Source organism: Leptothoe sp. EHU-05/26/07-4 (assembly GCF_043421015.1).
In the GTDB taxonomy this organism is placed as follows: domain Bacteria; phylum Cyanobacteriota; class Cyanobacteriia; order Phormidesmidales; family Phormidesmidaceae; genus Leptothoe; species Leptothoe turfae.
On sequence record NZ_JAXSQV010000002.1, the window covers coordinates 1 to 57,671 of the forward strand.

42 protein-coding genes are annotated in these 57,671 nt (G+C 47.7%); 12 read left to right on the plus strand and 30 right to left on the minus strand.

Features of this window, described 5'->3' with window-relative positions:
• Positions 1-2 precede the first annotated feature (2 nt).
• The 6 genes from U2F10_RS01910 to U2F10_RS01935 form a co-directional block, all read right to left on the minus strand.
• The gene (locus U2F10_RS01910; protein ID WP_499870409.1) at positions 3-1,022 is read right to left on the minus strand and encodes an IS701 family transposase; all 1,020 of its coding nucleotides are present in this window, start codon (positions 1,020-1,022) and stop codon (positions 3-5) included.
• 323 nt (positions 1,023-1,345) lie between these two features.
• Complete coding sequence (locus U2F10_RS01915) at positions 1,346-1,825, minus strand: GNAT family N-acetyltransferase (protein WP_499871596.1); 480 nt, start codon at positions 1,823-1,825, stop codon at positions 1,346-1,348.
• Positions 1,826-2,040: 215 nt separating this feature from the next.
• Entirely contained in the window at positions 2,041-2,505 is a 465-nt protein-coding gene (locus U2F10_RS01920) for a type II toxin-antitoxin system VapC family toxin (RefSeq protein ID WP_499061769.1), read from the minus strand.
• Positions 2,505-2,747: a hypothetical protein gene (locus tag U2F10_RS01925; protein WP_163671783.1), complete on the minus strand. Its 243-nt coding sequence runs from the start codon at positions 2,745-2,747 to the stop codon at positions 2,505-2,507. The genes U2F10_RS01920 and U2F10_RS01925 overlap by 1 nt, the downstream gene beginning before the upstream one ends.
• A gap of 151 nt (positions 2,748-2,898) precedes the next feature.
• Complete coding sequence (locus U2F10_RS01930; RefSeq protein WP_499870411.1) at positions 2,899-3,504, minus strand: hypothetical protein; 606 nt, start codon at positions 3,502-3,504, stop codon at positions 2,899-2,901.
• A gap of 29 nt (positions 3,505-3,533) precedes the next feature.
• Entirely contained in the window at positions 3,534-5,117 is a 1,584-nt protein-coding gene (locus tag U2F10_RS01935; RefSeq protein ID WP_163659314.1) for a GmrSD restriction endonuclease domain-containing protein, read from the minus strand.
• 301 nt (positions 5,118-5,418) lie between these two features.
• Between U2F10_RS01935 and U2F10_RS01940 the strand changes: the two genes are divergently transcribed.
• Complete coding sequence (locus U2F10_RS01940; RefSeq protein WP_499870413.1) at positions 5,419-6,387, plus strand: integron integrase; 969 nt, start codon at positions 5,419-5,421, stop codon at positions 6,385-6,387.
• 16 nt (positions 6,388-6,403) lie between these two features.
• On the opposite strand, the gene U2F10_RS01945 is transcribed toward U2F10_RS01940, so the two are convergent.
• The 4 genes from U2F10_RS01945 to crtL form a co-directional block, all read right to left on the minus strand.
• Positions 6,404-7,252, minus strand: a complete 849-nt coding sequence (locus tag U2F10_RS01945; protein WP_499870415.1) for a hypothetical protein — start codon at positions 7,250-7,252, stop codon at positions 6,404-6,406.
• 668 nt (positions 7,253-7,920) lie between these two features.
• Positions 7,921-9,822: a thiamine pyrophosphate-binding protein gene (locus U2F10_RS01950; RefSeq protein WP_499870417.1), complete on the minus strand. Its 1,902-nt coding sequence runs from the start codon at positions 9,820-9,822 to the stop codon at positions 7,921-7,923.
• A gap of 100 nt (positions 9,823-9,922) precedes the next feature.
• Complete coding sequence (locus U2F10_RS01955; protein ID WP_499059244.1) at positions 9,923-10,411, minus strand: response regulator; 489 nt, start codon at positions 10,409-10,411, stop codon at positions 9,923-9,925.
• Between the two features lie 400 nt (positions 10,412-10,811).
• Positions 10,812-12,056, minus strand: a complete 1,245-nt coding sequence (crtL, locus tag U2F10_RS01960; protein WP_163659339.1) for a lycopene beta cyclase — start codon at positions 12,054-12,056, stop codon at positions 10,812-10,814.
• 278 nt (positions 12,057-12,334) lie between these two features.
• On the opposite strand from crtL, the gene U2F10_RS01965 reads away from it, so the two are divergent.
• Positions 12,335-13,615 carry a glycerate kinase type-2 family protein gene (locus U2F10_RS01965; RefSeq protein ID WP_250564649.1) on the plus strand — a complete coding sequence of 427 codons (1,281 nt, stop codon included), beginning with the start codon at positions 12,335-12,337 and terminating at the stop codon, positions 13,613-13,615.
• Positions 13,616-13,733: 118 nt separating this feature from the next.
• Here the strand turns inward: U2F10_RS01965 and U2F10_RS01970 are convergent, their stop codons facing one another.
• Positions 13,734-14,060, minus strand: coding sequence for an ArsR/SmtB family transcription factor (locus U2F10_RS01970; RefSeq protein ID WP_006520086.1), 327 nt, complete (start codon positions 14,058-14,060; stop codon positions 13,734-13,736).
• 168 nt (positions 14,061-14,228) lie between these two features.
• On the opposite strand from U2F10_RS01970, the gene trxA reads away from it, so the two are divergent.
• From trxA to U2F10_RS01995, 5 genes are all read left to right on the plus strand, one after another.
• On the plus strand, positions 14,229-14,564 hold the full coding sequence (gene trxA / locus U2F10_RS01975; RefSeq protein WP_163659337.1) for a thioredoxin: 336 nt from the start codon (positions 14,229-14,231) through the stop codon (positions 14,562-14,564).
• A gap of 126 nt (positions 14,565-14,690) precedes the next feature.
• Positions 14,691-14,996 carry a DUF4342 domain-containing protein gene (locus tag U2F10_RS01980; RefSeq protein WP_163659336.1) on the plus strand — a complete coding sequence of 102 codons (306 nt, stop codon included), beginning with the start codon at positions 14,691-14,693 and terminating at the stop codon, positions 14,994-14,996.
• Between the two features lie 202 nt (positions 14,997-15,198).
• Complete coding sequence (locus U2F10_RS01985) at positions 15,199-16,218, plus strand: hypothetical protein (RefSeq protein ID WP_499870419.1); 1,020 nt, start codon at positions 15,199-15,201, stop codon at positions 16,216-16,218.
• Between the two features lie 149 nt (positions 16,219-16,367).
• Positions 16,368-16,991, plus strand: coding sequence for a Crp/Fnr family transcriptional regulator (locus tag U2F10_RS01990; protein WP_499870420.1), 624 nt, complete (start codon positions 16,368-16,370; stop codon positions 16,989-16,991).
• Between the two features lie 314 nt (positions 16,992-17,305).
• Positions 17,306-19,045 carry an ATP-binding protein gene (locus U2F10_RS01995; RefSeq protein WP_499870422.1) on the plus strand — a complete coding sequence of 580 codons (1,740 nt, stop codon included), beginning with the start codon at positions 17,306-17,308 and terminating at the stop codon, positions 19,043-19,045.
• Between the two features lie 78 nt (positions 19,046-19,123).
• Here the strand turns inward: U2F10_RS01995 and U2F10_RS02000 are convergent, their stop codons facing one another.
• The 4 genes from U2F10_RS02000 to U2F10_RS02015 form a co-directional block, all read right to left on the minus strand.
• Positions 19,124-20,194: a sensor histidine kinase gene (locus U2F10_RS02000; RefSeq protein ID WP_499059231.1), complete on the minus strand. Its 1,071-nt coding sequence runs from the start codon at positions 20,192-20,194 to the stop codon at positions 19,124-19,126.
• Positions 20,195-20,201: 7 nt separating this feature from the next.
• Positions 20,202-21,356 (minus strand): FIST signal transduction protein, encoded by a 1,155-nt coding sequence (locus tag U2F10_RS02005; protein WP_163659332.1) that lies wholly within the window; start codon positions 21,354-21,356, stop codon positions 20,202-20,204.
• 134 nt (positions 21,357-21,490) lie between these two features.
• Positions 21,491-22,471, minus strand: a complete 981-nt coding sequence (gene hpsE, locus U2F10_RS02010) for a hormogonium polysaccharide biosynthesis glycosyltransferase HpsE (protein WP_499870424.1) — start codon at positions 22,469-22,471, stop codon at positions 21,491-21,493.
• 205 nt (positions 22,472-22,676) lie between these two features.
• Positions 22,677-23,903 (minus strand): CPBP family intramembrane glutamic endopeptidase, encoded by a 1,227-nt coding sequence (locus U2F10_RS02015; RefSeq protein WP_499059228.1) that lies wholly within the window; start codon positions 23,901-23,903, stop codon positions 22,677-22,679.
• A gap of 328 nt (positions 23,904-24,231) precedes the next feature.
• Here U2F10_RS02015 and U2F10_RS02020 point away from each other — a divergent pair, with 328 nt between their 5' ends.
• Entirely contained in the window at positions 24,232-24,447 is a 216-nt protein-coding gene (locus tag U2F10_RS02020) for a tetratricopeptide repeat protein (RefSeq protein ID WP_499870426.1), read from the plus strand.
• On the opposite strand, the gene U2F10_RS02025 is transcribed toward U2F10_RS02020, so the two are convergent.
• Positions 24,348-27,086, minus strand: a complete 2,739-nt coding sequence (locus tag U2F10_RS02025) for a WD40 repeat domain-containing protein (RefSeq protein ID WP_499870428.1) — start codon at positions 27,084-27,086, stop codon at positions 24,348-24,350. The two genes, U2F10_RS02020 and U2F10_RS02025, sit on opposite strands and share 100 nt — an antisense overlap.
• Positions 27,087-27,328: 242 nt before the next feature.
• On the opposite strand from U2F10_RS02025, the gene U2F10_RS02030 reads away from it, so the two are divergent.
• Both U2F10_RS02030 and U2F10_RS02035 read left to right on the plus strand, forming a co-directional pair.
• On the plus strand, positions 27,329-28,369 hold the full coding sequence (locus U2F10_RS02030; protein ID WP_499870429.1) for a serine hydrolase domain-containing protein: 1,041 nt from the start codon (positions 27,329-27,331) through the stop codon (positions 28,367-28,369).
• Positions 28,370-28,438: 69 nt separating this feature from the next.
• Positions 28,439-29,098, plus strand: coding sequence for a YHS domain-containing (seleno)protein (locus U2F10_RS02035; RefSeq protein ID WP_499870431.1), 660 nt, complete (start codon positions 28,439-28,441; stop codon positions 29,096-29,098).
• A gap of 73 nt (positions 29,099-29,171) precedes the next feature.
• On the opposite strand, the gene U2F10_RS02040 is transcribed toward U2F10_RS02035, so the two are convergent.
• Both U2F10_RS02040 and U2F10_RS02045 read right to left on the minus strand, forming a co-directional pair.
• Positions 29,172-30,050, minus strand: a complete 879-nt coding sequence (locus U2F10_RS02040; protein ID WP_499870433.1) for a response regulator transcription factor — start codon at positions 30,048-30,050, stop codon at positions 29,172-29,174.
• Between the two features lie 437 nt (positions 30,051-30,487).
• Positions 30,488-34,549 carry a glycerophosphodiester phosphodiesterase family protein gene (locus tag U2F10_RS02045; protein WP_499870435.1) on the minus strand — a complete coding sequence of 1,354 codons (4,062 nt, stop codon included), beginning with the start codon at positions 34,547-34,549 and terminating at the stop codon, positions 30,488-30,490.
• A 415-nt stretch (positions 34,550-34,964) separates the two neighbouring features.
• On the opposite strand from U2F10_RS02045, the gene U2F10_RS02050 reads away from it, so the two are divergent.
• Complete coding sequence (locus U2F10_RS02050) at positions 34,965-36,635, plus strand: GspE/PulE family protein (RefSeq protein WP_250565852.1); 1,671 nt, start codon at positions 34,965-34,967, stop codon at positions 36,633-36,635.
• A gap of 147 nt (positions 36,636-36,782) precedes the next feature.
• On the opposite strand, the gene U2F10_RS02055 is transcribed toward U2F10_RS02050, so the two are convergent.
• The 6 genes from U2F10_RS02055 to U2F10_RS02080 all read right to left on the minus strand — a co-directional run bounded on the left by U2F10_RS02055 (position 36,783) and on the right by U2F10_RS02080 (position 46,188).
• Positions 36,783-38,201, minus strand: a complete 1,419-nt coding sequence (locus U2F10_RS02055; RefSeq protein ID WP_499870437.1) for an alkaline phosphatase PhoX — start codon at positions 38,199-38,201, stop codon at positions 36,783-36,785.
• A gap of 346 nt (positions 38,202-38,547) precedes the next feature.
• Entirely contained in the window at positions 38,548-39,021 is a 474-nt protein-coding gene (locus U2F10_RS02060) for a hypothetical protein (protein WP_499870439.1), read from the minus strand.
• A gap of 194 nt (positions 39,022-39,215) precedes the next feature.
• A complete protein-coding gene (locus U2F10_RS02065) occupies positions 39,216-39,770 on the minus strand; it encodes a PEP-CTERM sorting domain-containing protein (RefSeq protein ID WP_499059210.1) in 555 nt (184 codons plus the stop codon).
• Positions 39,771-39,874: 104 nt separating this feature from the next.
• Positions 39,875-41,833, minus strand: coding sequence for a PhoX family protein (locus U2F10_RS02070; protein ID WP_499059208.1), 1,959 nt, complete (start codon positions 41,831-41,833; stop codon positions 39,875-39,877).
• Positions 41,834-41,977: 144 nt separating this feature from the next.
• Positions 41,978-42,469: a hypothetical protein gene (locus U2F10_RS02075; RefSeq protein WP_163659320.1), complete on the minus strand. Its 492-nt coding sequence runs from the start codon at positions 42,467-42,469 to the stop codon at positions 41,978-41,980.
• 476 nt (positions 42,470-42,945) lie between these two features.
• Complete coding sequence (locus tag U2F10_RS02080) at positions 42,946-46,188, minus strand: CHRD domain-containing protein (RefSeq protein ID WP_499870441.1); 3,243 nt, start codon at positions 46,186-46,188, stop codon at positions 42,946-42,948.
• A 451-nt stretch (positions 46,189-46,639) separates the two neighbouring features.
• Between U2F10_RS02080 and U2F10_RS02085 the strand changes: the two genes are divergently transcribed.
• The gene (locus U2F10_RS02085) at positions 46,640-47,374 is read left to right on the plus strand and encodes an SDR family oxidoreductase (RefSeq protein WP_499866018.1); all 735 of its coding nucleotides are present in this window, start codon (positions 46,640-46,642) and stop codon (positions 47,372-47,374) included.
• A 572-nt stretch (positions 47,375-47,946) separates the two neighbouring features.
• Here the strand turns inward: U2F10_RS02085 and U2F10_RS02090 are convergent.
• The 6 genes from U2F10_RS02090 to U2F10_RS02115 form a co-directional block, all read right to left on the minus strand.
• Complete coding sequence (locus tag U2F10_RS02090; RefSeq protein WP_499866019.1) at positions 47,947-48,546, minus strand: superoxide dismutase; 600 nt, start codon at positions 48,544-48,546, stop codon at positions 47,947-47,949.
• A 342-nt stretch (positions 48,547-48,888) separates the two neighbouring features.
• Entirely contained in the window at positions 48,889-49,350 is a 462-nt protein-coding gene (locus tag U2F10_RS02095) for a hypothetical protein (RefSeq protein WP_499866020.1), read from the minus strand.
• A gap of 48 nt (positions 49,351-49,398) precedes the next feature.
• On the minus strand, positions 49,399-49,626 hold the full coding sequence (locus U2F10_RS02100) for a hypothetical protein (protein ID WP_499870443.1): 228 nt from the start codon (positions 49,624-49,626) through the stop codon (positions 49,399-49,401).
• 3 nt (positions 49,627-49,629) lie between these two features.
• Positions 49,630-50,103 carry a type II toxin-antitoxin system VapC family toxin gene (locus U2F10_RS02105; protein ID WP_499870444.1) on the minus strand — a complete coding sequence of 158 codons (474 nt, stop codon included), beginning with the start codon at positions 50,101-50,103 and terminating at the stop codon, positions 49,630-49,632.
• A 166-nt stretch (positions 50,104-50,269) separates the two neighbouring features.
• Complete coding sequence (locus U2F10_RS02110) at positions 50,270-50,758, minus strand: hypothetical protein (protein WP_499870446.1); 489 nt, start codon at positions 50,756-50,758, stop codon at positions 50,270-50,272.
• Between the two features lie 679 nt (positions 50,759-51,437).
• Positions 51,438-57,185, minus strand: a complete 5,748-nt coding sequence (locus tag U2F10_RS02115) for a choice-of-anchor I family protein (protein WP_499870448.1) — start codon at positions 57,183-57,185, stop codon at positions 51,438-51,440.
• Positions 57,186-57,671: the final 486 nt, after the last annotated feature.

Consider the following 57,671-nt stretch of genomic DNA (forward strand, 5'->3'; position numbering starts at 1 on the left):
ACTTACGCAGCAGCGAACTGAATATCAGGGTTTCTGAGTTGTTGAACCAGATAATTGTCAAGCAACCCACGTTTGAGCTGGTAAAGTGTCTGACCTGTTTGGATCGCTAATTGATTGAGCCTGACCCAGACCAACAGCGCACACCCAATGTGGTTGCGCTGAATTCTGGCAAGCCGACACTGACAGTGTTCCAAGCCCGTGGTCTGTTTTCCCTCTCGGTGTAACTGCTCAATGCGCCAACGGTAGCTACACGCTTCTTGTGTCGCCGCTGTTGACTCTTGAGTCCAATCGTTGGTGACGATATAGTCCGTGCGGTGGGTAGACGCCTCAACCCGGAACAGTCTCACCTTATGGTCTTTGGGAAATCCTCTAAGCTTAATGACTTTACCTGTGGATAGTTCGGTCTCGTTCCAGTTCAAACTGTCTACACGTTCATAAGAACCTTGTCCTCCTGAATCATCTACTTTGCGATTTGACTTGAGTGGGCAGTAATAGACTTTATCAAGCGATTCGATGAGTAACAACAACGCCTTGGCCGCATACCAACTGTCCATCAGGACGGCATGAAAAGGTAATTGCTTGTGATACACGAGATTTATTAGCATCTCGCTAACATGGTCAAGTTTACTCTTGCCATCGCCATCGGGGTCATAGATTCGGTAATCAATCAACCAGAACTGATCGGTGTTGGGATTGACATAGATGCAGCTGACCACACCGATGCCTTTAATCACTTGTTTGGCATTACCACTGTATTGTCGACGCACCAAATCAATCGAGAACGAATGCCGTTTGTCGAGAACCGTGTCGTCAAAGAGCACATAGCCATAGATATCTGCCTCGACTTGCGATTGTGTGTTCTCCCAGACCAATCGAGGGGTAATGCGTTCTCGTTTTAAGTATCGATTAATGGTGTCATGGGTCCAGGCTTCGCTATGGTCAGCAAAATTGGTCAGCGTATAGTTCACTTGGCTGATCAGGAGATATTGGCAGTCATCAAGTCGGCTGAACGGTTTCCTCATGCCCTTGATCTTATCGATTTCCCCTGCATTAAGCTATGACTAACTTCCTTTTTCTGATCTGCTTTGCGTAAGTCCTATTCAAATAATATTTTCCCTTTAACCTCAAAATGAGAAGTATGACTATTGTTCCTACCTGTAGCTAGTATACCCTTAAGAAAAACTGGCAAAAAACAGCTAGCTAACGTTCCCAATCACCCGCCGCAGATAACCTCAAACTCCCAAGCGATAACCTCTCGACGGTCAGTGTGCATTGGGGTTGTTATGCGGCGATCGCAATTGATTAGCTCAAAAACAAAGCATACATTGAGACTTACATCTGTAACTTAGAGCTTCTTGAAGTATCTAGCGACTGGCCACAATTTGAAGCCCACCTTCTCATAGGTGTGGCGGGCCGGGGCATGACCGGGATCACCTCCAGTATCAACCATAGCAATAGACATCCCCGCATCTTTCATCCAATCAAGAGCGCGCTCTATCAGAGCGGCACCAATGCCGTGACCTTGAAAGTCTGGATCGACGGCGACCATGTAGACTTCACCCATGCTGTCCTCTGAGTGTAGTTTCACGGCTACGAAACCCACTGTAGAATCTGTATCGATAGCAACCCATACATCTGTGTCTTCTGCAGCGCAGACACCCTCGACAGCCTCCTGCTGGCTCACACGCCAATTATCGGAATAGAACGCCCGGTACACATCAGCATTCAGCGATTTCTGAATCGAATCAAAGACCGGAGTCCATGCCCGAAGCGAAAGACGAATAACACTATCAAGGTAGCAGGGGGCGTATGGTTCAATTCGCATTCCCATGTGAACTCCAGTTAACTCTGTAAACCTCAATAAATATACTACAATATACTACAAAACCTAGTGGCTTGGCCCTGAATGCTTACAGATAACTTTTAGGCTACCTTCACTGAATTACAAGCAGCATAACGGCGAAGTTCAACGGCGTTAGTAACTTTAGCCTTTTATCAATTGCTAACACTCCGCTGTTGCAACGCAGTGTTAACTGGCGTTTATTCAGTTTTAGTTGCTTCCTCAAGTACTTGCTGGGGATGCACAATCGAAATGCCTGGAACCCCTGAAAAATCATCTGGGTTCAGCGTTAGGATGTGACCAATATCAGAAGTCAGCATTACAGCCATAATACGGACATCATGAGTCCGTTTACCTTTGATTTGGTTATCAGTAACAAGAGCGAACCAACTTGAGAAAATCTGAGAGGTTTCATCTGCCATGGGAAAACGGTTCAACAGTTGCTCAATAACATCATGCGTTTGTTCAACTGACCATCCCAATCCGTTCACATCTACTGGACGTGTTGCGACAACCCACAACTCAATCAAAACCTGTGCTGTTAGATAGCACTCGTTGCCCTGGAACAATAAAATAGCTACAGCTTCAGTGGCTAGATCATGTTGAGAATCAGATGGATTACTGAACCGTAGAACAACATTGGTATCTAGCAAGTATCTAGTCATTATTCGTAAATATTGCCACGGTCAAACGCCTCATCTGATAGTGTGACGCTTGTTTTAGGCAGTTGAGCTACCCATCTACGGAAATTGTCGGCACGTTCGACAGGCGTTGCACGTTGCCAAAATGGCATTGACTGTGCAAGTTGCTGAGCCTGAGCTTTGACGGAATTGATAAAGTCAGCGATCTTCCTTAGTTGGCTGTCATTGAGCTTATCAATTTCCTGCTTAAGATTTTCCCGCAGCATGATGTTAGATCTGAATACCATAGCTGTAACTATGATAGCTGATCCAAGCTTTTACTCTTTAAATAAGTGTAAATACTCTAAAAGCTACACGCACCGATGTTTTTACAAAGGTAGTATACCAAAGCTTCAATGGGCTGCTGCATGGTTTTCATCAAACAACAATAGATTTATGGTCAAACAACTCTTCTATAGGCCCATTGTGCTCCGGAGTGAGAATACATTTGCTATTTAATGTTCCCTCTCTAATCTGTTCAGTAAAAGTCACGATCCTTTCCCAAGTAGTGATATGTTGCTCATCGGATACTGTCTTCGGGAAATGTAGGTCATTCCAGAACACTATTTCGATATCATGTGACTGGTTTGGTCCATCCACCCAAATGTAAAAGCACATATCATCTGCTTTCATAAATGAACCACGCATTGCATGTTGGATAAGGTTATCTGGATCGGCACTGAGCTTTTTCAGCACAACTGAAGTTAGAGGTACGGGCGTTTCAACGTTCTCATTGGCAATACAAATAATCTCAGGGTTATTTACGAAATTTTGAATTACTTCTATGGAATGGTGTAGGGAGTCATTGTCAAGTGACGTGATAAACACCTCCGTCGCTGCTCCGTCCCATGGCAGCAGGATAAACTTCGCTTTCGGCCATAGTTGCTTGGCTAGTTCTACGTGTCGCATTATGCGCTTTGTATGCCAGCTAACGTGGAGCTGAGCGGTAGCCAGAATTTCTCTATTAATGACTGAGTCTCTCATCTGTCCGCTCCTGCTCAGTGTTAGGCTTACTATGCCATTAGCTGTTGAGCTGTACGAACTAATAAGTCACAACGTTCAGTTAGAAATCGATTGAAATCATCATGAAAAATGTCTGCAGGACAAAGGGCATGGTTCATAATTGAAGTTACTGTTTCAGAATCTTCTGGCATTAAAGCTCGATATTTGCTCGGTTGACTGTCGCTAATACGATTATTTGAGGCCCGAGCCAGTATACAAAAGTTTGCGATTGAATTTATAGTCTTATCATCTATATTCTGCTCTTTGAGCAGTGCCTTGGGATAAATATGATGAAACTCTTTCTTATTACATTCCCGTAGAACACTATTAAGTGCTATTTCTTCGCCGCTGATAAAATCTAGTGGTGAGGCTGAAGCAAGCATAAGAATATGAGTTCGAGCGTTAGTATTTCGTACATTGAATGTGCTTTTGGTGAAAAAGGATGCATCAATAGAGTGCTCAAACTCTCCAAGGTTATTTGGAGCCCCGTCACGTAGTTTTCTTATCTCACGAACATCTTGATTTAACTGCTCAAGTCGCTTGCTATAACGTCGAGTAAAGAAAGTTCGCCAAAGCCATCGTTTTAAGGTACTTTGCTGAGTTGAATCTGGATGAGTGCTCTGATCTCTGGTTGTTGCAAAGAAGACAGATAACGGAATAATAGCTGTAGCATATGGAAGAACTTTGGTTGAATATGCTTTAAAGCTTGTTCGGAGGAAATCAATCGCGCCAAGAATGCCTGCACGTACCTCTGCAAATCTTGCCCTAACTTCAACACCGCTCAAATCAATAATTGTTTTTGGCGAAGCATTTTCAGAGATTATTGCTGCACAGCAACGTAGTAAAAGGTCAGTATCACTACCAACATCATCAAATCCATAAGGTGCTAATTCATTAGCAAGGGTACTAAATTGTTCTTGTAAATCAAACTCCTCACTCCATGACCATGCTGATAGAAGTTGTAATGTATCAAGCTCAACACCAAGTCGATTAATACGCTCAAATACAATTGCAACTGCGGCTCGATCATCTGTAGAAAACGTCTGAACTGGAATGCTTGCTGTAGTAAATCTTTGATACAAGCGATCGACTGTATCTGCAATCGAGTCATCCATTGTTCTTAGGAACTGTCGATAAGCAGGAGGATTAAACAAAATTGAGAGGGGAAAATGACAATTGGAGTCCACTTCGTTTTCGGCAAGGAATAGAAATTGTGAGTCTTGTGCATCTAGTGGAGCCTGAAGATCGTAATAGATCTGTGTCCAAGAATGGTCTTCGCCCTCAGATGGAGTTAAGGCATTCTGAAAAACTCCAAAAATAGAAGTTGCACGTTGCTGCCCATCAAGAATGTAATCAATGGGATAATCAGGATCGTTATCTGGCAACTCAAAAGGCCCCAACTGTCGTTCTGTCTGAAGTGCCGTCCTCGTTCTCCAGAATAGAAGAGAACCGAAGGGGTATCCCTTATAAATACTATCCATGAGGTGCGCAACTCGATCTGCGTCCCACACAAAACCGCGCTGGAATGACGGGATTCGTAGATGACCTCTAAGGATTTGCGAGATCAGGTCATTAATAAAAAGTGGATCTGCCATGGTTTTCCCTAGTGGTCTTGATGCATTCTAATGCAGGATGCCTGGCTCTGAAGAGAGAAAGCAGCCTAACTATATATTCAGCGTCAGATCTGACGGATAAGATCCATATTTCCGGATCTTATCCGTCAGTTTTAGGTAATAACACCCTTATTTACAGAACTTATATGCAACTCATGACGTATAACTCCGGGAAAACAGGGTGTTATCCGTCAGATCTGACAGTTAAGTATGGTGAATGGGGTACTTATCCGTCAGATTTGACAGTTAAGTCACTCCATACAGTAGTTATACGTCATGTACGATGGCAAAATCAAAGCCACCACGCTTACTTGATCAAGTTAGGGAAGTTGCTCGGCTAAAGCACTTTAGTCTTTCAACTGAAAAATCCTATGTCTATTACATTCGGGACTACATTTTGTTTCATAACAAGCGACACCCGAAAGACATGGGGGCATCTGAAACCAGAGCTTACTTATCGCATCTTGCTATTCACCGGAATGTGGCAGCATCGACTCAAACGGTGGCTCTCAGTGCGCTGTTATTTCTATATCGTCGGGTTCTCAATATAGAATTGCCTTACATAGATGATATTGAGCGTGCTAAACGCCCTCAACGCTTACCAACTGTCTTTACGCGCTCAGAAGTAAAACGCATTTTAGCCAATCTAGACGGCATTCAACATCTGATAGTCAGTTTGCTCTACGGTACAGGTATGCGCTTGATGGAAGGGCTGCGCTTACGCGTAAAGGATTTAGACTTTGAGTACCACCAAATTACAGTGCGAGATGGCAAAGGCCAGAAAGATCGTCGTACGATGTTACCTGACTCATTGGTTGATCCATTACAGCAACAGTTGCAAAAAGCTAAACGTTTACATGACCAAGACTTAGCAATGGGGTACGGAACGGTTGAAATGCCCTATGCCCTAGAACGTAGATATCCCAATGCCCATAGCGAATGGAAATGGCAATTTGTGTTTCCCTCTTGGAAACGTTCTGTCGATCCTCGAACCAAGATTATCAGAAGACATCATGTGTATGAGCGGTCTATACAACGGGCGGTGAAACAGGCGCTTCAGCGTGCTGGTGTCACAAAATATGGTGGCTGTCATACCTTTCGCCATAGCTTTGCTACCCATCTTTTGGAAGATGGCTACGACATCCGCACTGTACAAGAACTATTAGGTCATAAAGATGTAAAAACAACCATGATTTATACCCATGTGCTTAATCGCGGTGGTCGTGGAGTTAAAAGCCCATTAGATACCTAATCTAAACAAGAAATGTTTAGGAACCACTATGAGAGGCTTCACACCGTTGAAGCTGTCTGCTGGCTTTATCACCATTAGACAGAGTTTCCCACTCTATTCTGCCATTGACCATATCAATATCCACCTTACTGCTAAGAATCTCGATACTCTTGAGCAGCCAGTACAGAGAAAACGCCCATATACCTGCCCACTCAATCCACAAAACCAGGCGATCACCGATAATACTCGTGCCAGTGGCCAGCCTCAGCAACAGCACTAGGCCAATGGAAATCGGCATCAGAAATCTGGCAACACTAAAAATAGCCGTCCAAAAAGCTCTCTTTTTTTCATCTTCAATAATTTTGACCGTGTCCATTGCCGTGTAGATGTTGACCACCATAATCGCAATAAAAAATGCGATCGCAGCAATAAAATGAATCGACATCGGCAACCCTAGCAGTTCGCTAGGCACATAATCCACAAAACCCGGCGTGTCTTTACACGATGCCAGCACCTGAGGTTCAGGCCAGTCCGTCGGGAAAAACGCCACACCAGCAAGACAAATACCGGCAATGTTGAGCAACCAGTTCTCTAGCTTGCCAAAGCCACTGTAGATTACACAGCAGGCTGCGATCGCAGCCAAAATGCCAACAAATAAATCCCGATAAACACCCTCTAAAGCCGTACAGCTCGACCCAGCATGGTAGTAAGCACTCAGAGAATTCTGAACCGGCAGCGGTGCCGCAAGCCACCACCAGCTTCTAAGCCCACCAATCACAAGCAACAGAGGCAAAATAAAACCAAACACACTCATACACCAGCGCAGTACAGAATAGCTACGTAAGATATGAGTATCTAAATGCTCAGGGGAACCAGTAAATCGCATAATTCACGAGTTAATGCCAATTAAAGTATGGAATACCCCAATAAAATTCACGTAGTACCCGTAGGGGTACTTTCCTTTTTTCACTTTTTTACCCTATAAATTTTTACCACCTCCCCATCTCGACATCTTCATTGCCGTACTAAGGAGAAATGTCTTACGGGAGAAAGTTCGAAATAAATATAATCGACCCCGCCGTAACTCCTTAACGTAATGCGATTAGGAACAATCCAGTACGTTGGGTCGTAGGGTGTCGTCACGGCCCTACCCATGGGAAACCCCAATATGCCTAAAGGAGATAACTTAACTACTTCCAGAAAGAGAACTCGGAGGGACCCCAAGCAACCGGTTTTGCTTTTAACCAACAGCTCAGGTTCATAAAGTGAAAATTGATCCATAGCGAAGAGGGTTGCTCAGGGCTTTCCTCCCTGAAACCCTCCCTTTCGTGGGGGCCTAACTCCCCCACACCCCCCGACAGGGTGATCGCTCATAGCAATGATGCAGGTGTAGTGAGAGTTACGGTGGGTCGATTGTTAAGGTTCACTATCTTTCTTTAAAGACTCTTTAGGCTTAGTTAAAGCCATTAATTTCAACATAAGAAAAAGCGGCAGAGCTCTTTGAAGGCTCTGCCGCTTTTTATCAAGAGAAAATCAAAAGATTATTCGCTGCAATTAACCCAGCATCTCTTTTACCTTAGCAACAATGCCAGTAGAATCAATCCCCTGGTGAGGGAACTGTTCCCAAAGGCCACCGCCACCTTCAATGTGAGTACCAATGTAGCCATACTTAGGCGTCAAACCACGCTCTAGCAACCAGGAACCCATGCGGCTACCCAAACCAGTACGACGGTTAAAGGACTCAACCACAAGTACCATGGGAGTGCCACCAATCTTAGCAAGAGTCTCTTCATCAACCACGTTGAGAGTACCCTTGTTGATTAGGCCCACATCAATACCTTCTGCCTTCAGTTTCTCTACCGCATCTAGAGCACGGTAAAGCGCAGCACCAAAGGCAACAACATAACCTGCAGTACCTTCACGAACAATGTCATCCTTACCGGAGGTAAAGGCGTAGTCTCCTGCAAACATCTCGTTACCGTCAGTATCCAAAATCATGGGTACCTTAGAACGGGTAGAGAAGATAAAGCGCAGACCGGGAGCGTTAAAGATCGACTTCACGCAGGCCCGCATTTGGTTAGCGTCAGCAGGGAAGTAAATGTTAGTGGGATGACTGTCATCCAAACCATTGTCGGCGAACAGGTTGTTCATACCGAAGTGGCAGGTGTTGTCAGCCATGTCGTCGATACCTGCGTGGGAGAAATGGCACAACAGGTTGGAGTAGTTGAGACGAGCCATGGTGATCTCAGAAATACACATTTCCAAGAACGCACTAAAGGTGGCAAAGATACCTTGCTTGCCTTTCTCCATACCAAAGCCAGCTGCCGCAGATAGGTTGCCGCGCTCCTGAATACCACCGCTGATAAAGACTTCTGGATGAGCTTCACGGATGGTGTTCAGGCCACAGGAGCCTTCCAGGTCGCTGTCCACAACCAGAACGCTGTTCTTGCGCTCTTCTTCACCCATGGCACCGAGCATTTCTACCACAGCAGCACCAAAGACCTTACGGTTGGCATCCATCTTGTCGGTGGAACCAGTGTAAGTGTTGGGATTCTTAGGTGTCTCAGTATTCTTGAGAATGTCGGCTGCTGCCTGGTGACAGCGAGCTTCTAGATACTTGATCGCAGCAGGAACAGAGATTACATCATGACCGTGGTTAGACCCCTCCAGGCCCTCAATGCCAGGGCACATGGGACGCTTGAGGATAACAGCGATCGGTCCGGGAGTATTGATGGCCTCGCAGATGTTAGCGTATAGCGCATCGATATCTTCACCGTTGCACTCTAGAACCTTCAGACCGTGACCTTCTAGTGTCTTCTTAACACTGTAACCAGGCAAATACTTAGAAGGGTTACCCGCAATGGTGACGTCATTGTCATCAATGAGCAGCTTCACATTGATGTGCTGAGCTACCGCTAGACGAGCCGCTTCAGCGTCGTTACCTTCCTGCTGGGAACCGTCGGAACCAAGACAGAAAACAGTTTTGCCAGGGTTAGCTAGGGCAACGCCATTAACGTAGGGCCACATGTGCCCCAGACGACCGGAGCTAAATTTTACACCGGGGGTAAGACCCAGCTCAGGGTGTCCGGGTAGGTGAGAACCGGCAGCACGATAGTTCATGAGCTGCTCAGCAGGCAGGTCGCCATTCAGGGTAGACATTAGATACTGGGTACCCACACGGTGTCCGGCTTCATCAAAGAAGGTGGGAACATAGCTGTCAGGTGCACCCCGGAAAAGAGCATCCATGAGCATGACTTCGGGGACGGTATCGTAGGGGCCACCAGTATGACCGCCCACACCCCGCGCAGCACCGGTTGCTGTAAAGAAGACAATGGCATCGCGGCAAAGTTGAATATTTGCTTTGATAGCCTCACGCTGCTCATCAGTCAGCGTCGGTGTAGACGGATCAAGACTAATACGCTTGTAAGCGCCCAAGTCGATTGGAAATGCAGCCATGTCATATCTCCCTTGTGACGTTTGTTGTCAAGGGGTATTCTCGCATTCCATGGAACCGGATGCATGGAAATTAGACAGGTTTGTATTGAGGAATACTGATTTAACTAGCACTCCATTCTTCAGAACAGCTATAGATGTATTGCAGATCAAGATATTGAGCGATGAGTTCAAACATTGTATAGGGCCGAATGGGTTTGGTAATAATGTCATCAAACCCGCCGACATTCACTTGATGGGCACAGGCCAATGCTGGTTGTGCAGTGAGGGCAATGATTTTTGTAAGGTTTTGCCGCTGCTCCATGGCTTCGGCGGTGCGAATCAGACGTGTGGCCTCGCGACCATCCATCCCAGGCATCAGCAAGTCCATAAATATGAGCTGGGGTTGCCACTGTTCCCAACGGGTGAAGGCATCGGCCCCATTAACGGCCTGGCTGACGGCAAAACCACTGCGTTGCAATAAACGCATCAATAAGGTGCGATTTACGGGATGGTCATCCACCACTAACACCCGGCATGAGGGGTGATCTGGACGAAGACGCGGTAGCAGACAGGGTAATCGTTTGAGGGTGGGCTTTGTTAGAAGTGCCATGGGTGACTGGAATTGCTAGCAACAAAACAACGGGTCAGCACTGCGTCAATTAGTAGATGGCCAAGCTTAAAATTAAAATCTAAACGGGTGGGAACAAGGTATAAAAACAGTTTGTGAATAAGCCTGACGCTGTACTAGCAATTTTGGGGAGGATGGTGAAAAGCTGAGTATTCAACGGCTCATTCACCCACGTAAAAATTCTTGCCCTGAAGGTTTACGATGCATCGCTCACCAAAAGTGTTTGATGTTTCCAGGTTGCCTCAAAGAGTGTGAAGTTATGGTGCCCCTTCATGGAAAACTCATAAAGATATTACGGGTAGATGGAAATCTCTTAAACTTACTGAGACTTTTCCTGATAATGCCAAACGCTTATATGAAAGGGCTTTAGCCGATGACTGAGTTAAACTTTACCCATCAGCGACTTGAATAACAGTTGTCCATCGGTGCCGACGCCCCCCATGAGTCCGCCGCGTACTGGGTTCGTTGTTTGGCTAAACATGGTGACCATGGCCATGACCAGTTCAAAGGGGGATAGGGTATCGGCTAAGAAGCCTGCCCACTTGGTCTGGGGTAGCTTGAAGAAGCTGTCAAAAAATTGGCACAGTTCACGATGGTTGAAGCGCATCAGGGTTTCTAACCCAAACTGATAAATGTGATGCTTGCGTAAACGTTCGGTGGTCCATAGGGTTTGCCAACCTGCTTGGGCAAGCGCTTCCCCCACGTCTCCGTTAGAAATAGCCGTGGCGATCGCAACCGCCACATCCGGAGCCCGCCGCAGCATCGCCCCCACCATATACCCCGTAGCTGGGTGCACCATACTGGCCGCACCGCCAAACCCTAGCACCCGCTGGTTCAAATCCGGCAGTGGTAGGTTCATGGGAAACAGGCAATATTCCGTGTGATGTACTTCGCTAACTTCTACACCATCCGCCGTAAGGCGCTTCTGCAGCCGGTCTTTTAGGGTGTCGTAGGCCATTGCCGGGGCCAGGGCCAGGGAGGTTTCCTCCACAAAAAACACGTCATCGCCCATGTCCATGGCATAGAGGAACGTGGGTGGACCGGCCAGCTCCTCGGCTGACAGGTGCTCTGCCCGGTAGTCCATCAGGGAAAACTGCCCCGGTGCCACGGGAGGTTTTGAAAATTTGCCCACGATGCCATAGGCCACCTGATAGGACACAGGCGGATTCTTAGATATCGATCGCTGCACCAGAGCGGCATTGTGGCCAGTGGTATCAATAACGAGTTTGGCTTTAAGGTCTTCGCCAGCCTCGGTGGTCACACAGCTATGGTCGCTAGTGTGGGTCACAGTCGCAGCTTTGCCACAGTGCCAGGTCATGTCGCCCAGTTGAGTTAGAAAATGCTGCTGTAGCTTGTCTTTATCAAATAGACCGTAGTCGCGATGGTGACGTGTGGGCTGAGTGGCGGCTTCTCGGCCAAAGTAGCTGACGGTGTTTTGCCAGCTTTGCCCTAATAAGTCCTTCAGGCCCAGCTCTTCTAGTTCGTCACACCAGACGCCATAGGTATTGGGCCAGGGAGTATCTGGCGTTGTGGGAGCCAGGCCTTGGAGGGATAAACCATGGTTGGCTAAAGCGGATGCCATGATCAGTGCGGCAGGCCCTGCCCCGATGATTAATACGTCAAACACCGTGTTGATTCTCCCAAATATCCCTATGGTTATTATCACCCTAACGGGAAATTACCGATCGTAGAGACGTTCCATGGAACGTCTCTACGATGGATGGTTTGATAATGGTTGCAAATTGGCGATTTGATGGATTCGTGATTTTAGGGCAATATCCCTACGATTGGCCCGTCCGGAACATTTTGCTCATGGTGGCCTATCGATGACATCTGAACCACCTATGATTACTTAGAAATCAGGCTATGCTCTCCCCCAATCCTGTTGCACTACCCAATCAAACTATGTCGTCCGCCGATCTGCTGCGAGAATTATTTGATGCTGCCGTGGCTGCGGCCATGCCCCAAGAACAGGTGGCCCGTGCCCTAGAGCCTTACCTAAAAACAAAACCCACAGGACGTGTGGTGGTGGTTGGCATTGGTAAATCCGCTGCCGCCATGGCCAAGGCTGTGGAAAATACCTGGGCAAAGGCAGGCAATACAGAACCCATGGAAGGTCTAGTGATTACCCGCTACGGTCACGTTGTCCCCACCCAATCCATCGAAGTGATCGAAGCAGGACATCCGGTGCCCGATGCCAACGGCATGGGGGGAGCCCAGCAAATTTTCCAGCGGGTGCGGACCTTGACCGCTGATGACTTGGTGATTTGCTTGATTTCCGGTGGCGGCTCGGCCCTGTTTACCCTGCCACCAGAAGGCATCAGTCTAGAAAATCTAGCGGACATCAACCGTCAACTGCTGGCGTCAGGGGCGGATATCATTTCTATGAATACGGTGCGTAAGTCGTTGTCTTGCTCCTCGGGGGGACGCCTATCGGCAGCGGCGTATCCGGCCAAGGTAGTATCGCTGATTATTTCCGATGTGGCGGGGGACAGCCTCAGTGCCATCGCCTCTGGTCCCACCGTGGGAGATACGGCCACAGCCGCCGATGCCCTGGAAATCATCGACCGGTATCGGATCACCATTCCCAATCACATTCGGGATTATCTAATGCGTAATCCTAACCCCGTCATTCCTCCGGAGGATAAGCGGCTGAGTACCACCACCAACCATCTGATTGCGACGCCGCAACAGTCATTGGAAGCAGCCGCTAAGGTTGCGATCGCAAGTGGCTATACTCCCCTGATCCTTAGCGATGCCATTGAAGGGGAAGCCCGCGATGTCGCCCTGGTGCACGGAGCCATTGCCCGTCAAGCCAAACGCCATCAGCAACCCATTGCCCCTCCCTGCGTCATCCTCTCCGGCGGCGAAACCACCGTTACCGTCAAACAAAACTTTGTTGGCAAAGGCGGCCGCAATAGCGAGTTTCTATTGGCCCTGGCCAGTTACCTGGACGGCGAAACCGGCATCACCGCCATTGCCTGCGACACCGACGGCATCGACGGCAGCGAAAACAATGCCGGAGCCCTGATTACACCAGACCTCTGGCGCACAGGACGTAACCCGCAGAAATATCTAAACACCCACGACAGCTATAGCTTTTTTGAATCCATTGGAGCACTAGTGGTGACCGGACCCACATTGACCAATGTGAATGACTTTCGGGCCATCGTTGTTGAAGGATAAAACCCTTTGTTGCCGCTGGTTTCGACTTCGCTCAACCAGCTAACGATACCCGTAGGGTGAGCGAAGCCGATTCTGCTTAACTCAAAACGATACCCGAGGGGTGAGCGAAGCCGAACCCCTACTCCTCACACACTTCCCCATCATCTGCTGCCGCCAGCACCGAGGCCAGCACACCTGGAAATTTGGCTTCCAGCTCATCTACACGTAATGAATTCAAATGCTGGGTGCCCACCTTCTCGGTATGGACAATGCCAGCTTCGCGCAGAATTTTAAAGTGATGCGACAGGGTGGATTTGGCAATCTCATCACCACCGCAGCTGCGACAAGCTTGCTCGCCTTTTTGGGCGATGGTTTTGACAATTTTTAGCCTGACTGGATCACCCAGGGCGTACAGCACCTCTGCCAGGGTTATTTGGTTTGTATCTGGATGGGAAATTGGACGCATACTTGCATTATGACACGGGGCTATGTCAGTAAAAATGGGAGTGGGCGGATGACCGTCCTTTGTTAGTTCAACTTTATGGAACTATAATTGATGCACTCAGTAAATGCAGAAGGGCCTCGATAGGGCTACTGTATTACTGGCGCGTTGGTTTTTCAGGAGGTCAAAAAGATGGCTACAAATGCATTGGTCAATGAAGTTTCAGATGCCGATTTTCAGAATGATGTACTGGGCAGCGATACCCCTGTACTAGTCGATTTTTGGGCACCCTGGTGTGGCCCTTGTCGCATGGTGGCACCTGTCGTAGATGAGGTGGCTACTAAGTTTGAAGGCCGAGTCAAAGTCCTTAAGCTCAATGTAGACGATAATCCTAAAAGTGCCAGTGACTACGGTGTGCGCAGCATTCCCACACTGCTAATTTTCAAGGATGGTAAGGTTGCCGATACGGTCGTTGGTGCTGTACCCGCTAGCACCTTGTCAAGCACCCTTGAGAAATATTTGGATTAGGTTACGCATAACAGCGTAAAACTCAAAAGAAAGCTTAGAATTACAGCCTGTCTCTTGCTCTAGCCAGTATCAAAGGGACAGGTTTGTCTTTAGACATTCGTTTTTTAAAGTTAGGTTAGTCAACCCATGAGCTACTCTGATCCCTCTTCTCCCAACTCAACACCACCGGAATCTGATCCAGAAACGACTACAGAAGAATTTGTGGTAAATAGCGACAACCTGGTTAACAAAGTACAAGAGCTCATTAATGAGAGTAATGTGCGACGGATTTTGATTAAAAATGCTGAAGGCCGCACCTTGTTAGAAATTCCCCTGACAGCGGGCCTAGTGGGGGGAGCCGTGGGTCTGGCCTTTTTTGCACCGCTGGTTGCGATCGCATCCGTTGGCATGCTGGTTGCCCGTTTTACCCTAGTGGTCGAACGCCGTGCCTAGGCCATTGTCTCTTTTGTCACACTTACCTTTCTAGAGACATAGTAGAGGCAAAAAGTCTTACCCCTACCCTTGTTTCCACCCAGCCTGTCAGCGTAAAGGATTGGGTGGATTTTTTGTAACCTGTGGTCATATCATAGTCAGATTTTAGTGGCATACTGAAGCCTTATTTCTAGTCACTAATTTGTTGTTTCAAACATTTACCATGTCAGGGTTAGACAAATGGGATAAACGATATTGGCTTATTTTCCTGCTGCTGGCGTCTGCAGGATTTTTCATACACTACAGTTTTTGGCACACACCGGCTGAAGAGCTTCAGGGCCATGATATGTACTATATCTGGCTAGAAGGCAAGCGAATTCTGGCTGGAGAAAACCCCTATGCCAGAGTTCTGGCAGGCAACCTCAGGGAAAATGATAAATATGCCACTTATTTTCCCATTGCCTATCTTGTATCTGCTCTAGTGCAAAAACTTGGTTTTCTAGACTATCGCGACTGGCTATACTTTTGGCGACCCACAGCCTTTATATTCCACATGGGTATTGTTGGTCTAACGCTACGATACTTTCAAAAGCGTCGGTTGTGGTTACTGGGGACAGCGGCCTCGCTTATTCTCTTGCTAGGCCGCTGGAGTATTTATATTATTCGTGTCCATCATCTAGAATTTGCAGCCATTTTCTTTTTAGTATTCTCCCTGGTTCTTTTAAAGGAGAAACCACGACTCGCTCTGCTGATGTTTAGCATCTCCGTGGGTATCAAACAGATCGCGATATTTTTACTGCCGCTATATCTAATATATCTATGGAAAAAACGCGATAAGTACGCTAAAAACCTGATTATTGGCTTTTTGATTATTCTCAGTGTGCCGTTGATAACGTCCCTACCCTTTATTATTTGGGATGCCGATGGCTTCTTTAAGTCTGTTTTGTTCTCAGCAACACGCCTAGGGGATAGCCATATTAGCGGTGCCCCATCTATCGATGTGATTCTATTTCAAAATTATCCGTGGCTGGTGGGCCTCAAGGCCAAAGCACTGATGCTATTTCTAATGGGGCTGGCCTATCTAAGTTTCTTAACAGAGCGGGTTGGCATCTTTGCAGCGTCTACAGTCACCATGATGGCCTTCCTATACTTTAATTCCGTGTTGTTCTTGCAATACTTTATCTGGCCCCTAAGTTTGATTCCGTTTGCTATGGTGGAAGATAGAAAGGGATTTGCAGATTAGCTGATATCGTCTTAAGTTCCACCTGAATCACTGAGAGGCAAATTTTAAGTCAACCCTCAGCATAATTGAGGCTGGTTTTAGACAGCTATTGGGGAAGCTCTTAGATGAGTTGCTTACTTTGGACAGCATCGTAATCTAAGTGGTTTTCAATGGAATCATTGGATCGTTATCTTGAAGCCCTCAAGCGTTTGTTTGAGAAGGGCCTCATTGAGGCTCTTCCCAGTCTCTCAACAGTTAAAACCGGCGAGATTATCTTTCATGGTGAAGAACCAGCAGGGAAGATTTTTGGCGTCAAAACTGGAAAAGTACAGCTGGTGCGCTATCTGGAAAATGGCCAGATGAGTCACCAATACGCCATCGACAATGGCAGCTGGTTTGGCGAAAGCGCCTTGTTTCATGGCGTTTATGCTAATTCTGCGATCGCAACTGAGCCCTCTCTCATTGTTGCTATCCCCAAACAGGCATTTCTCACCCTACTACATCAAGATCCTGAGATTTCCCTTATTTTTATTAGTGAATTAACAGAACAGCTCCACATCGCCAAAGACCTCATGACATTGCGATGTATCCGTTCCGCTAGTGACCGTGTACTAGCCTATCTCTACAATTTAAAAACACCGGGGCAAAACATCTGTGTTCTCAATTGCCCGATTAAAGCCATTGCCGAGCAAATTTGCCTGACACCAGAGGTGGTTTCACGCTCGTTACGAAAATTGCAAGACGATGGCATTATTCAACGTAATCAGAGAAAAATTATATTTCTGGAGGGATAGGTGTAGCTAGTACGCTGTGGCGTAGGTTTACCCACTATTACAGGTGGATGGGGGATGGGGGGATGCCATCGCTTTAGCTATCAGATATTGCAGCCCCCTTTTTCCACTTTTGAAGGCTTTGAGGGCAGACTCTAAGCAGTCAAATAATTTGTTAATGCCTGATGCAAGATTGCACCAACCTACTTACCGTAAGTCTTAAGAATCTTTTTTGATTTCAGCCTGGGATTTCAATTTTCTTAACAAACTTGATTTGAATCATAGATTCTCAGGGTTTACTCATCTAAAATTCTGGGAAATCTCATCTAAGTGATTCCATGAGCGCGATGAATGAATCTCAGCTCCAGGTTGCCTGTATTCCCAATCATCAAATCCAGTCTCGATGGCTTTCAGCCTTAACGTCACTGCGCTATAGGGCTGGCCATTTAGAAGCGTATCTGGAAGAGCTAGTTTCTGGATTGCGTCATGGCTTGGGGGCCAGTCACGTGATGCTCGGTCAATACTTAGGGTCCGGTAAGTATGACTTCATTGTCAGTCCAGAACTGCAGCCAGGTAAACCTGAAAATTATGCCTATTGGAGTCGCTTAGCTGAAGATATTTTAACTCAGAGAAATTCAGCTACGGGGGTCTATATATTACAGGCCAATCTGAATGTGGCCTATTGCGGTGTGCCCGTAGTTACCCCTAAAGGTTGCTGCTGCGGTATCTTGCTGGCCCTAAGACCTGCCATCGAACCCTTTCAAACTGAAGATCAACAGATTTTGACGTTAATGGCCCATCAGGCTGCCATGGCCATTGAGCTAGAACGCTGCTGTCATTCTGTCAGCAACCATACCCTGGAGACAGTCAGCCCTAGGCACCCTCTACAGTTGCTCCAGGAAAAGCTGATGACCGTTAACCAGCAGCTGACCCAAAAATTAGATCACTATAGAACTGAGCTACATCGGGTCTCAGCTCGACTACAGGTAGAAAGTATTGCCCATTCATCCTTAGAGCAGCGTTTTCGCAAAATTTTTGACGGGTCCAACGACGCTATCTTTGTGATTGACCCAGCCCAGGATCAAATTTTAGAGGCCAACCCAAGGGCGACCGAGCTACTCAGCTATTCACACCAGGAGCTGCTAAACGCCATTAAAATCTCTCAGGTTCATCCAGACGAAATGCCTAAATTATTGGAATTTACCCGGAATGTTTTTCACAACGGTCGGGGCTGGACCGATGAACTGACCTGTTTAACAAAGTCGAAACATAAGCTGCCAGCGGAGATTTCTGCTGCACCCATTGAGTTTGAGGGACGGCAATGTATTCTCGCCATGGTTAGAGATATTAGCGAGAGAAGACGACTTGATGCCCAACGCCAGCAGGCCGAAGCCCATGCTAAAAAAGCACTCTCCCATTTAGCTGAAGTTGGCGAACTATCTTCCATGATTGTTCATGAAATTCGTAATCCTCTGACAACGGTGCTGATGGGGCTAACCAGCTTTCAGAAGCTAGACCTGGACGGTCGATTTAAAGCCCGGTTAGATATCGCCCTAGAAGAAGCCGATCGCTTAAAGCGATTGCTCAATGAAATTTTGCTGTTCTCTAAACCGCAAGCGCTGAATTGTAAGCCCTTAGAACTAAACACATGGAGTGCGGATCTTCTAAAATCTCTACAGTCTCATCCCTCCGTGGCAGATCAGGTGATCGAATTCCATGCAAATCCAATTTCAGCCATCGTTTCGGCAGATTCTGACAAACTCAAACAGGTCTTTATTAACTTACTGACCAATGCCTGTGAGGCGACAGCTGCCGGCGAGATCGTGACTTGGGAGATTACGTATCCATCCAAAGCTAATCACCTGACAGTGCAGATTCATAATGGAGGTAATCCCATTCCTCCATCTATTTTGGAGAAGATTACAACACCGTTTTTTACCACAAAACCCAATGGTAATGGCTTGGGTCTAGCCATTGTTAAACGAATCGTGAATGCCCATAAAGGTCAATTTTCCATAACTTCAGATGCCAAGTCCGGTACTACGGTTACGGTGATGTTACCGGTTCTTAAACGTTAATCACTGATGTTATGAACTATGGGTGCCAGGCTATAGATATCGAGCCCTTGGGGCGATATGGATGATTGCCTCACCAAGTCATTGCTTGATAGGAATGCTGACGATAAACTCAGTGCCTGATCCTACATTAGATCGACACTCTAAATTACCGCCGTGGTTTTCAACAATAATCTGATAGCTGATCGATAACCCCATGCCTGTTCCCTCGCCAGTAGGTTTTGTCGTGAAGAATGGATTAAATATCTTTTTGTAAATCTCTTCAGGCATTCCTAAGCCATTATCAGCAATGGATATGTTTATCCATTGTGAATTAATCGTAGATGTACAAATGGTAATTTGACCAGCTTCAAGCTTACCTGGATATTGTGATTGTTGTGTGTAGCGATCTTCAATAGCATCGACTGCATTGACTAAGATGTTCATAAAAACCTGATTGAGTTGCCCTGAAAAACAGGAGATTTGAGGTAACTGACTATAATTCTTAATGATGGTGATGTTAGGACGGTGGCCATACCCTTTGAATCGGTGCTGTAGAAGCATCAAGGTACTGTCCAAACCGTCATGCAAATCTGCTTCCTTATAATCAGCTTCATCAAGTCGTGAGAATGTTCTCAATCCTGACACAATCTTGCTAATGCGTTCACTACCTATTTGCATAGAATTCAAGAGCCTGAACAGGTCTTCAACAATAAAGTCCACCTCTAACTCTTCGCTGAGGGCCGTAATTTTGCTGTGTGGTTCAGGATAGATTTTCTGATAGAGATTGAGCAAATCTATTAAATCTTGCACATAGGCATAGGCATGGTCAATATTACAATAGATAAAACTGATGGGATTATTAATTTCATGGGCAATGCCTGCCACCAACATCCCCAGGGCAGACATCTTTTCAGATTGTATCAATTTTGTTTGCATCAGTTGCAAATTGGTGAAAGCTGCTTGTAACTCCTGACTACGAATCTCTGCCTCACTTCTGGATTTTTCTAATCCTTGAATAATTTGACGAACTAACTCTGATTGGATCTCGTAAGAATTTTCTAATTCTGCCCGATTGGCTTCCGAACGAGCCAATTTTTTCTGTAACAGCCGATTGTGTTTTTCTAACTTCTCAATGCGTTGTTGTAGCTGATCAGGGGCCATATTATCCATGAAGAAGCTACTCCATGCCTAACAGCAACGTTACAAAGGTTTCATTGTGAAATTGGGCTGCGCCATGGGTGCGGGACGGAGCGATTTCTCCATAGGTATAAAATCCAGCGCACGTCATGTTAGGTGGAATTGCCTGTCGTAAGACGTGATATTCTTCTTTAGTTCTGGTTCCTAAAACCCGCATACGCCCTGTGCAGGAGAATAATAAGGCTACGGTGGGATGAGTTCCAGGATAATGCTTAAGGGCTTGTCGCATGGATGAATTTGCCGAGGCCACCATTTCATCCCGACTGGAACGAACCACTTGTACCTCTGACTGGGGTGGGATATCGGCAAAGAAGGTGATACTGCCAGACTCTGAATCATAGGAGCCGTTAGACGCTCGCATATACCAACTGTTTTGATTTGGTTCAAACACAGCTAACCGGTAGGCAGGAGATGGACGAATATCGCCTAAATAATCTCGATAAAACTCTAAAATGGGCTGTCCATTAACTTCATGAAGAACATTACCATCGACTTTAGTTACTTTTCCTTTTTTTCCTATCGGGGTCCAACCCGTGGACACCCCATGGCCCCAGAGTACAGGCCCTGACAATAGCAAAATGGGCAGAGCATCACTTAAAACTTCTTGCCCAAAAAATTGGTAGGTTTGTCGAAATTTCCATTGGTCACAGGTGGTCCCCCCGATAATGGGAGTTGTTTCTCCTAAGGCTTGTTGCAAGCCATCCAGAATTAACAGTCCACTGGTCGTTAAACTTTCAGGTGTGGTGATACATAAAGCTGTTGGGCGTTGGGACTGTGCTTGGGCTAATTGAACGGTTTGCTGAGCAATTGCAACAGGGTTTGAGGAAACATGGCGACCAACAGCGGCATGAAAGCCCACTTGGTCGGAGTACAACAACATTAAGACTAGAGAGTCTTGCTGAAATTCTAGGATAGATGAAATTTCACCGTCAGTTGTGCCGCCAATGAGTTGAATGCCTGGAAATGTTTGGTTAATACGTTGAAGGATTTCAGTATGCTCAAAATCAAGGGCGGCTAACAAAATGCCTGCCTGAGGCTTAATCCCTGCTAAGGCAGTCAGACATTGCTCTAAGACTTCTGCGATCGCAAACGTCGTATCTGGGTCATTGCTATGACCAACTACTGCTTTTAGCATAGCTTCTACGCAAAACGTTGATATCTACTCTTCCATTAGTCAGCATACCCAACTCACTAAATATCCACTTAATCTTGTACATACGATGGATATATTTCAAATCAGTAGAATTGCGATGTGTTCAAATTATCGTTTTAGCCTCGGAATATGGGCGTATCTATGCTTCCATATGTCTGGCCTACCGATAATCCATGGATGGGACTCATAAAGCTATGAACCAATAATGTTCGTTCACAGGCCGTGACAATATCGGTTGGGTGGAAATGTTTGGTTTTAAGGATATGGATGATCAGTTTGCGCAGGTCATTGAGGCCATGTAGGAGTAGCATCAAAGGACGCTGCCACCGACGATAGCGCACACAACGTAGGGGATACCGACTGACACCAATGGATTGAAACAGGTCTAGCAAATAGGCTGGGCGCAGACGATTGGCCGGAATTGAGTGGAGCAGGCGCATCTGGGGATTATGCCAAATGGGCCAACCTCCCTGACGTATATGGCTTAGGGTTTCAACATCTTCCCCTTTGGTTTTTAGGCTCGTGCCACATACGCCACTGAGGGCTGGCTCTGTGGGGACACAGGTGAACCAGGCTCGGCGTCGAACCACCATACCCGCCCCGGCGGGTAAAACCCCTTGCTTGGTGTGGTATTGAAAGGGCGTATCTCCCCGCTGAATGACGGCCAGACAGCTGGCAATACGCTCAAAACCTTCTGGGGGTTTGCTTTCGTATTGTCCATCAATGGCACTGCCATAGGCTCCTGCCTGGGGATGGAGTTGACCAAATTGATAGGCCTGAGCAACCCAATCCTCGGCGGGTAAGGTGTCGTCATCTAAAAAACCGACAAGGTCACTGCTGACAGAGCCCATGGCGCAACGGCGGGCATAGGCAAGGCCCTGACGAGGCTCAAACAAGCATCGCAGGGGAATATGCTTAGGCCACTGGTGCTGATAGTCGCGAATACATTGAGCCGTCTGGTCGTGACTGTTGTTGTCAACGATGAGGATTTCCCAGGTTAGGGACTTGGGGGTGAGTTGCGATCGCAATCGCTCTAATAATATAGGCAGACGACGCTCACCGTTATAGGTGCAGATAACAACAGAAAAGTCAGTCACAATCCGAGGGAATACACAAGCCTTTAATTTTTATGAAAAAATGCCTCAAATACATCCGGGACAACGCCCAAAACCTATTTTGGGTGACCCTGCATTCGGCCCTTAAATAGTAGGCTCCCAAGGTTAAGCCTAGACCAAGAAAAGGTAGTCATTCGGTCATCACGCAAAGGGATTCATTAGAGCGTAACCTGCATAAAGTTAGGACTTACCCCTGAGCCAAACCACAATTCTTGAGATAGGGCATGGGGGCTATAGACCGGGGGCGTAGCTGGAAAAACAGATACACCAACAAAAAGAAAGACACAATAGCCAGGACAATGTATTGGTTTAATACGGGAGATACCAGAGCCTGATAATCACTGATTGATAGCGTTATCCCTCTTTCAGCCACAGGTTTACCAAAAAAATCAACCGCATTCCAGACCACCACTGCCGCATTAAACAACCCGTGACAAAGCATGGGAGCCACCAAACTAGAGGTTCTTAAATACAGGAACGCCAGAAAAACTCCATCAATAAATAACGAAATCAGATCAAACCGAACATGAATAACCGCAAACAGTAACGACGATACGACTATTCCCCACCGTAGCCCCCACTTAAGTCCCCACTTCTGGAGAAAAATGCCGCGAAACAAGATCTCTTCTAGCAACGGTGCCAGGATAATGGCACTAACAGCAAACAGAATTAGCTCCAAGATATTGGTGAAACGTTGTACACCTTCAAAGTAGTCTTCAACATAGCCTGGCCAGACATAGGACAAACCATACAGCGTGATCCTGTCAAAGCTCAGGGAAAATAAAAACAAAGTTGTCGCTACTAAACAAGTTAAGAGACCCTCGCGGGCACTAATGCCCCCCTTAAGACCCAATGCAGACAGATCAAATTTGGCGGCTCGCAGTAATCTAAACAGAAGAACAATAAAATGAGTCGATATCACCAGACCTATTACATTTGCAAACAGGGCTGTGATCTGATATTCATCAAAATTCTGTCCGGTCAGTTTGACATAGGCCAAAACCATAAAAATGGCATAGAGTGTGGCCAAGGCCACATACTTTAGACCGATTTCTAAAAGGCTGACTCGATCAAATGCCGTTTCCGGTGTAGCTGTTTGCATGTCAGGAGACGGCTTGCAGCGGTTGGGAATGATCATCAGCACCGACAACCCAATCCAACTAAACAGGCCTAGCCATCCCCATCGTTTGCCATAGCCTCGGGATTGGGCATAGTTTCCACAGCCTTTGATAAAGGGAATATGCCCGGCAATCAGAGATATCAGAGCTGCAACAGCCAGGAGTGTATAAACAATAAAATATGTACCCACCCCCTCTTCCCTAGGGGATGGTAGCAATCCAAAAATGATAATTGGCCCGAACATGATCGCCAGACCCATAAGAATCTGTCTGATATAGTTTGGCTGAGTTTTCATTAGCTACACCTTCGATGTAATTAACGTCAGATAATCGACCTGCGCGATAGGTCGTCACACGACCTTCTGCTACAGATATAGACGGTGAATAGCTACACTAAAAGACCTAGCAGTTACGCTTAAGCCATCAGCGTAAATCTCTAAACCAGGTAAGTTGTTAGATGTATCATCTTAATTTATTGGCCATGGAGGCGACTGTAGTGTGATGGGGTATCCTCGTGAAGGTGAATGCCTATGGGGACGCTCATCCCGATGTGGCTGCCAGCTTAAATTTGCTAGGGCTTATTTACCAAGATCAAGGTAATACCTAGTTAAGAATCTGGGGACATTGGCTTACGCGCAAAATGATGTGCCCCAAGATCAGGAGTATCTGGATCAAGCGCTGAGCATGGCCAAGGAAACTCTTGGAGAAGATCATCTCTCCCATCCGCAAACAACGCTCTATCACCGTCGCCACCACGTCTTAACAGGAGCTGTCTCCAACTTCCTCAACAAAACATCCCTTTGCGTAATCTCCACCCAGGGCATCACCGTCCCAATATAATGGGTCTTCCGCCGTTTCTTTAGCGCCAACAATGCCACCCGTATATTAATCGCCTCATTTGGCAACCCCCGACACAGCTCCACCACCGTCGCTGATGTCACTTTAGACATCGCCGCTAGTGCAATTGCCGCATTCATCACACCGCTGTGCTTTAATTTCGACAACAACGGCACCAACTCGGCTTCCGTCAAATCAAATGCCTCAATCACCTGCAGTGCTTCTGCAATAGAAATATTATTGGCCATCCCATTTTGCGAACCATTGCGCTGACGCCTCACCTCATCCGGCAACAATGCATCAATGATGTCAAAGATCTTATCCAGCATCCCCTTTACCGTGTGGAACTCACTGCTCTGCTTTATGCCGTTATACCGCAGAAATGCCAGAATTTTCTCGTAAATAGTCAGAATCAGCTGACTCGTATAAATATCTACCTCAATATCTCGTTGAAATCGTTCCAGCGCCTGGGGATAGCTATCATCATCTAACCGCATACGGCTATGGATAAACTCATAGAGAGACGACAATGCTGCTGAAACATTATCCCTGAGATCCTGCAACGCAGGCAGATACAGTTCACCATTTTCCAAATCAGCCAGATAGGGACTAATGGTTTGGTAGTTCTTCTCAGCACTGGCTACCAAGAAAAATAAAGCTTCCAGTAAAAGATTAGTCTCTAAAATAGGTGCATTGTATTTAGCCGATAAACCACCCTGTTCAGCTTTGGCCAACATAAACTCATAGAAACTGCTGACATTTGCCTGTTCTATCCGCCAAGCCTTAAAAAAGACCTCAGCTTTGTTCATTTGAACAAGGGAAGACTCTTCGACTTGGGGATTAGCTGCAGTACTTTCATCTTCACTTGCATCTTCAACAAGCTTGGGTAAATCCAGTAACTTCACTGTGCCATCTAAAGAGGCTGTAGCAAGGTACGAGCGATTGGCCGCAAAGGATAGGGCAATGGCGTGGGCATCATGGGCAATGGTGGTAACGCGTCTACCGGTAGCAACTTTGATTATGTTAGCGGTTTGATCTGACGATGCTGTGGCCAGGTATCCTCCATCGGCAGAGAACGCGACGGCATTAACGTCCTCTTCGTGCTTAATGGTATAAACGTTTCTGCCGCCTGTTTTAGTGACTACTTTGATGAGTTTAATTGTATTATTCCATGAGCCAATGGCTAGATAGGTACCAAAGGGAGATGATGATATACCCCGCAGTTTACCCTGATGAGAGATAGAGGTAATTTTCTCACCGGTGGATATCTTTGTAATTTCGGTGTTTGAGCCAGTGGTTGTGGCAATGTAAGCCTCGTCTGGCGAAAAGCAAAGGACATCGGCTGAACTTGTATGGGAAAATGCTGTCACCTCATGGCCAGTGGCAACAGCCACTATCTTTATTGTTTTATCACTGGGAACGGCCAGATATGTCCCCCTGGGCGAAAAGCATATGGACTTTGATATGTCTGCTTCATTTTTGCTATGGACCAGGGTACGAATTGTCTTGCCTGTAGCTACCTCAACAATTTTTATGGCTTTGTCAATGGAAACTGCGGCTAAGTGAGTGCCATCTGGAGAGAAGCAGGTTTTCTGTACAATACCTTGGTGCTGCACGGCAGCAAATTCTTTACCCGTCGATACGTCTATGACCTTAAAAAGATGGTCTAATACAATGGCCAGATACGCACCATCCGTTGAAAACGACATGGCTGTAAGCCAACCTTTATAGGTGATTGTTCTCAGCTCTTCACCTGTCTCCACCTCAATGATCTTAGCAGTGGTCGCTGATATGCTTTCTTCACCAGGCACTTGCCTCAAGTAGTAAACCCCGTTGGGAGAAAAGAAACCCACTGGGACATCAGACCTATTTGTAATAGTTGAGAAATTATCACTAGCACTTGCTTTATTGGTGGTGATTTTTGCATTGGGCTTAACCAATTCAATAAAGATATTGGAGAGCAGAGAATTTAGTCGCTGCTTCCCTGCCAAGTTGGAAGAAGTCTGGCCAATATCTTCTGGGTAGATCAGGGTAAAGGTTTCTTGTAGGGATGTGAGCTGTTGTCTAACAACGTAGAGATTGGGGTCATCAATTCTAGCGTCATGTTGTAGACCTGAAATCTTCCTCGCTCCGTAAGAAGCATATTGGGTGCTTTCGTTATCATTAGTAATATCTTGTCGAATGCTTTCTATAGCAATATCTCGTGACTGACTCAGTTTTTCTCGTGTTTTGATAAACTCATATAGCGTAGAAAGGGCGGTATCAATGCTGTCTTTGCAATTTTGCAATTGCTCTGCCTTGAGATATTCTTCACAGGTGATTAATAATGAATTGATCGTTGCCAAGGCAAGATTCGTTTCTAAGATTAGTAGAACATTCTGTTCTATGGGGTTATCCGACTCAGCTGCTTTTTCAACCGCTTGTTTGATGCCATCCTTGGTGTATAGATAAAAGGTGGCGTGGGTAGCTTGCTTAGTATCCCGAAGGTGCTTCCAGTGCAGGTAGTTTTGGTTAAGCTGTTTGATGACATCCAAAAACTGGTGCGGTAAATTATTTCTATCTTCTGGCGTGATATCGATATTGATAAAGTCGTCGTGGATAACGTCTGGTGAAAACTTGGATGACGATATTAAGGAAAGCATGCTTCAAGAACTTGAGGGTGCTTATGGCTGATAAGAGGCCACTACAGCTAGATACAATCCCTTTATGGATGATTCCTTAAGGTTTGAGCCCTCAATCAAATTGCGTCCCAAAGCGCTGTCGTTCTGAAATAGGGCTTTGTACAGTTATTATGGCACCAAGGTTTTTTAGTTAGTCAGACTACTGAAGCAATTATATGTGTCGATCAAAGTTGTCCCTATGGTTAGCTGGAGTAGTCATCATTATGTTCGGTACTGGATGCCAGCCAAAAGCACAACCACTGCCGATAAGTGCTCCGTTTGATCAGCGATTAGATACTGCCCTAGCAGAAATTGAAGCACAAAATCTAAATGTTATTATCGCCGTCTCTCACCATAGCGAGCCTATTCAATTCAAAGAGTTTGGGGCTCCAGCCATTGACACAATACCACCCGAACAAACCTTGATTGACATCAATTCCATCACAAAAACTGTGACTGGAGTGATGGCAGCAAAACTTGTGCAACAAGGCAAGGTCAGTTTTGATGAAACCCTTGGTGATATTTTTGACAACGTACCAGCCGATAAATCGAACATCACAGTACATCAGTTATTGACACACTCCGCTGGATTTAGCAAATCTATTGGTCCAGATCCAGAACAGCTGAGTAAAGATGAATTTCTCATTCGAGCATTTGAATCGTCGCTTGAATTCCTTCCAGGAGAAACATATCAATATTCCAACACCGGATTTGGCATTGTCGCCGCGATCATCGAAGCACGCTCTGGTAAATCTTATGAAGCCTATTTGCGCGAAGATGTGATTGCAGGACTAGGGCTAGAAAATACTGGGTACGAGTCTGTTTATGACAATAGCCGTTCACTAAAAACCAGGCAAGACGAGACAATTCGCCAGGCTAGTTGGGGAAACGACAAACCTTATTGGAATCTCATTGGTAATGGTGGCTTAGTCTCAACGGTGGAAGATATGATTCAATTTCGTCAAACGGTTGTTGCTGGTCAAGTCATATCTCCAGATATGCTTACTATTGTGCAAACGCCGCATATTCGGGAATTTGAAGACGATGAGAGCTTTTATGGCTATGGGCTTGTGGTTGAAGAATTAGACGGCATTGGGCAAGTCTATTGGCACGATGGTGGTAATGAAGTGTTTTCGGCCCAATGGATAGATTACGTAGAGCAGGGTGATTTAATTTTTACAGCTGGTACTGACGAGGATGCTACCAAAGCTATAGCTTCGTTGGAAAATCATTTGTATGGTGGTAGTGAAAATAGTTCAGAATAATTGTTTTGTCTAAGCCCAGATTAAGGTTTCTGTGATTAGCTATGGCCATAGTCAAAACTACTTTTAATTATGTACATAAATTCCTCAGGTAAATTCACAGCCACACTACTTGCAAGCTTAGTTCTAGCAGTAGGCTGTGCCGTAGATCCATCGAGTCAATCCGTGGATACCACTGTAACTAGCGATATCCAAGACAGTTCGGCCATAGCCACTGAAGTTGCAACTACGCCTAATCCCTGTGCTAGTGCAAGTCCCTGTGCTGGGGCAAATCCCTGTGCTGGAGCAAATCCCTGTGCTGGGCCAGATACAACTGCAGCCGTAGAAACTATTGCACCTGAAACCCAAAATATCCAATATTTTGCAGATAATAGTGGACTGGCCATCCGTGGCACTGACCCCGTTGCTTACTTTACCCAAGGTGGACCGGTTGCGGGTAGTTCAGAGTTTACCTATACCTGGAACAATGCCACATGGCAGTTTGTCAGTGCAGAAAATCGAGACTTATTTGCAGCTAATCCTGCACAGTATGCTCCACAATATGGTGGATACTGTGCCTGGGCCGTGAGCCAGGGATATACTGCGTCCATTGATCCTAATGCCTGGAAAATTGTGGATGGCAAACTCTATCTTAACTACAGCAGAGGGGTACAAAGACGGTGGGAACAAGATATTCCCGGCCATATCAGCAACGCCAATGCCAACTGGCCTGGAGTCCTTGAAGAATCTTAGGAAGGGCGGTTATCCATAGAATGTGAGAGAATGTGAGCGGTCTCAGGGCTACCCTAGATTCAACAGCAATCGTCTATCCTAGACCCACTAACTTCAAGAATTCACCTTGATAAGATCGTTCAGCAAGATGCTGATCATTTGATGCCAGGTATTTGTTAAGCACCTTGAGAATCTTTTCTTTCTTAACAGGCTTGCTAAAGAATCCAGATGCACCCACTAATCTGGCGCGTACTCGGTCAATCAGGCCATCGTTGCTGGTTACCATGATTACAGGTGTTCTCCGTAAGGATGCAGTCCGGCGAATTTGAGCACACAGTTCGTAACCATTGGTATAGGGCATCACCAAATCTAAAAAAATCAGCTGAGGCCTGAATTCTAATAGTCTTGGCATGGTCTCTAAGGGCTTAGAGATATTTTGATAACCATAGCCTGCCCCTTGAATAATTGCCGCCATGGCCTGGCTATCTAATGGACTATCTTCAATGTAAACCACCTGATTTTGAGATGCTGACAACAATCCTTGGGATAAGCGCGAAGGGTTGGGAAAGAGTAGAGAATTTGTTGTTTCTGAAGCGATAGGAACAGGACCTAACAGCGTTTTTACTGTAGCTAAAATACTCTGTAGATCAACGGGTTTTAACTCACACGCATCACAGCCAGATTTCTGCACTTTGGTTCGCTCAGCTTCAGTTGTGCAAACTGTCAAGGCAACTATGGGGATCTTTTGCGTAACTGTTGATGCTTTAAGAATTTTAATTGTTTGCCAACCACTGATAACAGGCAGGTCTGTGTCAATTAAAATAATATCTGGTGCTTCAGTAACTGCCAATAAAATACCTTCATCGCCCCCTTGTGTAGCTAGAACTATCTCATAGTTACATTGGGTAAACCATGATCGAAGGGTATTACAGAGCGATGAATCGCTCGTTATTAATAAGATTTTCTTGGTCATAAAAAAGATTCACGAGCCATTTCCTAATGCACTTGAGTTTCCACGAGAACCAGTGAATCTGTTCCAAACGGACAAATTCATTGTCTCTAGTTCTGCTCAAACCGGTGGCAGGCCTGCCAGCGATTAGCATACAGGCCATAAAAAATCATGGCCTGTACAGTTGGAGCTATAACTAGCAAGCAATAAACATGCCCGATGCCAGTGTGAGTAGTAGGACACTCATATCAAGTACGACCAATGAAGTAGTTCAAAGTTGCCAATGGTTGAACCGCTTCAGTCGTTTGACGTATGCAATCTTGGATAAATTGCGCAAAAAACGTTTGCGTAATATCAACGCCCCTTAGGGCTGATCTTGTGAACCTGGTTAGGATATGCGTCAAAGCGGTCTACAGTTTGAGTTGCTTGAACTGTAGACCGTCTACATGCCTAAACTATGCCTAAACCACAGTAAATGCAGTTTCAGTTAGAGCTGAAGCAGCTACGCCATTTAGTAGAGCCAGATCCTCAGTGCCAAAGGAAATTACCGCAGCATCGCCACGCTGACCAAGGGATAGATCTGAGAAGGATAAGCCATCGGCCAGACCGATCAGGTCAGTGCCCACTTCGAAGTCAAGGATAGTATCTGTACCTTGACCTGCGGCCAGGACAAAGGTGTCAGCACCACGACCACGACCAAAGTCGTCACCCACTAGGGTGTCGTTACCCAGACCGCCCTGCAGCAGGTCATCACCGTCGTCACCCCAAATGTGATCATCGCCGGCATCGCCGAATAGCTCGTCGTTGCCACCTTTACCGCCGATTCGATCATTGCCTGCACCACCAAAGATCAGGTCATCGCCACCGATACCGCGCTGGGAATCGCGGCTATTGAGGTCACCCCGCAGGATGTCATCACCGTCACCGCCAGCGATCATGTCAGCGCCTAAACCGCCTGCAATCGTGTTGTCACTGACAGTGCCAACCAGGGTATTGTCAGAATCATCACCCACAGTGACTGATTCTGGTATCGATGCCACACCTAAACGCGGATCTAGATTTAATGGCTCATCCAGTGCCAATGTGATGATTTCGTTGTTGTCAATTTCGGTACCCGAGAAATCACGACCAATGGAGAATGGATAGTTGTTGTCATTCGCCACCAGAATGGTATTTTCATCAAGCACCAGGACATCTTCAATGGTGACAAAGGGGAAGGAGAATGTGGTGCTACCATCACCATTGAGATCATTAGGATCGGCAATGTCCAATAGATCAGCAACCAGCTCTCTTCCTACAAAGCCATTTTCATCAACATTAGAGATATCGATTTTGTAGATGCGCTTAAATTCAGCAGCTTCACCCTGACGACCATCCCGCTCAATCACTAAGAATTCAGTCTCGTTGATGGGGGTGAGGTCACCAATGGCATGGTTGGGGGCATCCAGCTGATACAGGCCGATAATGCCCTCAAATGAGCGGCTGGCTACATCAAATTCATAGATGCGCAGAGACCCTTCGGGATCGCCAAGGACTGTGCCTTCTAGCATGGGATAGAGGGTACTCCGGTCGGGGCTAAAGCCCATGCCTTCGTAACCCCGTGAACCGCGTAGGTTAGCAAACTCTTCAGCGGTTTCAAACTGTTCAACTATAATCCGTCCAGTTTCAGGGAAGTCGGTGAAGAAGCCATCCACACCCAGTTCAATCAGCTGACGAAACTCATCTCCAGATGTCTGGGGGGTACCATCCTCATTTAAGGTGAGAAAACGCTCTTCATCCCGCAGGGTGTAGGGGTGAACTTGCAGCCCTGCATCGTGGGCAAAGTCAACTAGAGGAAAGACCTCTCCAGTCAGGCGAGTGGTGATTTCCTCAATACCGTCCCCATTACCGTCTACGGGTGTTGCCAGGGGCTCACGCAGCAGGATGTTGTTTTTCCAGGGGCCAATTCCGTCGGCATAGCTGCTAATTTCAGTAATGGCCTCAGCATTGGCCAGGGAGTTATAGCCTGGGTTTTCAAAATCTAGGAAGGGAAGCAGGTCACCGTAGATGGCCCCTTTCTCAGCTTCAGATAGATCGGCATTGGCCACCAGGTCATAGGGCACGGAGAAACCGCCACCGCCTTCATTGATAAAGGCACCTTCAGTATCACCAAAGAGCTGCACCAATTGCAGGTCATCTAAACCAGCCTCAGGGAGGATTTCGTTTCGTAGGTCTAGCAGGTTCTGAATTTCGAAGGACTGGATAAAGATGCGATCGCGATCTGTAAATCCGGTATCCACCAGGGTTTGCACCAGGGGTTCTTCTAACGATAGCCCTTGCTGATCAAAGAAGGTGGGGTGCTTGGTTTCGGGATAAATACCAATGTCACGGCCCACTGCGGCGCTGACCTCCTGAACCAGTTCGATGACTTCCTCAAACGTAGGAATTTCAAACTCGTTGTTAAATTCCTGATTGCGGTATGGGCGGGACTGAACCGCCCGTAGCTGCTTGATTTCTGCCAGGGTGAAGTCTTCAGCAAAATAAGCCGTAATTTCTTCCCCATCCAGCATCTTGGTGGACATGCGTTCAGCACCAAACACCTCGGCCACGTTAGTGGTGTCGTCAAGCATAGGCTCGTGGCGAGCGATCAGTACACCATCAGAGGTGATCACCAGGTCAGGCTCAACAAAATCAGCCCCTTGATAAATGGCTAAACGATAGGCTTCTAAGGTGTGCTCAGGAAAATCACCGCTGGCCCCCCGGTGACCAATCACTAATGGAGTTTGACCATTAAGGGTATTAAAGTCAAAGTCAGGATTATTGGGAGAGCGCACCTCGCCGGACGTCAACCGATCTACGACAGGATCTCCTGTGCGAGGGAAGTCAGTAAAGAAGCCATCGGCACCAATGTCAACCAGCTGCTGAAACTCTTGCTCTGGTGTTTGGGGTGTGCCGTCAGGATTTAGGGTGAGAAAACGTTCTTCATCGCGCAGGGTATAGGGATGCACCTGCAAATCAGCGCCATGGGCATCATCGATGAAGGAGGTAACTTCCCCGGTGAGACGAGTTGTGATTTCGGCCACACCGTCACCATTACCATCCACTGGAGTCTCCAAAGCTTCCCGGATAAGAATATTGTTCTTCCAAGGACCTGCCCCTTCGGCATATTGCTCGCTGATCACCTGCAAAAATTCAGCGCTATCCAGATCGCTATATACGGTGGTGCTAGACAGGGGATTCTCCACCGCCGCTAAAAAGTCTGCACCATAAATGGCCTCTAGATCGTTACCCTGCTCCACATTAAAGCGGATGTCGTAGGGAGCCGAGAAACCGTTATCTACAGGTGCATCGGGCAAGGTGTTGCCATATAGCTGCACCAGGGGAATATCGCCCAGACCTTCTGCATCTAGCTGGCCCTGAAGTTCAATCAGGTTCTGGAACTCAAAGGACTGGATAAAGATGCGGTTGGGATCGGTAAATCCGGTCCGCTGTAGGGTTTCAATTAAAGGCTCTTCTAGAGACAGTCCCTGCTGGTCAAAGAAGGTGGGGTGCTTGGTCTCAGGATAGATACCAACTTGAACACCGGTTTCAGCTTCAACGGCTTGCACCAGTTCGATTACTTCCTCAAAGGTGGGAATCTCAAACAATCCATCAAAGGCCGGATCGCGAAAGTCACGAGATTGGACGGCCCGCAACTGTTTAATCTCTTCTAGGGTAAAATCTTCTGCAAAGTAACCAGTGATCTCAACACCGTCCAATAGTTTTGTGGCCATGCGCTCGGAGCCAAACACCTCGGCCACGTTAGTGGTGTCATCTAAAAGCGGCTCATGGCGGGCAATGAGAACACCGTCAGAGGTGGTGACTAAGTCGGGTTCAATAAAGTCAGCCCCCGCTGCGATCGCAGCCCGATACGCTGCTAAGGTGTGCTCTGGAAAGTCACCGCTAGCTCCTCGATGCCCAATGACTAAAGGATCTTGACCATTAAGGGTGTTGAGATCAACTGGATTGGGAGTGGCAATGGGTGCTTCTAAGAGTTCACCCTCACTGTTGAAGTGCAATAGATAAGGACCAAACTCCTCACCCACCCAGATATCACCGTTATTATCAATAACAAATGACTCAATATCAAAGTCAGCACCGGTCAAAAGACGCTCGGCACTCTCTTCATTTTGAATATCGAAGGGAATTAAATTATCGGGATCGCTCAGTTGAACAAACCCTTGCAGATCTACGCTACCATCACCACCTTGACCCTGAAAATTTGGTCGAGCCTGGTAAATGCGCAACAGATAGTCGGTACTGTTACTTTCACCGCCAAAGCCGTTGTCAGATAAAAACCAAAATGTTCTAGCGTCGGTATCAGGCGCGAATTGTACGGCACTAAACCCCTGCACTGGCTGGCCATTAAAGGGACCGGTGCGGCCATTTGCAGAGATGGGTTGAATGCGATTGGCCGCATCAATCCGACCGTTGTCTGTCCCAGACGGAGGACCATCAGCGAAAGTGTCGGCTGATAGGGAAGCAAACCCTCTTAAGGTGACCATCTTTACCTCTGAACTATGTGATTAGTAGATAACTATTGATGTGGAGAACTTGAACACTCCCAGTAAGGAAGTGAAGAACAATCTCCGTCGTTCCGGGTGGTAACAATCCCCCAGGAGGTAATATTCAGGAGCAAGGTTAACAAAACATTTTCGAACCATTAAACAAACTGGCTACGGGTGCCAGATTATCGTTCAAGGCATGTGGTGCAAATGGTGTAAGAATTATGTTGGCCAATAATTTTCGTAAAGTTGCTGCGATTATTGGCAGCGGCGACTAAACCTTAACCTGTTTTAATCTCTTCTTCATCCACATCAGGAATAATCTAAACGGGGGTTAAGCATGGGTGTCAGCGCTTTTGAACACAGTGTAGGGCCATGCTTATGTCCATCCTTTTTAACTGGCAATGGGTTTTCTATGGTGCTTGATTCCGATTTATTGACGGCGTGGCAACAGCTTAGAAATGGTCAAATTGACTGTCAGCGCGCATTACAGCTGTTGCGGGATGACCAGGGAGCCCTGAATCTAACCCTGCTGGATGACGAAGTCTGCCAACGATTTTTTCAGCTGTTCCCTGACGCACAGCAGCTGCCGCCGGTGGTGCCCCTATTGCTGTGGCGCAATTGTTACTATCTGGGCAGTCCTGTTGCCCTGACCCCTGAGGTAGAACAGCAGGTTTGCGATCGCACCCTCACCCAGGTCAAAATTTTATCCATTACAGAAAAAAGCTATCGCTGCTGGCACCACACCCGCCACTTTGACGTAAATTGCATCGGTGCGGCCCCTTTAGTTAACCCCCTCACCGGTAGCCAGGACGCAGAAGATATTAGCGAAACAACAGAGCTATTTTTGTCAAAGGCGGCAGGCCAGATCGAGCGGATTAAAACCATTATTGCCAGTGCTCTACGCAACCGGGCCAGCGACATTCATCTAGAGCCCACCACCGAAGGTCTACAGGTACGCTATCGCATTGATGGCGTCCTGCGTAACGTCACAAAACTACCCTTAGACATTAGTCGCCGGGTGATTGTTGCCCTCAAGGTAATGGCCAGCATGGACATTGCCGACAGCCGTCGACCCCATGATGGCCGCATTGGTGAACAATATATGTCTGGGGATGGCAATGCCCTGGGCATGGATATGCGAGTCAGTACGCTTCCCTGTGTCTGTGGAGAAAAGGCCGTTATCCGGCTTTTACCCCGCAAAAATCCGTTCTCCACCATTGATAAACTGGGGTTTTCTCCCAAAGTATTGCCCACCTACAAAACCTGGTTAGAACAGCCCCAGGGCCTAATTATCTTCACCGGTCCCACCGGCTCTGGTAAAACCAGTACCCTATACACCAGTTTGCAGGCCATCGCTAAAGAGCATGTCAATGTGGTCACCGTGGAAGACCCGGTGGAATATGTTCTGCCCCGGATTACCCAAACCCAGGTAAATGAAGCAGCCGGCATGACCTTTGCCGCAGGATTACGGGCCATTCTCCGGCAAGATCCTGACATTATTATGTTAGGCGAAGTGCGGGATCACGAGACAGCAGAAACTGCCGTGCGAGCGGCTTTAACGGGTCACCTCGTCTTTACTACGCTCCATACTAACGATGCCGTTGGCGCAATTCCCCGGCTTCAGGATATTGGTCCCGATCCTAGCTTGATCAGCGATGCACTGCTGGGTGTCGTGGCCCAGCGGCTAGTCCGTCGTATTTGTCCCCACTGCATAGAGTCTTATCCAGCTACCGAGACAGACTTTAAACGATTAGGGATACTGCCATCCCAGATTAAAGCCAACCCTGTTTTACACCGAGGTCGTGGCTGCAACCATTGTTTAGGTTCAGGTTATCTAGGTCGTGAGGCAATTGTGGAACTGCTTGAAGTGGATGAACCCATTCGGGAAATTATCCACAGTGGCAACATGATCGACTTACACCGTTACTTAAGGGAAACTGACTTTATGTCCTTCCGTCAGGCCGCCATCGAAAAAGTATTTGCCGGTGTCACCAGCATTGATGAGGTCTTTAGAGTCTTACCCCGCAGTGCTTTGCGTGTAACCAATTCACAGCACAAGCAATTATCACAACTAACGGCTTAGGCCCAGGATACAGTGCCCTGTTGGGAGCGGATCAAGAAACAATAAGGTACTCTCAAATTTCGGCTCAAGAAAAACAATATCTCTCATAAAAAAGGGCCTCAGGACTAATCCCAAGACCCATTCGCTCATCCGTCACAAACACCAAATCTATACAGTGATGGGTTGACCGTCGGTTCTGTACATCATGATAGTGATACCAGGTGTTTGAATGTTAAAGAACATCTTGGTGCCATCAGCAGAGAAACATCCGCCAGCAAACTCACTGCCTTCAAAGCCAGGCGTAATGTTCTTAGCAAATTTGAACAGACCACCGTCGGGAGTAACTCCAACAACAAAGATGTCGCCGCCGCCATCTTCAAATAGATAGAGACTGCCATCGGCGGGAGAAACAGTAATGTTGTCTGGGTTATCCAGTACCGCTTCGTCAGTGGACTCCACAAAGAGTGTAGCGGTTTCAGTTACATCGTCATAGCACCAGACTTGACCCTGACCAGCATCACCACCGCTGGTACAGACCCAGTAAATCTTGTCATTGCCAGCCCAGGCACCTTCACCACGGGCAAAGATGGCACCGCCCAGTTCCTGAGCATCAAAGCGGAGGGTATCTGTATCGGGATTAACGTTGACACCATTATCGGTTAGGCTCACCCATCTTACCCGTTGGGGCTGGTTTAACAGAGAAAGCACACCAGTACGAGTGTCCTGGAGACCACTTTCAAAGGTGAGTACCTGTAGTTCACCGCCATCTGTCAGATTACCTGGAGTGTTGGGGATATAGCGATAAATGCAGCTGTCGCCACGGTCTTCAGTCTCATAGACATAGCCAGTGGCAGGATCGACAGCGACAGCTTCGTGGTTAAAGCGACCCATTTCAATCAGGGGCACGGGGTTAACTAAACCGCCACGGGCAGGCACTTCAAAGTTAAAGCCGTGCTTTTGAGTAATGGCAGGGTTGTCAGCAGGAACACTAGTGTTCTCTTCACAGCTAATCCAGCTTCCCCAGGGAGTCGGACCACCGGCACAGTTACGGATAGTACCTGCTAGAGAAACATAATCCCGTAGAACTTGACCACGATCGGTAATGATCATGGTGGACGTACCACCAGCCCCTACACCGGGACCCCCGTCACCGTCAAATCTGTCGTAGGCTCTCTGTAAACCAGTACCGTCAGTAAAACCGGAACCATCATCTTCACCAGGGCTGAGTTCGTGGTTTTGCACTAGAATATGTGTACCGCGAGGGCCTTGAAAACAAGCCATACCATCATGGTCACTGGGGCAAGGCTTACCATCACTCATCTTCATGCCACTGACGTGGAAAACGCAGTATTCAAAATCAGCAGGTACCTCTAAAATTGCTCCTGCGGACTGGAGATTGTAGACTGGGCTGAACCGAGGGTCAATATTTGCAGGTAGCTTAGGAACCAGGGGACCAAATGGGTTAGCAGTAGGGTTTTGCCCAAAGGCTTTTTTAGCGACAAGGGCCTGTAGGGGGGCAATAGCCAGTGCGCCAGCAGCACCAGCTCCCATATAACCAAAAAACTTACGGCGAGATAGGGAAACCACTATGTTCTCTCCTCTCTAAGAACACATACAAAAATCAAGGCATTAACTCACACGGAACTCCCATCGACAGATGGCAACTGAGGCCATGGTTATGACGACTAAGATAAGAATGCTTTCGAGATATCAGGCGGCAGCCACACTACAGATATCCATCAAAAAAGAGCAGTTTAAAATCACTCTTTTTATAAACCAGCTGCCATGCCTATGGAATAGAATGTTCAGATTCTAGCAACCGTTTTAGGATAAGTAGTTAAGGTGGGATTAAAGAGAGTTTAGTGTTTTTTCTTCTTTGGGTAGGGGGCTACATTTCAGTTGATGCGATCGCTAATCATGCGCCCTCTTCCCACTAATCAAGCTCATCAATAAAAGCCGCATTTTCAATAATGGGTCGACGACGCGCCACCTGAGAACGAGGGGGCGTTGAGTTGGGTTGGGTATATCCCAACAACATTCGGACACTTGGACTATAGTGAGCCCAGTTTTGAATATCGGGTTGCTGTTGCCACTGGTCACGAGAAATGTCTGCTACTAAAACAGGCAGCACCTGTCCATTGCGATGGACAAGGACAGTTAACTTAATGGGAGTCGCATCAGGATTTGTTGCAAAGACATTAGAAATTGTATCATTTGCCGTGCCGACCACCTGCTCGATCAAACGTCCATAGGTGCGCACCTGATCTGCTGAGATGGTAACAGTCAGCGATGGGGATGCTGCCTGATTAGTCGGTACTTGCGCTACCGTCGTTGCTCCTGAAATCCGGCATCCCAACAACACTAGTAGACCACTTAAACACAAGCCAGACAAGAGTTTTAGCATCATCGCATATCCTTTGGTGTTATGACTTAGTTAAAAGAGACACCAAACATTAGGCAAACGTCTTGAACATTCCAATAAGAGGACGTTAATAAAGGGTTAGGACAAGGCTATTAACCACAATCTTTAAAGCACGAAACCCCAGGCAACTGCCTGGGGTTTTGTATTAAAAAGTCAATTTTTTCGGCTTAACAGTTTAATTAAGCCGCTTGCTTTTGACGCTTGGCTACAGCTGCTGCTCCTGCTACGGCCAAAAGACCCAGTAGAGTCGCAGGCTCAGGAACAGGTTCAGGATCAGAGACTGAAATTGTACCAAGTGCAGTTAGATCACCATCGGAAATTGCACCTGCACCAAAGTTGTCTACAAACAAAAACTCTAGATCAAGACCAAAATCATCAGAGCTGTAGAGACCCTGATCAAGACCGTCAGTCAACCCAAGTTCATTAGGTGTACCGTCTACAAAGAAGCCAGTATTGTCAAACAAACTGGCAAACTCACCGTCAGAAGAGGAAATAGTAAATGCGTCTACTTCGCTATTACCACTCCAGCTCCATTGCCAAGAATCAAACTCATTACCGGAGACAACACCATCAGTGGCAGCTGTTCCTTCAGCAATAAAGAAACCACTAATGAAAGCATCTTCAGCAAAAAAACCAGTGTAGTCAACACTCCACTTGAAGAGAGCCGCATCGGCAGGTGCTGCAAAAGCCATGACGCCCAGTGCCGCCGCCGCTGCAAAAACAATTCGTTTCATAATTCTGTCTATGAATAAACCAGGTAAATAAATGGACTAAACTGCGTCAAGTCCCCCAAAGCTCGCCCTGTTCTGGCTCAAACCAGAACAGGGTGGGATACTAATTAGGAGCCAACAATGCCGCCATCCTTACGGGTGATGACAATCGTACAATCGCGAGGAATTGTAATACCATCCGTCGGTGCCGGGAAGTTGGTTGCTACTGGATCGCCGTTACCAGGATGCTGGGTATTGATGAACAGAGTCTTGCGATCAGGCGTGTATGCGACACCAGTGATTTCATCACCGCTCACACCAACAAAGAGACGACGAATCTCACCTGTTTCAGGATTAGCAACCAAGCACTGGTCTTGCAGCCCCTTCTGCTGACCACCATCGGTTTCAATGAACAAACGCCCATCGGGGTCAGCCCATAGACCATCGGGATCGCTAAACGTCCGCTCATCGCCTTCAGCGTGGGTCTCATCTGCAAAGATGACGTGTTCCCAGGTAAATGTGGTGCCAACGTGATTATTTGAGTCCCGTGTTTTCAGAATGTAACCATCGGGGTTGGGTGCCCGGAGATTTACAGCATCCGCTGTTTCACGTCGGCTGTTGTTGGTCATCGCCCAGAAACAATCACCAGTTGGTCCGACGGTTACCCACTCAGGACGATCCATGGGAGTTGCTCCCAAGATGTCAGCCGCCACACGAGTAAATACCAGGACGTCTCCCTGATTTCTAAATAGAGATTGTCCCTGTTCGTCTACAGCATCACGGATGGCAGGATTACTGTATGTAATTTCCATCCACTCGCCGGTATTATCATCATTGAACTTCGCGACATATAGCTTACCGTAGTCCAATGGACTCAGACCGCGAGCAACCATGGAACGCCAACTTGCCTGAGACACAAACTTGTAGCAGTAGTCGAAGCGCTGGTCATCACCCATGTAACCAACGTAACGACCACCTGCACCCACGGTCCCACCAACACCTTCGTGCTTAAAGCGACCCATCGCCGTCCGCTTCACAGGCTTTGCAGTTGGGTTTTCTGGATCAATTTCCACAACCCATCCAAAACGATTACGCTCATTCACATAACCAGGATTAGAGGTATCACAACGGACATCAAAAACGGTGCCATTGTTACCGCCCCATGCATACCCAAAGCCTTCAGCCGTTACACCGTAGCGCTCATCAGCCCCGGTGAGAGGGCTCCCCTCACCCAACGCAGGATCATCGGGAGGGTTAGACTGGTCGACTTGAGAGTTGTTGAAGTAACCGTTAAAGTTCTCTTCACAGGTCAGGTAAGTGCCCCAAGGTGTGAAGCCGTTGGCACAGTTATTGACAGTTCCTTTGAACTCATTACCAGCAGGGTTTTGCAATAGAGAGCTATTGGCTGCAGGGCCGCTGAAAGCAACCGGTGTGTTGAAGGTGACTCGACGATTCTTGGGGCTGTCCAATACAACCTGCCACGTACCGTTAACTTTCTGAATTTCCACACAGGCAACGCCGTGGGCATGCTCCATCGTGCGAACATCTGCCAGCGACTCAGGAAGATCCTTGCCCAGGACATGGGGAGTACGGCCAAACTCATGGTTAATGCACAGTACACCCTTTGTATTGCTGGTGCCATTCTCAGGGAAGAAGTGCATCCCGTCGTGACCAATACCCACTTGCTTTAGCTGAGCATCAGCGGTAGTTCGGTTGACCGGATCCCCTGCATATTCTGGGACGCCAGACTCCAGTGGAGTTCCCCAAGGAATCAGGACATCGTACTGATAATCAGAGGAGATGTGGGGCACTCTGCTGTCCACAATAGCCTCTGCAATAGTCACTGGACTAAAGCCAATGTCAGGGCTAAGACTCTGAGCAAAAAGAGACTCGGTTAAACTAGTTCCAGGAGAACTTGCAGCGGCGGTTTTACTGGTTAAACCGTTGCCTACAAGCGCACTAGCAAAACTTGCGGCAGACAAGACAGCACTGCGCTTTAGCAGATTGCGCCGTGACATGTTTGCCTTCAATACATCATGGAAAGGGCGATTGCCCGAGCGATTGCTGGGGATTTCATCATGAAGCATGGAAATTTGATCTCCTCTCTTGAATCGTAGTTGCACTATCAAAGAACGGGGGCTTAAACCCTCCATAGCTGACCCTTCAGAGCTGACAAGTTGCAGTCTCCTAATGAGAAGCCTTTCTTACCAAAGACACCTTGTTGTGAACAGCTAATCCACAAAATCCACATAGGACTGCACAGTTCTACCATTCAGTCGACCGGCGTCAAACTGTCGATCAAACTGGGTCGCAATCCCCCGCGACGCAACAGGCGAGGAACGACGAGATGGCGAAGCGGCCACCTGGGGAGGCGACTGGCTATCATGTCGTCGAATCAAAGCATATGCGCTGTAGTACTTGGTCCAAGCACTGACTTGCGGTTTCTCTTGCCACTGTGTCCGAGAAACGGTTGTGGTTAAAACTGGTATCACATCGCCATTACGACTACCCAACACAACAATTTCGATCGCAGCCAAGCTGGGATCGGCATCAAAGTGCTGGTTAATTTCTTGGCTCACCATAGACTCAGCGCGACTAATCAAGTCATCGCTAGATGTCCGACTATAAATGGGCATCTCCAAAAGAACTGGCCCATCTGAATTCGCTAAAGCTGATTCGAAAAACGCACCTATGGAAAACGTGCCAGCAAGGCAGGCTGCCATAGAGATACCGCCTAGCAAGAGCTTGCTAGACCACATAGAAAGACGATTAGCCAACATATTTGGCAGTACTTGTGTAATAAAAAATCAGACAGCACCAGTAATCTGGCTCAGCCCATTTATCCCCTACAGCCTATGGTTCCACAAACAAACTTTTTACAGGTTAATGGGAGGTTAATGGGAGATTTTAACTAGTTAAAGAGTGTAAGTATTTTTACAAAGACAACTATTGATAAAAGCTATAAAAGTGCTTTTATCAAAGAATATAACCTATGCGCACAGGAATGTATGCGTCCTTGATCCCTGGCTGTTTTAATTGTATTTTTAGATTTCCTAGGTAAATATCTGTAAAAAGGGGTATTCTCCAGCGGTTCTCAACAATAGCTTCTTTTATGTAGTGTTAGCTTGGTCTTTGAAGTGAATGCAAACAAACGCAGCTGAGTTAGCCCTCAGCTGCGTTTGTTTTAGCGCTACAGAATCTAGAGATTGGTAAAGCTATTCTCTGTAAGCTCTTCTGTGGCCACACCTTTCAGAGTTGCTAACACTTCGTTGCCAGCAATGATGTCATTCCCCGATAGGGTGAGTTGATTAAAGCTCAGACCGCTGGATAGGCCAATGCGGTCGATGTCAACTGCAAAATCAGTGATGGTATCAATACCGCCGCCAATCATCAAGATAAAGGTGTCATAGCCTTTACCGCCAGAGAGCTGATCATCACCAGCACCACCGTCTAAGACGTCATTGCCTGAACTACCCAGTAACACGTCGTTACCTTCGCCACCTTTTAGGATGTCGTTACCGATACCACCCTGAATAATATCGTGGCCGACGTTACCCGAAAGATGGTCGTTACCCATACCACCTTTTACAACATCATTGCCGCTGCCGCCTTTAAGGGTGTCATCGCCCTGGCCACCAAATAGCTTGTCGTCGCCCGCCTCACCCTTCAGCGAGTCGTCACCAACACCACCATCTAGATCATCGTTACCGCTGCCGCCTTTCAAGGTGTCGTCACCAATGCCGCCCTGGAGGAAATCATCGCCATTGTTGCCAGAAATATAGTCGTCGCCCATGCCACCTTTCAAGATGTCATCGCCATTACCGCCTTTGAGCGCATCATTGTCCTGGCCACCAAACAACTTGTCATTACCCGCCTCACCGTTAAGCAGATCGTTACCGGTACTACCCTCTAGCTCGTCGTTGCCATCTCCACCTTTGAGGGTGTCGTCACCCGTGCCGCCTTTGAGGATATCGTGGCCATCGTCCCCCAAAATCCGGTCGTTGCCGGGGCCGCCCCTTAAGGTGTCATTGCCACCTTTACCGCGAATACGTTGGTTACCTGGGCCGCCAACAATGGTGTCACCAGCATCAGTACCAATAATGGTTTCTGTCGGTGGCGTCGTCAGCAAAGGTTTGTCTGAGTCGAACAAGGGTGTCACTTGCCCGCGAATTGCACCGGGAGTTCCCAACTTGTCGGACTCAGCAGTGTGAATCTGAATGTAGAGTTTGCCGGATTGCAGCTCATTGATAAACTCGCTGAGGGGTTTAGTTTCTGGACCGTCATCGGTGTCACCATCTCCGTTTAGATCGGTGGCATCGCTATCGTTCCAAATACCAGTGATGATGCCATTTTCAAAGTCCACCACAAGATTGTCGTCATCCTCACTGGGTAGCCCAAAAATATTTAGGGTATGGGGACCATTTTCGCCTTCAGGACCTACATGTAAGTGAATGCGAGTAACATCATTGAGTTCAGTGCGATCAGTAATGTTTTGTTTTAGGGTAATCCCGTCCAGTTTGATTTGGTACGCGAGGCCGCTGCCATCCTCTGCCAGGATAAAGGTGGCGGTTGCTCTGGCAGTGGAATCAGGAATTACTGCATCCTGAACCACCTGTGCGCCATCGGCTACCAGAGTAAAGATATTTGCCTTGAGAGGTTGTTCAATCTGACCGCGAATGGTGTCCGGTGTGCCTAGCTGATCAGCTACTACGTCGTGGATCTGGCGATCAAGATCCCCAGCTTCTAGTTCATCAATCGGCTGGCTAAGAGGTTGGGTCTCATTGGGGTCACTGGTGTCGCCATCACCCCTTAAGTCGCTGACGTCATGGTTGTCCCCCACCGCTTTGATGATGCCCTTGTCAAATGAGTCGATGGGGGTGATTTGGCCACGGGCACTGCCGGGTGTGCCCAGTCTGTCGGCAGCGGCGTCGTGGATTTGGATGTAAAGGTCCCCGGCCCGCAGTGCTTGAATAAACTGGCTGAGGGGTTTGGTTTCAGGACCATCATCGGTGTCACCATCCCCGTTTAGGTCGGTGGCATCGTTGTTGTCCCACATGCCGGTAATGATGCCGTTTTCGTAGTCCACCACGAGATTATTGTCGTCTTCGCTGGGTAACCCGAAAATATTCAGGGTATGGGGACCGTTGGCACCGTGTTCACCCGCATGGATATGAATCTTGGTAACATCGTGGTCTTCGGTGCGAGCGGCGGGATCTGCTTTGAGGGTGAAACCGTTGAGTTTGATTTGGTAGGCTAAACCGCTGCCGTCTTCTGCCAGGATAAAGGTGATTTTGGCGGTGCCGGTGCCATCGGTGATGGTTGGATCTTGAACAACCTGGGGGCCGTTTGCGATCGCAACAAAAATCTCCTGCGATGATGCCTTGGGTTCAGTCACTGAAGTATCCAGCTGCCCCCGAATAGTCCCTGGAGTACCTAGCTTATCGGCAGCTACATCATGAATCTGTAGATAAAGCTGACGCGCCTCTAGCTCGTCAATCAGTTGACTCAGGGGTTTGGTTTCAGGACCATCATCGGTATCCCCATCACCATTTAGGTCAGTGGCATCATCATCGCCCCAGACACCAGTAATAACGTTACTCCCATAGTCAACGAGAAGATTATTATCGTCTTCGCTAGGCTTCCCAAAGATATTCAGAGCGTGGGGACCGTTTTGGCCCTCACCTCCCTGGTGAACATGAATCTTGGTAACATCATTATCTGCCGTGCGGCTAGCTGGATCCTCTTTTAGATCTAGACCATCAAATTCGATTTGATAGGCCAGCAACTCACCCCCTTTGAGGGGCGTAAACGTAGCCGTGGCCGTGGCCGTTGCATCAGGAATTGCGGTATCCTGCACCACCTTTTCACCTTCAGCCAAGAGAGTAAAGCTGTTTTCTGATTTTAGAGGCGTAATCTGACCGCGCACTGCACCGGGCGTCCCCAACTTATCAGATGCAACATCGTGAACCTGGATATAGAGTTCGCCAGCCTTCAGAGCCTCAAGAAAATCGCTGAGGGGTTTTGACTCGGGACCATCATCCGTATCGCCATCACCATTCAGGTCTCTAGCGTCACTATCTTCCCAGAGACCTGTAATGATGCCGTTTTCATAGTCAACAACGAGATCATCGTCGTCTTCACTAGGACGTCCAAAAATATTTAGGGTATGTCCACCGTTGGTGCCGGGTGCACCTATATGGAAGTGGATTTTAGTAACATCGTTATCTGCTGTGCGGCTGAGGGGATCTTCCTTGAGGGCTAGGCCGTTGAGTTGAATCTTGTAAGTCAGACCACTACCATCCTCAGCCAGAATGAAATTCACGATGGCAGTAGCCGTGGAATCAATAATAGTGTCGTCTTGCACCACCTGCTCACCATCAGCTAAGGCAATAAAGGCAGGTGTTGATTGGTGTACTCCCGAGGGTATCAGGCGATCAGTCATGGTTTCTGTAAAACGGCTAAACAATTCCTACGCGAAAATGCTGACCCTGGTAAGACTTTAACTAAATTGAAAGCTGTAAGTATCAAGAGGATGTCAAATTTAGTAAGGGCAAATAAAAATAAGTTATGAAGCCTTCACCATGGGCAAAACCCAAAAAATCCAAAGCTAGCGGAGGATTAAGGCTGACTATGCCTACTTTTCCTGACCCTGTGGATCCGGTGCTATGGGCAATACAGTCTTAGCGACGTTGGATTTACAGGTTATGAACGTTCACGGCTTCATAGTCAGCGATCGCATGCTTGAGAAAATTAGGCAATAATCTGCGAGGTTTGTGTATTTAGAGTTAGCTGCGCCAAACCTATGATGAACTCATCCAAAAACGCAATGAAAGGATAAGGCAATGGCTCTATTGCCGGTTCGAGCCATTGTGTCGTACATAAGGAAAGTCATCATGTTAAATGCAAAAAACAAAATCATTGCTATCACGGGAGCCAGTAGTGGTATTGGCGAAGTGAGCGCCAAGTTGCTGGCCCAGAACGGTGCGAAAGTTGTTCTAGGGGCACGACGAACCCAAAAGCTAGAAAAAATTGTCGCAGCGATTCGTGCCCAAGGTGGCACAGCAGAATACAAAGCTTTGGATGTCACCGACCGTGAGGATATGAAAGCGTTTATTCACTTTGCTAAAGACCAGTTTGGTCGCGTCGATGTCATCTTCAACAATGCGGGCATCATGCCACTCTCCCCCATGAATGCTCTCAAAGTCGAGGAGTGGGACAAGATGATCAATGTCAACATTCACGGCGTGTTAAATGGAATTGCAGCCGGTTTGCCAATCATGGAGGCGCAAGGCGGCGGGCAATTCATCAATACGGCATCGATCGGCGCGCATGTTGTCGTCCCGACTGGCGCAGTCTATTGCGCCACTAAGTATGCCGTTTGGGCAATCTCGGAAGGACTACGTCAGGAGTCGCAGACTATTCGCGTTACCACGATCTCTCCTGGCGTAGTAGAAACAGAACTGGGTTCTGACATTACGGAATCGTCGGCAAAAGACGCTTTGCATGAATTTCGCAAAATTTCACTCACCCCAGATGCGATCGCTAGAGCTGTCTTGTACGCCGTATCTCAACCCGATGATGTTGACGTAAATGAAATTATTGTCCGACCGACCGCCAGCGCATTCTGAAGAGAATCACTCAAAGTATAAGACCGTTATTGTAGCGAAGCAAAACCATAAACAGAAAACTCTCAGCGGTCATCGTAGCGAGGGGAATGGTAACAAAGATCGCCTTGACGATCTTTCAAAATGGAGCGAGCTTCTCTGTTCCACTGATATTTCTGACTAACTCCGATAAACAAGAAAGGTCATTATCATGATTAAACCATTTCGTTCTCACATAATATTGATAGAAGGGTGCCTCAATCGAGCATCAACGTATTTCTTAGCTCTCTTGATAGCATCTGTTCGGGTTAAAGCACAGGGGACAGCGACAGCACAGCCCATCTTGTAATTTGCCCATACGGAATAAAAGATTTGACCGTTTTCCTCACTTTGGTCTACATCTAGCCGCCATTCTCGGTAAGTAAACGACCAAATAATATGAGGGAAATCAGGGTTCAACATCATGACTAGGTTGTATAAGCATTATTGAACAGCTCCACCCCGCTGAGGTAGAGCTGTGTAGTAAGACCTCAAGCCAAACTACAGAGTCAGATTGGCACTAGGATTTGAAGAAGATAGCATAGACTCTGTATTCCTTAGGCCACTGCGAGGTTTTGAGCGGCAAAATCCCAACTCACCAGGTTATCTAAGAAGGCTCCAATGTAGTCAGGTCGCTTATTTTGGTAATCTAAATAGTAAGCATGCTCCCAGACATCCATGGTCAGTAGAGGAACCTGTCCATGGGTGAGGGGGTTATCGGCATTCAGGGTTTTTGTCACCTTGAGTGTGCCGTTATCCAAGACTAACCAAGCCCAGCCACTGCCGAACTGACTGGCCCCAGCAGTTTTGAAAGCTTCTGCAAATTTCTCAAGGCTACCAAAATCAGTCTCAATTTTCTTGGCCAAATCGCCTGTGGGCTTACCGCCACCATTTGGCTGCATGCTGTTCCAATAAAAGGTATGGTTCCAAGCTTGGGCAGCGTTGTTAAACACTCCGGTTTTTTCAGCATCGCCCGCGATTGCTTTAATGACATCTTCAATGGGCTTGTTGTCTAAGTCTGTCCCTTGAACAGCGGCATTGAACTTACTGACGTAAGCTGCGTGATGCTTGTCGTGGTGAAACTCCAAGGTGCTCTTTGAGATGTAAGGTTCAAGAGCGGTGTAGTCGTAAGGTAAAACCGGAAGCTTGTAAGCCATAAGTTCTGAATCCTCTCTCAACAAAACAAAATATGCTGCCTATGGACAGGCAGAACTGAGACGCAGTCAACAGTTCAAAAAATGCATTTATGCAGCATTTCAACTATGCGACAGCCTAAAAGCATAAGCTTGATACTGTGATTAACACAGCCTCAAACTATCAAATCATCTAAAGAAGATCTATACCCCTAGGAGGCATATGTTTAGCCAGCGATAACAGCACCCATGGCTGCCCTAAGCACAAGCTCAGCAGTGACAGCTAACGCCTGCGATGATCCGGTCGCGACAAGTGATTGCCCATTAAAAAACGACCCGACTTCGCGACTCGGGTGCAATATTTTGTTATCCGGCGTTTCCTTGCGTGGCGAAGTAGTCCTCAAACTGTGCGAATGCCTCTTTTGGGTCTTGGCAGTCCAAGAACATCATCGTAGCGTACGAAATACAGTCGATCCATTGAGAGATGGTTGCAACATCGGCATCTGAGATCAAGTTATTGCGTCGAAGCATTCCGTCCGGATGAGTTGCCCAATCGCGAGCCAAATGGCAAATGCCCCAAAGGTTGCTGATTGTTTTGCGTTGAACCTGTTCTTTGGTTGACAATCCCGGTCCGATTGCCTTGAGGCATGCCATGATTTCTAGGAATGCGTCTTGATTCAATGAGCCTCGGTACGGGCGGAGTGAACCTAAGAACCCGTTCGCCATTTCAGGATCGTCCAAGTCCTCGTGGGTGAAGCTATGTTTCGCAAGCAGGTTGTGAGCGTCCTCAATTGTGAGGCGCGGCAAAGATTCAAATGAGTATTTCATGTGCCTCGAATTGTGATTAACACTACCCACTCTTTAGCCGAATAACGGCTACGTTGAGCGGTGGCCAATATTTTTTGCATCACTCACAATACTTGGCGACCGTCCGCTCCAACGTGTTGTTAGACTCTTTTGCCGAGATAAATTCACAACTTTTCTACCGCTTTCATCTTGCTGCTTTCTCAGCTCTGAAAAAATGGCTTTTAAGTCATGATCAAAAGCCCTGGAGTAGCGCTGACGAATTTCATGAATTGCTTCTACAATTTTGTCCTGCCACATGAATCATTCTCCTAGCAACTCGTAAGGGGTACAGATGAGTGGTAGCTGGTAGCCAAAGTCTAGACTAATCTCAGCAAGCTTGCTTTGAATTTGGGCGTTGGCAATGTGCTTACAATTCCACGTTAGCAAATAATCCATGCCGTGAACCGTAGCTACGGCAATGTGAATTGCGTCCACATCAGCCTTTGAAGGAAGGTTGCTACGTGATAAAAACTGGACCGCCAATGCCTCAACATCTGCATTGAGATCGAGCAATGGAAAATCATTAGCAATTTCGAGACGCTGAGCTGCTATTTCAGAATCCCCCTGAGCCGTTTCCATCAGGACTGCTTGCGAGATATATAGCGTAAAATCCTTTCGACGAGCATTCCACCAATCCCTGGTCAACTCTATATTCGCAGCGATGATTAAATCTCTGGTGGATCTAGCTGTTAGGTATCCTAGAATACTGGTTTCAATGTATACGGATTCGCTCATAAATTACGAATATTGGTTTGCTGGAGCGCCCTTCATTTTACCCATTACAGCTAACCTGAGCGAAGTAGCGTTTGTCTAAAATTTAGTTCAGCGGTTGCTGAAGACAATCCTCTGTGACAAGGGAGTAGATTTCAGGTTTTGATAGCTTGAACTCAAAAACTGGTACTCAAGAAATGGGCGGAAAAAATTCGATCGGGCGCAGAATGGTCTCATGGAAAGGATCAATGGTGAACTGCTCTTCACCTAGCCATAAACTATGATCATTTGGGCCGCTGATGATTGCCTCAGGCGGAAAAGATCCCTCAAGCAAAACGCCTCCCGAGCTAATTGCATTGAGCCCTCTGCCGAACATACGTGCAACTTCCACATTAGATGTCCAAGCGAATCCTACAGAGCGATCTTCCCATCTTGCTAAATTTTCGCCCCGATAAAGCATAACTGCAATACCTTCATAAGGCAAAAGCATATGTCGCAATAGATGGACTAACGCTTGATCGTCTCCAAGTTGTTCCCGAATTCGATGACCTGCTTCTATCCAATAGGTACCAAACACTCGACTTATCTCTGCTGAAGGCTTTAGCTCTTGCAACAATTGTTTCGCATAAGATTCCCAAGACCTCTGTTGAGTAATCTTTCGGAAATCTTCGAGTGTCATATCGTTTCTTATGAAGGTCTAATTACGAAGTTCAACTGTTTCCAAACTAACAGCTTTTAGTTGTCTCGATAACCGGAAACATTAGAATTAGAGCAAAACCTCTCTTCTACCCTATCAGTTGGAACGAAGAGTTGGGTCGTAGCAGCCAATATTCTAGTATGTAATACAATTGTACTATCTCCGCTACGATTCAACTATATATTCAGCGTCAGATCTGACGGATAAGATCCATATTTCCGGATCTTATCCGTCAGTTTTAGGTAATAACACCCTTATTTACAGAACTTATATGCAACTCTTGACGTATAACTTCGGGAAAACAGGGTGTTATCCGTCACATTTGACAGTTAAGTATGGTGGATAGGTGCTCATACGTCACATTTGACAGTTGTACCTACCTACGGGATTTATACGGCTAGGCAGCCGCTGTTTTGACCGTTATACCGTTGCTATAACCCTATGGGCATGGGCAAGCCTAACGCATAGTATCTCCAATAGAGTTAGCCAACACTTCAATGAGCGGAGTCGAAGGGGACGCTTATAAAAACAGGTTGATGCGTCATTGCCTCGCGCATCAACCTGTTTTTAAGTCACTCCTTGCAGGCACTCGGGACGATCGGTTTGCGGTAGAAGATGCTATCGCTTAAACCAACCACCCTGAATGCCTGCTAATAGAGCATTAAGCAATTAGCTGAGTAAAGGACGTCTCATCCAATAAAGTTGTTACGTTCTGAACCACAGCTAGATTCTCACCCCCCGTGCTTAACAACAAATCATTGCCTTGCACTGTCTGGGTGATGGCTCCAAAGCTTAAATCTCCCAGCAGACCAATAAAGTCGGTACCCACTTCAAAGTCAGTAATGGTGTCAGTGCCGTGACCCACTGCAAAGGCAAAGGTATCACTACCTTGACCACCGGAGAAGTTATCGCCAGTGAGAGTGTCGTTGCCGACGCCGCCATGGAGCAGGTCATCGCCGTCGTCACCCCAGATCAGGTCATCCCCTTCATCCCCAAACAGCAGGTCGTCACCGCCCTTACCGCCGATACGGTCATTGCCGGCACCGCCAAAGATGGCATCATCGCCACCTCTACGGCCCTGGGGATAGCGGTTGTTGAGGTCACCGCGAAGAATGTCATCACCATCGCCACCACTAATAGTTTGGTCACCCTCACCACCTGCGAGGGTATCAGCTGCGTCGGTACCGACAACATCGGCATCAGGCTCAACACCGCCATTACCGCCGCCATTGCTACCGCCATCAATAACGGTATCCTCACGGAAGGCCAGGTTCTGGATGCGAGTATCCTCTTCTCGACCAGCATCCGCATTGTTAAAGGCAGTCTCCTCTGTGCCAAAGTTGGCGGCTAGATATTCTGCCAATGCATCTTGCTCAGAACCATCGGGGGCAAATGTGGCCGCACCGGTACGGGCCGCATCGTCTTCTTGGGCTAGCTGGACTACATCGCGGTCAGGGAAGGGATAACCATCGCCACCGCCTGCTAGGAAGTTAAGGGTAACCATGCGGAAGGTGCGGCTGGGGTCACCCACCAGTTCACCATTTTGAACAATCACATCGGCGTCGTTGCCGTCTTCGTCAAGAACAACTAGAGATTGTACCCGGTCATTGGGGTCAGCTGTCAGGTCAAAGCTAAATTCTAAACCACTTACCTGGGGGAAGCGTCCTTGGGTATTGCTGTCATCGGGGCTGCTGGCGGCAATACCGTGTTCGATAACGGCAAGCAATTCTTCGGCGGTAATTGTCAACAGGGTAAGGCCATTGTTAAACCGCAGGCTATTGACAATGTCGTTTTCAGAAATGCCACCTTCGGGTTTCACTCCAGGAATCTCTTCGTTGGGTAGCAGCTCTGGCTCACCAGTGCCACCGGCGGGAACAACGACGCGACCGATGTCATCACGGATACCGCCACCGTTCTTGATGGAGATAACGACATCGGAATCAGTTTCTTTTGCGATCGCAAGATTTGCATCCGCCGTCAGATTACCCAAATTAGTTTCTTGGGTGCGTACGCTCCCCCGCACACCGTTGAGGTACACATCGCTAACCCCAAAGACATTGCTTTCCTTAGCAACAATCACCTCTTCCAGGGCATCGACAATCTCCTGAATGTCAGGATCCACCAAGTTCTCTGCATTCAGATCAGCCACACCCTGTTCATCAGTGGCATAGGCACCGCTCACCTCAGAGTCATAGCTTTCAGGGATAATGATGCCATTCTCATCAAAGTCAATCACCAAACGACCCACATACTTGTAGTTGCCATCGGTATTGACAATGGCGACGGGATTACCATCAGCATCGGTGGTGAAAATGGGGTAAGTGCCCTGGTCAGTGTCACCATCACGGGGACGGTCGTTTTCATCAAACAGACGGGTGTTAGACCCACCGGCAACAATTACGTCCACATTACTTAGACGCGTGGCCAGCTCTTGCTCAATGCCAATTTGTTGCATGTGAGAGAGAACAATCACCTTGTTCAACCCAGGGTTGAGGGCCAGCATCTCATCCACGTCTTGCTGGATCTCTGCTGCTAGGGCATCCAGCTGCTCAGACGTAGGTACACCATCAAACGGCTGGGGTAAAACAGTCACATCACCAGGATTAGAGATGCGAACATTCACATTGTTGATGGTGGGGGTGGTGGCACCGACAACGCCAATCTGTTCACCCCCCACGTCAATCACCGTGGTGGCTGCGATGCTGTTGGGCTCAGGAGCCTGATCGTCGGGGACTACCAGGTCTGCCAGATTTTCATCGGTGCTGAAGTCCAGGTTGGAGCTGAGATAGGGGAACAGAGCACCCTCAAATGACTCATCTACGTCTGGTGTCGTGGGGTCATCTTCAGCACCGGCAATCAGGTCGCGCACCAGGTCGGTATCCAGGTCAAACTCATGGTTACCAAAGGCGATGGCCTCAAATCCGAGTTCATTCTGAATCAGAATGTCAGCACGACCGGCACCGCCAAAAGCCTCTTCACTGGCGGAGAAGAACAAGCCAGGAATAATGGCATCACCGGATGACAGGGTAATGGTGTTATCAAAGTCATCCCGCAGGGCGTTAAGGACGGCGGAGAATCGGGGGGCATCTTCTAAAGCAGGAATGCCAGCTTCTTGGTCCGCTGCATGGAGTAGCTGTAGGGTAAAGGTAGAGGGTGCAGTCACAGTTTCTTCTAAGGTAAATCTTGCTACTAAAGGTTCATGGTCACTAGCCACAACAGTGTCAGTAAACTGTGCACCGTTGTCATCGCGGGGGAAGTCGTTATTGACATGCACGATGTCGAATTCGGCTCCGTCTAACAACGAGTCGGTGACAAATATGTGGTCCAGAACCTGACTGTTGCCATCAAAGATAAAGGTGTAGGCATCATCATCGGCAACAGCTTGATCCACCAGGTTGGTTAGCACTCGCTCATCGCCAGTACCGGGCAGAATCTCAGCCAGGTCGTTGGTGAACTCAAAGGTATTGAGGTCGCCCAACACAATTACCTTGGCATCGGGATTGGTGGCCACAATGTTGTCTACAAAATCGTTGAGAGCCTGAGCTTGGGCTTCGCGTTCTTCTTCGCCTGCTTGTACAAAGGGTTGAGGTCCGCCGTAAACAGGAGAAGAACCAAAGCGAGAGGTGAGGTGATTATTGACCACGGTCACCAGATTGCCGTTAAACTCAAAGTTGGCCACCAGTGGCAGGCGAGTGCCATCAAAGGCAGGGGCTTGATCGATAGTGGCAAAGGAGTCTAGGGTGACCCGGTCGGGGTTGTACAGGTAAGCGTTGCGGATGTTGCCACCGGGAACGCCGCCCTGGGTGCCATCTTCTGGAGCCACGTCGAAGAACTCGTAGGTGGGACCGCCAGCAGCTGCGATCGCATCCACCAAAGCCTGTAATGTGGACGTCGCATCCACGGTGCCGTCATTGGTCACACCGCTGTCATCCTGAATCTCTTGCAAAGCAATAATGTCAGGACTATTGAGATTGTTAACCACCTGCTGACCCAGCAGTTCAAACTGTGCTGTATCAGTACCGTCGGCGGCCAGGTTGAGCACATTGTAGCTAGCAACAGTGAGATCATTGTCGCCACCTACCAGATCAGTAACCTCCTGCTCTAGACCGCTGGGGGTAATGTCAAACTCTTCGGTAACATTTACCTCAAAGTTGCCAAAGCTATAGCCAACAACACCGGTCACATCACCCAGCTGATCGCCCACGGTGAGAGCAGGAGTATCAAAGCCCTCAGGCAACAGGTTGGGATTAAACTGAATCTGCACCCGCTCGGGATTTTGATCGCCTGTATTATCAGGACCAGAGTTGAGATTAATGCTGCCCCGCGCAGTCAAACCATCTTCAGGAGTGACGCCTGCACCCTGGTTAGGTAAGGTAACCGCCTCAGCAGAGAATCTACCAAATACCCGGGTGGGAGATACAGCCACTGCATCCTCAACCGTAACGCGCATGCCCTCTAAACTCTCGTAAAAGTCAATGGCATCTTCATCGGGGTCAAAGTTGCCACCGGGTTCCTGTAGGTTGACCGGTAGTTCATCATCATTGATGACAATTTCACTGGGCGCAACTCGGCCGCTTTCACCAATCACCGTGGCTTCTGGTAAATCATTTCCAGAGGAGAGGATGACCACATCTGGATCAATGAGCTGGGTAGTAGAGAGTTCGTTGGTGCGAGAAACCACTTCACTGACTTCACCAAACAGACGCACCTCGTCCCCAATGCTAACGGTGGGACTGCCGCTAGTGGAGATAAACAAGCCTTCGGATGTGGCATCGTTGCCATCATCAACAGCAGATTGCACATAGAAGCCACGGAAGTCAACGGCTGTGACAATACCTTCGGTTTGTACCAACTCACCTTCTAACGGAGAGACATGACTTGCACCCTGAATCTCAGAGATGGTAGCAGCCTGCACATTAGTTTCATACACTGCGAAGGTATTGGACTCTTCGTTGGCAATTGTTAGCAACGGCTGACCGGTGGGGCTGTCTTCTGCCGAGATGAAGGTCAAACCCTCAGGGGCAATATCCTCATCACTGCGGGCATACTGCACAAATTCAGGGTTGGTGGGATCGCTCAGGTCATACACCAACACACCCCCGCCAGCCCGCTCTAGACCCACAAAAGCAAAGGGACGACCACCAATTTCGCCCACCGTAACTGCCTCAGGCTCAGCCCCCTTGTTGTCAGAGCGGTTGTCAACCTCAGCGGGGTCACCATCGTTGGCATTAAACAGATCGGGAGTCAGTTCAGCCGTAATCTCAGCAATCTGGCTACCGCTGTCAAACACCTGGTTGCCATTGTCATCCCAGATGGAGAAAGAGCGAGCCCCGTAGGAGAACAGCTGATCGATGTCGCCATCGCCATCAATGTCGCCGTCGATGGAGGAAATTGTTAGGCGGCCCAGATTTTCGTCGTCAGCGATGGCTGGATCAAAGCGCTCGTCGAGGGACAATCCACTACGGCCAAAGGAGGTAACGTCACCTAAATCACCCACACGGATCGCATCGCCACGGGCATCTTCGTCTGCATCTCCCCGGTCATCACCTTCATTAGCGGTGATGTAGAAGGTTTGACCATTCACCTCAAAGGAGGCAATGGAGTCTGGCATGTACATGCCAAACACAGGTTCGGTATCGATGTTGATGCCGCCATCGCGATCGCTAGCATCTAAGCCTACCTGACTAAAGTCCTTAAGCCCCAGGGGAACAATCCCCTCAACTTCATTCGTTGCCAGATTGATCACAGCCAGGGCATTGTTTTCTTGCAGTGTGACAAATGCCTGGGTGCCATCGGGAGAAACCGCCACATACTCGGGTTCAAGATCCTGAGCAACTGTGGCATCGGGAAAGATGCGCACACCATCAGCCCGTAGGTCGTTCTCACGACCGTTGAAGGCTTCAAACCCAACAGTGGTGACACTTGCCTGAGAAATACCGGTCAAGCCACCGGATATGTCAATAATGCTAATGGACCCGTTGGGGTCCACACCGTTATCGGGCTCGCCTTCGTTGGCGGTCAGCAGCTTGGTCCCATCAGGGCTAAAGACAACGTTGTCGGGCAAAGCCCCCACCTGCACAACCTGGAATGCGTTAGGCTCACCCGCGATCACAGCGTCGATGTCGGCAACCGCGACAAAACCAGGGTCGGTTTGGGGGTCAGCACTAACTGCGATCGCAACCACCCCATTGGCAACCGCGACACTGTTTACCCCATCAATGTTAGGAATAAAATCCGCAACATCTAACACACTAAGCAGATCAGGGTTATGGGGGTCAGCCAGGCTCAGCAACTGTACTTCAGTATCACCACTCACCATGAACACAGCATTGGTAGCTGAATCAAAGGCCGCAATCTCAGCACCAATATCACTGGTAAAACTACCAATTCTCTCTAAAAAATCCGTCATGGTTTCTCCCAGAAATTAAATAATTGCTAGCGGACTACATTTCCATGGCCCCAGGGGAGAAGATAGGCTGATGAGCTGCTCCCCATGGCGGGCGACTGTTGTTACGTTTGAACGAAGGATCTCATTGTCAGGGCAGTTATACCTTGCACCCAAGCCTCATCAGCAGTACCCGTCGGATAGGAATAAAACTTGGCATGATAAACAGGAAGCCTGACTTTAAAAGCAGGCAACGCGATGAGCATAACTAGCTCCGTATAACAGTTCAGTAGAACCGTGTCCCCCAAGCAGTAGTAAACGCTAGCCCGACAGACAAAGTAATGCTTCCAGGTAAAGATGGGTTTATGGAAACGTTATCGTCGGAGGAAACAATCCCCATAGAACGGTGAAGTTTACAGAAACTTTTTTAATCAATCATTTCTTTTTGGTTTAAATATGATGTTGCGAAGCTTGAATGTGGTACCCAGAAATAATTCAGATTAATATTGA

What these genes read in the sequence shown, in the direction of transcription:
- U2F10_RS01935 (WP_163659314.1), bottom strand. Translation starts at nt 5,117, where the DNA reads ATGGCAGATCCACTTTTTATTAATGACCTGATCTCGCAAATCCTTAGA.
- U2F10_RS01980 (WP_163659336.1), top strand. Translation starts at nt 14,691, where the DNA reads ATGAGCTACTCTGATCCCTCTTCTCCCAACTCAACACCACCGGAATCT.
- U2F10_RS01925 (WP_163671783.1), bottom strand. Translation starts at nt 2,747, where the DNA reads ATGCTGCGGGAAAATCTTAAGCAGGAAATTGATAAGCTCAATGACAGC.
- U2F10_RS01950 (WP_499870417.1), bottom strand. Translation starts at nt 9,822, where the DNA reads ATGGCTGCATTTCCAATCGACTTGGGCGCTTACAAGCGTATTAGTCTT.
- U2F10_RS01985 (WP_499870419.1), top strand. Translation starts at nt 15,199, where the DNA reads ATGTCAGGGTTAGACAAATGGGATAAACGATATTGGCTTATTTTCCTG.
- U2F10_RS01940 (WP_499870413.1), top strand. Translation starts at nt 5,419, where the DNA reads ATGGCAAAATCAAAGCCACCACGCTTACTTGATCAAGTTAGGGAAGTT.
- U2F10_RS02090 (WP_499866019.1), bottom strand. Translation starts at nt 48,546, where the DNA reads ATGGCTTACAAGCTTCCGGTTTTACCTTACGACTACACCGCTCTTGAA.
- U2F10_RS01920 (WP_499061769.1), bottom strand. Translation starts at nt 2,505, where the DNA reads ATGACTAGATACTTGCTAGATACCAATGTTGTTCTACGGTTCAGTAAT.
- U2F10_RS02100 (WP_499870443.1), bottom strand. Translation starts at nt 49,626, where the DNA reads ATGTGGCAGGACAAAATTGTAGAAGCAATTCATGAAATTCGTCAGCGC.
- U2F10_RS01965 (WP_250564649.1), top strand. Translation starts at nt 12,335, where the DNA reads ATGTCGTCCGCCGATCTGCTGCGAGAATTATTTGATGCTGCCGTGGCT.
- U2F10_RS01930 (WP_499870411.1), bottom strand. Translation starts at nt 3,504, where the DNA reads ATGAGAGACTCAGTCATTAATAGAGAAATTCTGGCTACCGCTCAGCTC.
- trxA (WP_163659337.1), top strand. Translation starts at nt 14,229, where the DNA reads ATGGCTACAAATGCATTGGTCAATGAAGTTTCAGATGCCGATTTTCAG.
- U2F10_RS01970 (WP_006520086.1), bottom strand. Translation starts at nt 14,060, where the DNA reads ATGCGTCCAATTTCCCATCCAGATACAAACCAAATAACCCTGGCAGAG.
- U2F10_RS02095 (WP_499866020.1), bottom strand. Translation starts at nt 49,350, where the DNA reads ATGAAATACTCATTTGAATCTTTGCCGCGCCTCACAATTGAGGACGCT.
- U2F10_RS02000 (WP_499059231.1), bottom strand. Translation starts at nt 20,194, where the DNA reads ATGGATAATATGGCCCCTGATCAGCTACAACAACGCATTGAGAAGTTA.
- U2F10_RS02115 (WP_499870448.1), bottom strand. Translation starts at nt 57,185, where the DNA reads ATGACGGATTTTTTAGAGAGAATTGGTAGTTTTACCAGTGATATTGGT.
- U2F10_RS02060 (WP_499870439.1), bottom strand. Translation starts at nt 39,021, where the DNA reads ATGATGCTAAAACTCTTGTCTGGCTTGTGTTTAAGTGGTCTACTAGTG.
- U2F10_RS01955 (WP_499059244.1), bottom strand. Translation starts at nt 10,411, where the DNA reads ATGGCACTTCTAACAAAGCCCACCCTCAAACGATTACCCTGTCTGCTA.
- U2F10_RS02050 (WP_250565852.1), top strand. Translation starts at nt 34,965, where the DNA reads ATGGTGCTTGATTCCGATTTATTGACGGCGTGGCAACAGCTTAGAAAT.
- U2F10_RS02035 (WP_499870431.1), top strand. Translation starts at nt 28,439, where the DNA reads ATGTACATAAATTCCTCAGGTAAATTCACAGCCACACTACTTGCAAGC.
- U2F10_RS02040 (WP_499870433.1), bottom strand. Translation starts at nt 30,050, where the DNA reads ATGACCAAGAAAATCTTATTAATAACGAGCGATTCATCGCTCTGTAAT.
- U2F10_RS02030 (WP_499870429.1), top strand. Translation starts at nt 27,329, where the DNA reads ATGTTCGGTACTGGATGCCAGCCAAAAGCACAACCACTGCCGATAAGT.
- U2F10_RS02045 (WP_499870435.1), bottom strand. Translation starts at nt 34,549, where the DNA reads ATGGTCACCTTAAGAGGGTTTGCTTCCCTATCAGCCGACACTTTCGCT.
- U2F10_RS02080 (WP_499870441.1), bottom strand. Translation starts at nt 46,188, where the DNA reads ATGACTGATCGCCTGATACCCTCGGGAGTACACCAATCAACACCTGCC.
- U2F10_RS01990 (WP_499870420.1), top strand. Translation starts at nt 16,368, where the DNA reads ATGGAATCATTGGATCGTTATCTTGAAGCCCTCAAGCGTTTGTTTGAG.
- U2F10_RS01945 (WP_499870415.1), bottom strand. Translation starts at nt 7,252, where the DNA reads ATGCGATTTACTGGTTCCCCTGAGCATTTAGATACTCATATCTTACGT.
- U2F10_RS01915 (WP_499871596.1), bottom strand. Translation starts at nt 1,825, where the DNA reads ATGCGAATTGAACCATACGCCCCCTGCTACCTTGATAGTGTTATTCGT.
- U2F10_RS02085 (WP_499866018.1), top strand. Translation starts at nt 46,640, where the DNA reads ATGTTAAATGCAAAAAACAAAATCATTGCTATCACGGGAGCCAGTAGT.
- U2F10_RS02015 (WP_499059228.1), bottom strand. Translation starts at nt 23,903, where the DNA reads ATGAAAACTCAGCCAAACTATATCAGACAGATTCTTATGGGTCTGGCG.
- U2F10_RS02070 (WP_499059208.1), bottom strand. Translation starts at nt 41,833, where the DNA reads ATGCTTCATGATGAAATCCCCAGCAATCGCTCGGGCAATCGCCCTTTC.
- U2F10_RS02075 (WP_163659320.1), bottom strand. Translation starts at nt 42,469, where the DNA reads ATGGCAGCCTGCCTTGCTGGCACGTTTTCCATAGGTGCGTTTTTCGAA.
- U2F10_RS02110 (WP_499870446.1), bottom strand. Translation starts at nt 50,758, where the DNA reads ATGACACTCGAAGATTTCCGAAAGATTACTCAACAGAGGTCTTGGGAA.
- U2F10_RS02065 (WP_499059210.1), bottom strand. Translation starts at nt 39,770, where the DNA reads ATGAAACGAATTGTTTTTGCAGCGGCGGCGGCACTGGGCGTCATGGCT.
- U2F10_RS01910 (WP_499870409.1), bottom strand. Translation starts at nt 1,022, where the DNA reads ATGAGGAAACCGTTCAGCCGACTTGATGACTGCCAATATCTCCTGATC.
- U2F10_RS02005 (WP_163659332.1), bottom strand. Translation starts at nt 21,356, where the DNA reads ATGCTAAAAGCAGTAGTTGGTCATAGCAATGACCCAGATACGACGTTT.
- U2F10_RS02105 (WP_499870444.1), bottom strand. Translation starts at nt 50,103, where the DNA reads ATGAGCGAATCCGTATACATTGAAACCAGTATTCTAGGATACCTAACA.
- U2F10_RS02025 (WP_499870428.1), bottom strand. Translation starts at nt 27,086, where the DNA reads ATGCTTTCCTTAATATCGTCATCCAAGTTTTCACCAGACGTTATCCAC.
- U2F10_RS01995 (WP_499870422.1), top strand. Translation starts at nt 17,306, where the DNA reads ATGAGCGCGATGAATGAATCTCAGCTCCAGGTTGCCTGTATTCCCAAT.